Raw genomic sequence first — 56120 nt, 5'->3', positions numbered from 1 at the left:
CCGCCCGCCACGCTTGCGTGAAAACTCGGAATACGCAAAAGGCGCAGATCGAGCACCGGCAACTCCACGCGATTCGCGTACAGCACGTAACCCACCAGCAACACGACACCCACAGCGCACATGCCGATCGATACGAGGTTCGGCACCAGTTCGCCGCCCACCAGCGAAAGCCCCAGCATGAACAGCGACGCGCCGCTCGCGGACAACAGGAAGCCGGTCCAGTCGAGCCGGCCTGGATGCGCTTCGCGCACGTTGGCGATGTGCTTGTTGGCAAGCCAGATGCCGAGCAGACCAATCGGAATATTGACGAAGAAGATCAGGCGCCAATGCAGATACGTGGTGATGAAGCCTCCGAGCGGCGGCCCGACCACAGGCCCGAGCAGCGCGGGCACCGTCAGATAATTGACCGCACGTATGAAGTCCGATTTCGGCACCGAACGGAAGATGATGATGCGCCCAACCGGCACCATCATCGCGCCGCCAATGCCTTGCACGAAGCGGGCGGCCACGAACATGCCGAGCGAGGTGGACGCCGCGCACATCAGCGAGCCTGCCATGAAGATGCCGATGGCCGTGCGAAACACGGTGCGCGAACCGAAGCGGTCCGCAACCCAGCCGCAGATCGGAATGAAGACGCCGAGGCCGATCACGTACGCGGTGACAGCCAGCTTGAGGGTGATGGGGTCCTGACCGAGATCGCGCGCCAGAACGGGCAGCGACGTCACGATGACCGTGCCGTCCACGTTTTCCATGAACATCGCACACGCGACGATCAGCGGAACAATGAAAGCGCCTAAAGCGAAAGGCATTGGCAGGGCGACGGTCGGCAAGGCCGTCGATATAAAGCGTCGATTATGGCATTGCAGCGGCAATGCAGGTTGCGATGCGCGCTGGTTAGTCCTTGAACGACAAAAAGCCGGCATTGAGCCGGCTTTTTGCTGAGTGTCTCGCGGTCAAGCGGATATCAACGCGACGCGCTGACGAGCGGCTGCAACTGCGGCAGGATCTCCGTGGTCGCACGGGCAACGTCGTTCGGGAAGTCGATTTCGATCCACGGCGCGCCGGTGACGTCGGCCGTGTCGAACACCTGGCTGCGCTCCAGCAGCAGGTCGCGCACAGCTTCTTCGTGCGGCAGATTCGCCCGGCCGCTGTCGATATAGCCCGCCACGATCTGCGCAAAGCGCTCGGCCGTTTCCTGACGGAAGCGGAAAAAGCCGACCGACTCGCCGATGGTGTCGTACTCCAGATTGACCGCCAGCTGCTTGCGCAACTCGACCGGCACGCCGTCTTTCAGGCACAGCTTCACGGGCTCGTCGCCGGCTTCGAAATCGCGGTCGATCAACAGACGGTTGACCGTCTCGCCTGCGACCAGCGCGCTCAGGATACGCTCGTCGTACAGCACGTCGGCGTCCATCAGCAGCACGTCGCCGCCGCGCGTCAGCGCCTCGGCCACCGTGTGCACCGTCAACACGCTGCCCAGGTCGTAACGCGTGTTCAGCACCGTTTCAACTTCGTGCGGCCAGTTGATGCGCGCCAGTTCCGCCTGCACCGACTCGGGCTGGAAACCGAGCGCCAGCACGACTTCTGTTACGCCGGCGGTTTCGAGCATCTGCAGATGCCGTTCGAGCAGGCTCATACCGTCGAACTGCAACAAGCACTTCGGGAACTGGGCTTCCGGCGGTTGCTGGAGACGCAGGCCGAGGCCCGCAGCGAGGATGATGGCACGCATGCGCGGTCCTTTGAAAAGATACGGAGTTTAATCGACAGCGGGAACGCGCCCAAGGGCGCGCCGCCTTTGCCAGCTTCGTTCGCTGAAGTGCAAGACCAGCAGACCCGGCAAGCCTAGCAGGATTTCGCGCGCGCGCTTGGTCAGCGACAACGCGAGCGCCGCGTCGGGCGGCAGACCCACCAGCGGCGCAAGCAGCAAGTAGCCGCCTTCCTGCACGCCGAGCGAGCCGGGAATCATGAAGGCCGCGCCACGAATCGCCTGACCGACGCTTTCGAGCAGCAGCGCGTCGACCCAGTCGACCGGATGGCCGAGAAAACGCAGCGCGAGCCAGACTTCCACGGTACCGACGATCCAGCCAGCAAGACTCAACGCAAAGCTCGCGGCCACGCGGGCCCGCTCGCGGTACATGGCCTGCACGGCGGCGTCGACGGCTTCGGCGCGTGTCATCAGCCCGGACCAGTCGCGTTTGCCGAACAGTTTCGACGCCACGCCGAGCAGCCGGCCGAACAGCCCGCGCCGTTGCGCATAATAAAAGCCGACGATCATGCCGCCAAGCACCGCCGTCGCAATGAGCGTGGCGGTTTGCAGGTCGTGCAGCGCGCCATGTGCCGCGTAAGCGCCGAACATCAGCAGCCCGAAGAGCGCGAAGATGATTTGTGCGAGTGCCTGGGCGGTCGTGCTCACGGTGATGGCCGCGGCCGCGTCGCGCATCGGCATGCCGCGCTGCGACAGCTGCCGCACCATCACCACCGGCCCGCCGATCTGGCCGGCCGGCAGCAGACTGTTCACGGATTCGCCGATCCAGCGCGCGAACAGCGCGTCACGCACCGACAGGTGGTGACGCCCGCCGTCCCGGCCGCGCGGCAACAGCACCGAGATCGCGCCGGCGTCGAGCGCGAGCGGCACCACGTGAAACGCGGCGACGAGCGCGAGCCCCCAACCGGCGGCGAGCAGCGTCGACACCACCGAACCGAAACCCTGCCACGCGAGCAGGCCGACAAACAGCGCCGTCCCGATCGACAGCAGAATCAGGGCAGCGCGACTCATGCGCGGTCCTTGTCGCGAGGTTTCGCCTGAGTCATTTGACGAAACACCTGGCGGAAGCCGAAATACGCAATGGCGTCTTTCATGTTGGAAATCAGACGACGCCACGGACGCATGTTCGGATCGGTGACGTATTCAAAAGTGAGCGACACACGCATCTCGTTCGGCCCGGCCGGCGTGATGCGATGACGCAGCTTGTCGCCGTCGAAAAACACGAGGCCGCCAGGCGGAATCTGCACCGAGCCGGGCTGATCCGGCACATCCGGATTGCGCGTGTGCAATTCATAGTCGAGACGGCACGACGATTCGTCGATTACGCCAAGCAGAAGCGTGTAACGGCGGCCGTCATAGTACGAAGTGTCGTAGTGCCAGCCAATGTGATCGCCTGGCCGCGTGTAGTAATACAGCGCGTACGCGTGCGGATCGTCCGCCGGCGACACTTGCAGCTTGTCGCCGCTTAGCTGTTCGAGCCAGCCGATCAGTTCCTTCGAGCGATACAGTTCGGCGATGAACGGCGCAAGACGGTCGATCGTATGACGGCTCACGCTGCCGCCCTGCTTGTGGCCCGGCAGGTAGTTGCGGTTGACCTCGTCGAGCAGCGCACGCGCGCTGTGCACCAGTTGCGCAGTGACTTCCGGCGCGAGGAAATCTTCCAGATAGAGAAATGCGCCCTGCTCGGCGAAGTCCTTGCGCAAGCGCGGATTGTCGAACGTGCGCGTGCGGCTCGCGAGCGCACGGTCGGCGTCCGGCGCGGCGGGCGCCGCCTGCATCGCGGGCACGGCATGTTCTGTGTGAATCGATGCGGCCACGTCGTCTTCGGCGTGTGTACTCATTTGCCAGCCAATACTTGATGGGTTTCAGAAGCACCCGCGCCAGCTGCAGCCGGCTGCGCGGTACGGCGCGAGACGCGCCAATAGTCGATCATTACCCACACGGCGAAGAGCGGTGCGCCGATCGAGGCGGCCACGACGAACGGCATCACGACGCTCGTCAGCGTGACGATGGGCAGCAGGTACAACACGTCTTCTGTTTCGAAGCCGCCCACGGCGGCCTGCTTCGTGCCCGCCTTGCCGGCCATTTCCTCGATGCGCATGCGCAGGAAGAAAATCAGCGCGACGGCAATGCCGGCAATCGCGCCGAGCCAACCCGGCGCAACCGTAAGCCCGCCGATATTCGACGCGCTAATGCCCATACCCATGCCGATAAACAGCATGACGGTGACGAGTGCATCGCAAGCGAGGTCGTAAAAATGACCGATCCGGCTCGACTTGCCGCTGATGCGCGCGAGCTCTCCATCGGTATGGTCGACGAAGTTGGACAGAACGATCAGAACCGCGCCGGCATTGGACCACGCGAAACCGCCGCGCGCGAGGCACAGCGCGCCTGCGACGCCGATCAGCAGACGCAGCGTGGTCAGATGATTGGGCGCGACACGCGTATTAACAAGCGGTGTCACGAGCCGGCGGGCTAGCCGCGCGTCCCAGGTTCGGGGCGGCGGAACATTAATTGGAGTCTGGGGTCGCGAATTCATAACCCGGAAATATATACGGGATCGAGAAAGATTGCTTTCTTCGCGTTCGTTTCTTTGTGCCTGATCGGACTCGCGAACGGTTTGCCGACTGCCCATACATGAAGCAGGATTTGCCGAATCGCGATAAAGTGCGAATCCTGTTGCGCCTGCCTCCGCGAATAGCCTCGATCTCAGACAGTCTTCGCGTTTTGCGCGGGATTTGTTTTTATCCGTGCGACCCGTTGTGCACGCACTACAGCGCACCACATCGCAGTACTCGAATTCGCCGCCTTTCGCCTATGAAACGCTTTTTTCCATCTGCCGCTTCGCGCGTCTTCTGCATAGCCGCACTCGTTGCCGCCGCCCTCGCGCTGCCGCTAGCCGCTCGCGCGACCGCGCTGGACGCGCCGCTTGCCTGCAATGAAAGCGGTCATCAATTCATCGCCGATCTTGCCGGCAATCAATTGATCGACCCGAAGCCGACCCGCGTCGAAAGCAACTCGATCAACGCATTTTCTCCCGCGCAAGGGGCGGACCTGACCGCGTTCGGATTTCACATTTTCGCGGTGGTCGGGTATGAGAAAGACGATCCCATGTTCCGCGTTGGAGAAGGCGAGCCGGTGGCGCGCTCTGCATACGGCGTAGTCGTGTTCGGGAGCGAATCGAAGGTACGGGCCGCCGTAACGGCGACCGGCGGCACGGCAATCGTGCACCGCGTAGCGCCGCTCATCACGGCGATCTTCTGCAAGCGGAGTTGAGGCGGCGCTTCACTATCCGCGCCGCCTCCCTCGAAATTACAACTTGATCGACGTCGGATCGGCCGTCAGATAGCCGACCGTCGCGCCGAAGCGGTCCTTATAGTTGGCCCGCACGAGCGGATCGAGCGTGCCCTTGACCTTGTCGTGCAACGGGCTTTCCCAATCGCCCACATGCTGGAAGTTGCTCATCACGTAGGTCCAGCCGTTGATCTCGTCGACGGCGTGCAGGCCCGTCGACTCCGCGCCCGCGGGACACGACAGCACACGCGAGAGCGTCTTCGTGTCGACGTTGTACGCCCACAGGAAGTTGTTCACGTGCATGCTGCTGTCTTCGCCGATGAAGAGCGTTCGCAGCTTCTCCGAAAACTTGAGGTTGTCCGGGTTCGCGATACGGTCGGCGTTCGCCGTGTTGCCGAGCGCGTCGGCGGTTGACAGGTCTTCGCCGACGAGCGCCGCGGGCGCCGCCATATCGACCGGCACCCAGTTGCTATTGATCGCGCCGCCGCTGCGGTCGGTCTGGCCGCCTTTCATATTGAGCGCGTAGACCGCGCCCGCGCTGATGGCTTTGTCGACCGCCACATCCGTCGACGCGGCATTGCCCCGCACCATCGATTTCTCGACACGCGACATTGCCGAATACAGCACCTTGTCCTTGATATTGACAGTCGTGCCTTCGAGTTTCGTGAAGCCCATGCTGCCGCCGACGAGCGCCGCGTAGCGATGCGTCTCGAGGAAAGTCGCGGCTTTGGTCATGCCCGGCTTCACGCGGATCCAGTTGAACGTGCCGTTGAAATTGATCTTCGTGTACGACGTGTCAAGCGGATCGGCGGTCTTGACGTCCATGATGTCGGCCGCGGTCAGCGTGTTTGCGAGCGACTCGATTTCGTCGCTGGTTGCATGGCCCAGGTTGATCCACGAAAGCGTCGCCGCGCCCGCGCCGCTCGACGACACCTGCGTCCACTTCGCCACATAGAGCGTGCCCGCCGACAGGTCGGCCTCACGGTCGGCAACGAACATGAAGAGCCCGCCGTTGGTGGCGTCGTCGCCCATCAGCACCGTGCGCTTGTCCGGCATCACCTGAACCAGTTCGTGCGAAATGCGGCCAAGGCAGTAGTGCTTTTTGATCGTGCCGGTGCCGTCCGGGTTGACGGTGACCTCGGGCAAATGGCCATAGTGATACGGATTCGCCGTCGTCTCGCTGCCGAACAGGTTGCGGCTAAAGCCCTTGAACTGGCTATTTGAGGAGATAGTCGCAGCGTCCGGCTCGTACTCTTCGCTCGACAAATGCGTATTCCACGGCGACAGGCTTGCGCCGCAGGTGATCCACAAGCCATGCACTTTCGACGTATCGACGTTGTGATAGCCGACGAGCGTGAGCTTGCCGGTGGCCGGGTCCTGGTCGAGCGTCAGCACGGCGATCGGCGACGGCAACTGTCCGTACATCGACACGAGGCTCTGATCGCGCGTCGCGTACTCGAACTGCACGACTGCGAACACGGCGTTGCCTTTGATTCCCTTCACGGCCGGATTGTCGAGACGGATCAGCGAACTGCCGTCCGGGCAATCGGAGTAGAACTGACGCTCCTTGCCCGCAACCGATTTGTCGATGATCGGCTGATTGTTGATGTCCACGTAGCCGCCGGCAAGAATCGTCCCGCCCTTGATGTTCGGCACCATGTCGCCGGTTATGAAGAACGGCTGGTATGAGAGCTTGAACGTGCGGCTGCTGCCGTCGCTCAACTGTACGGTCAGCGAAGAGCCCACCGTGGTTTTCGCCATTGCGGCGGGATCGGCCAGCGTCGGCGCCGCCATTGCGCTGAAAGCCGCCGACACGAAATTGGCGACCGGCTTGGCCGGCGTCGCGAGGTCGTCGCTGCCGCCGCACCCGCTCAGCATGGAAGCCGTGGCGAGACCGCCCAACGGGAACATCGGCAACATCGGCACGCCGGAGAACAGTTTCAGGGCCTTGCGGCGGGAAGGGTCGAACGGCTCAGCCATGTTGTCGTAATCCTGGTTGTGGGTGGCGTGGATAACTCACAGCCGGCACGACCCGGATTCAGACCGCATGGTTCGCGCTCGCGCCGCTATGACGCGAGGATTCTATGAAGCGAATGTGAAAGTATATTGACAGCCGTTGGTAATGTTAGCCGCGACAACAACCGACGTTAACAACTGGTGTTAGCCAGGACGCCGGAAGTCATTCTCGACCCACGCGGAAGCGCTCGCCTTGCTGAGCTTGAAGTTAGGCGCGACCTGCACTTGCGCGAGTTGCTCGCCGAATGTGTCGAGCGCTGTCAGCAGCGCGTAGGGTTCGTCTTCATCCGGCACGATGTCGAGCGTGATGTCGAGTTCGTTGTTGCCGTCCGCGCTCGACACGCGTACTTCCTTGTGAAGTTGCGCGCGCAGTTGCTGCTCATGACGGCGCAGCACTTCAGACGCGGTTTTCACGAGCGTGTTGAACGCGCCCGTGTCGAGCGGCTTCGGGTCTTTCTTGTTGCGACCCATTGTCCATGGGCCGACAAGCGCGGGCTCGGCTTCGCCGTCCTTGATCATTTCGACGGCCCAGCCTTCGTCGTCTTCATTCTTGATGACGCGAGCGGTCCAGCCGTCGTCGCGCCAAAGACGCGCTTCGTGCAGCGTTTCGGGCTCGCCATCGATCTGCGTGGTATCGGGTTCGGACGCGCCTTCCGTCGTGGGATCAGCAGCTTGGTCGGACGAGGGAAGGGTCGGGTCGGTCATTACAGGTTCACTCACTATCGCTGGACTAGAAACACATATCGAGCATGCAATTCTACCCGCCTCCGGCGCGCCGGCCGCCACGCTCTGACGAACGGACAAGTCATGGCAGTTGTTTCGCTGGTCGAAATACTGCATTTCGCCATTTGAACGGAACTAATAAGCCCATTATAAAAATAGAAAAAATTTTGCGTCTTGCCGCGTATAAAAATTGATAAAACGTTGGCCTTTAATGGAAGGCAATGGGAAGGCAATGCAGATATCAGAACCTGCAACGAGTCGAATAGAGCTTCGGACAAAGAAGACTTTATTGCGTGAAATGCCGGCAATTCGGCCTCACGCCAGCAGCTTCAGCAAGAGTTCTGGCAGTAATGCACTTTGAAAGCCGTCGCGCGCCCGCAACAATAAAATAAGCTTGAATGCGGAGCCATAATCACGTGCATTGTTATTTTCCTTTATTTTTGCGCACTTACGTCATTCGCATATGTTCATTACGGATTCTGGAAATGAGTGTTGCGACATTTGCGCAATTGGATAAGCGAATAGCGGGAATACACTTCGCAGCGGATCGGCACGTGGTTGACGCAATCAGCGCGATCCACGGCCCCACCCCGAATGCGATTCTCGATGCATTGTCCCTGGAGTCATGAAATGAAAAGAACCCTCATCGCAGCAGGTCTCATGGGCGCATTCGCGCTCAACGCACACGCACAAAGCAGCGTCACCTTGTACGGCACACTCGACGCCGGCCTCGTGTATTCGAACAACCAGGGCGGCCACAGCAACTGGCAGCAAGGTAGCGGTTCGGTGTCGAACACCTACTTCGGCCTGCGCGGCAGCGAAGACCTGGGCGGCGGTCTGCACGCCATCTTCACGTTGGAGAGCGGCTTCAATCTGAACAACGGCCAGTTCTCGGAAGGCAACACGCTCTTCAACCGCCAGGCATTCGTCGGCTTGAAGAGCGACCAGTACGGCACGCTCACGCTCGGCCGTCAATACGACTCGGTGGTCGACTATCTCGCGCCGCTGTCGGAAGCGGGCGCAGGCTACGGCAACAATCTCGCGGCCCACCCGTTCGACAACGACAACCTGGACAACTCGTTCTCGATCAAGAACGCGGTCAAATACACGAGCGCGAATTATGCGGGCCTGAAATTCGGCGGCCTGTACGGCTTCAGCAATTCGGCCGGCCAGTTCTCGAACAATCGCGCATGGAGCGCGGGCGCTTCGTATGACAATGGTCCGTTGAGCGTCGCGGCGGCTTATCTGCAACTGAACAAGTCGGGCAGCTCGAATCTGGGCGGCGCGGTTTCGCAAGGCGACGGCACCGCGCAGATCGCGGCAAACCTGCAGCGCACGTATGGTGCGGGCATCAACTACACATATGGTCCGGCAACCGCGGGCTTCGTGTACACGCATACGCAACTGGATGGCATCACCGGCATCGACGTCGGCGGTGCAACGCTGCCAGGCATTGCCGGTACCAACCTGCACATGGACAACTACGAAGTGAACGGCCGCTACGCGCTGACGCCGGCAATGAGCCTCGCGGCTTCGTACACGTTCACCGACGGCAAAGTGTCGGGCTCCAACGGCTCGGGCGATCCGAAGTGGCATACGGTCTCGCTGCAAGGCGACTACTCGCTGAGCAAGCGTACCGACGTCTACGTCGAAGGCGTGTATCAGCATGCATCGGGCGAACTCGGCAACTTTGGTTCGAACGTAGCGGCGATCAATACGCTCGCGCCGTCGTCGACGGGTAACCAGGTTGCCGCCGCTGTCGGCCTGCGTCACCGCTTCTAACTCTCCACGCAGTGCTTGCAGCGCGAGCCTACCGTTTCGCGCTGCTTCCGAACCCGCCCGTGACACGATCACGTCGCGGGTTTTTTTGCGCGCGACGTTTCAGCTTGTAACGAAAGTGACGGCGCGAGCGCGCGCTCGGTATACTCGGGCGTCCGCATTTCTCTTCGTGATCGGGCGTGTTCGCTGCGAGTAGTTTCAGTGAGGTTTCAGCGAGCGCCCAATGCAAGTGAAAGGCGGCTTTGTCGCGAAGCATCGCATTGCATTGATCGGTGTATGACTCGGTGCGTCAACCGCGCTATGCTTCGCCCGCACAAGATTCCCGCAAATGTCCGGGGACGCCGACGACCTCACCATGAAACGAATTTTTCTGCTTGCTCCCGCCGCCGTGACGATCGCCACTCTCGCGGCTTGCGGTTCCTCTAACGGGCCTTCCGCACGCGACGCGTCGCAGCCCATGATCTACGTGTCGTCGCAACGTGCTCCCGCGTACATTGCCAGTTGCCTGGAAAGCCGCTTGTCGAGAGTTCGCCTGTCGCGCGTGGGCAGCGCGACCGAGATCGCGGTCGGCTCAGATTCGAACAATTCATATTTCGTCACGTTGACGCCGTCGAACGCGGGCTCCGTGATCAAGGTCATGCATCCGGCCAACGCGCCCGACGATCCACCGGAACCGGAAATGCGCTTCAATATCGCACGTTGTGCGACCTGAGTGTTGCAGCCGGCGCGCGTGGTCCATGTTGAATGCGCCGTTGTTTAATGCGTGACACGCGATGCCGCGACACGTTTCTACCGGCGTCCCGGCTATTTTTCTGCGCGTCTATCTGCGACCGTAGCCGCCCCTCTTCTTCACGCGACGCGCTGCGTCGTGAATTCCGATGGCATCCAGCAAAGCACATCACGCAACCGGTTTCGCGGCGGGCGTCATTGCCGCGGCGATTGTGGCGCGCATCGGCGGCGGCCACGACGGCGCGTTTTATATCGGCGTACTGATGAGCTTTATCGCGGGCGTAGCGGGAAGCACCGCGCCGGACTGGCTCGAAGTCGCGTGGTGGTCGCGCGCACGCCGGCTGTGGGTCGCGCATCGCACGTTGACGCATTGGGGCATTGGCTGGATCGCGCTACTCGCCGTTTCGTACCGTGGGCTCGGGCATTCAATTTATGCGGCGCCCGCGTTCGGCTTCGCATGCGGCGGCCTGATGCATCTGCTCGCCGACTGGCCCAACCCGCTCGGCGTACCGTGGATCGCCGGACGGCATTCGCTGAATCTATGGAATAGCGGACATTGCGACCTGATCGTAGTCGCGGCTTCGTGGGCGGCGGCCTGGTTTGTCGGCCGTCATGTCGGACTGCCCGGATTAGATCTTTGGCAGCACCTGCGCTTGTGAATCCCGCGCTCGTGTGGGCGCAGCGTGAGTTTGCGTCAACGCATCGCCGCAGCGTAGTTCGCGGGCGTGACGCCGAGCAGGCGCACAAAAGCCCTCGTCATGTGACTCTGATCGGCAAAGCCCGCGGCGGCAGCCGCGTCGGCGAGCGACACACCACGCGCTATCCATTGCCGCGCCAGCACCACGCGCCGTTGCATCCGGTATGCATGCGGCGGTAAGCCGATTTCATGCGCAAACGCTCGCAGCAACTGGAAGCGGCTCATGCCGGCTTCGCCGGCGAGATCGGCGAGTGTGAGCGGCGCTGACGGATCGTCGTCGATGCGCGCTTTCGCGCGTGCAATCGGCCCCGCGCGATGCAACGATAAAACATGCGTTTCCCTGCTCGCCTGCGTGGTTGCGTGAGCGCCAAGCAGATGCGCAAGCAGTTCGAGCAACGCCTGTTCCCGCGCCAACGCATCGCGTGCGCCCGGCGCCTCTACCGCCACCGCGAATAATCGTTCGAAAAGATGTTTCAGCAGCGGGTCGTGCACCACGGGCTGCGTGAGTTCTATCTCGCGCGCCGCCGCGCCGCTCAATTCGGCCGCCGCGCTCACCAGCATCGACGGCTCGAAATAGAGCATGCGCCACGCGCGGCCGCGTTCATCGAGCGGACTGCCGTCATGCACTTCGCCGGGGTTCACCATGATCGCGTCGTTGGCGCGCGCTTCGACGGGGCCGCGACCGCTCGCCGATTTATGCCCGCCACTGACAATCACACCGATCCCAAAGCGGTCGTGCGAATGACGCGGAAACGCATGCGCGGTTTGCGCCACCGTCGCCTCCACGCCTGCAATCGCGCAACGAGGCATGTGGACGCGGCCACGCGACGCGTCGCGCCCGCGCATCAACGCCGCCCTTCTTCGCCCCGCTCCCCTTCGCGGACCTTGCCTTGCGACACGCTGCTGCCCGGCGGGACGCTATGCGTGAGCCACACATTGCCGCCGATCACCGAGCCGCGGCCAATTGTTACTCGTCCGAGGATCGTCGCGCCGGCGTAGATCACCACGTCGTTTTCGACGATTGGATGCCGCGCATTGCCCTTGATCAGCGCGCCGTCGATATCCGCCGCGAAGCTCTTCGCGCCCAGTGTCACCGCCTGATAAACGCGCACGTGTTCACCGATGATCGCCGTTTCACCGATCACGACGCCCGTGCCGTGGTCGATGAAAAAGCTCGGGCCGATCGTCGCGCCCGGGTGAATGTCGATGCCGGTCGCCGAGTGCGCGATCTCGTTGATGAAGCGCGCGAGCAACGGCACGCCGAGACGATGCAGCGCATGTGCAAGGCGGTGATGCGTCATCGCCCATACGCCGGGATAGCAGAGCAGAATTTCGGTGATGTGCTGCGCGGCCGGATCGCCCGTGAAAGCCGCCTGAATGTCGCTGACGAGCAGCGCGCGAATGCCAGGCAACTGCGTGCCGAACTGGCGCGCAACCTCGAAGGCACGCTCGCGCAGTTCGGTGTCGGGCGTTTGCGCGTGTTCCGGCAGAAACCGCAGCGCGCGGCGGATCTGCTCCGCGAGCAAACGCAGCGTGCTTTCGAGCGTGTGTCCGACGTAGTAGTCGACGGTTTCGTCAGTCAGATCCGGCGCGCCGTAGTGCGTGGGAAATAGCGCCGCGCGCAGGCCCGCGACGATGTTGACCACCGCTTCGCGCGACGGCAGTTCGCGAATGCCGAGTGGATGCCGCGTACGATGCAACTCTTCGCGCGACGCACGCAGGTCCGCGACGATCTGTTCAAGGCCCCAGTTGTGGGTAGGCGCGTTAGGCATGAGGGACAGCGCCGTGCGGGGAGCACGGTATCGAGTGAGTGTCCCGAGAGATTACCGCGTTTTGCCGCGGCTCGCGCAGCGTTGCGCGCAAGGCAAAGGCGAAGGTGCGCCTAGATGGTCAGGCTGCTCGCGTCGATCCAGCGCACCGCCCAGTCGCGCGCATGAGCAATTGCGGCGGCCTCGTCGCGAAAGCACAGGTCCGTCGGGAAAAAACGGTTCGCGACGAGTTCACCGTCGCTCGACCGCGAGATGACGACGTAAGGTTGCCAAGTGCCGTCGCCGGCGCGCGCCGGTGCGCAATTTAACAAATAGCCGCGATGTGTGAATGCAGCATCGAAGTGCATGTGTCACCCGCCCTGACGGCCCCGTAGAATGTTTTGAGTAAGCCCGCGCTCGTTGCACCGGTGTTGATAAACAGCGATGTGAATCTCGCGAGAACCCGATTAAGCGCTGTTGCAGAACACGCCCCGCTCGCCGGAGTATGATCATACTCTGTAGAAAATGCGCGTTCATTAAAAAAAACGAAAGACGCGCGCACGCAATCGCCTTGGTGAGGGAACGGACCTTGCAGTTCTGAACCCAACTTCTTGAAAGGAGAATGCATATGAACACCCATTTCGACAAGGCAGCAGACGCCGGCAAGCCAACTGTCCCGAACGGCCCGCGTACCGCCGAATCGCACAATGACCGGACACACGACAGCACGGTCGACACCGACGGCAAGAATCACGAAGCCGCGCGCATTGCGGGCCAGAGCCCGATAGCAGTCGACGAAATCACGACCAGCAACGCGACGCTCGTCAACAGCGTGCCGGAAGCGCACGACGGCATGGCCGGGTTCGACAGCCGCGTGGGCGGCAATCATCTGCTGCTCGCGCTCGAGCCGGGCTATACGGTGATCGACAAAGGCATGTTCGAGCCGCAGGCGCTTCATTCGACCGATGATCTGTTCGACTATTCGCGCCCAGGCGAAAACCGCCATGAACGCGGCCGTATCCATTACGCCCTTAATCATTTGCGACCTACACGGGTGATCGAAATACAGCGGGTGAAATAATCTGCCGATTTGCACTCGCGTTTGAATCTGGGCGAAGAGGCCGATTTGTCGGCGGATATCAACGCGCGCATTGTTTAAATAACGATGCGCGTTTTTTATCGCCTTGCGTGGATTGGAAACCGACGGTTCGAAGACCTCCTCCCCGTCGCGGCTTTTTGTACGACCCGGCGCGGCGCACAATCGTGGCACATCAAACTCAACGGAGCGGTAGATGAAAAAGATCGTCGTGATTGGCGCCACGGGCACGCTGGGCCAGGCTGTCACTGCGGAGCTGAAGGCTCGCCATGAAGTTATCGAAGTAGGCGCGACGCGCGGCCAGTATCAGGTGGACAGCACCGATCCGGCGAGCGTCGAGCGGCTCTTCCGAGAACTCGGCAAGGTGGATGGCGTCGTCACCACAACGGGCAAACTGCATTTCGGCCCGCTCCAGCAAATGAGCATCGAACAGTTCTGGGTCGGCCTGCGCGACAAGCTCATGGGACAGATCAATGTCGTGCTGGCGGCGCAGAACTACGTGAACGACGGCGGCTCTTTCACGCTGACGAGCGGCATCGTGGGCGATGAGCCGATTCGCGAAGGCGCGAATGCGACGACCGTCAATCTCGCGCTCGAAGGTTTCGTGCGCGGCGCGGCGATCGAACTGCCGCGCGGTATCCGCATCAACGTCGTAAGTCCGACAGTGCTGACCGAATCGATGGGCGCGTATGGGCCGTACTTTCGCGGCTTCGAACCAGTCACCGCGCAACGCGCCGCACAAGCGTATCTACGCAGCGTGGAAGGCGCGCAGACGGGCCGCGTATACCGCGTGGGCTACTGAGCACCAGCTTGCGAAATGCGTAACGCCGCTCAATGCTTCTGTTCCTTCACGCGCGAGACGATCTGGGTGGGGCTCACGAACTGCAGCGCGATCAACACCCAGACCAGCGTGATCGCCATGTAGATCATCGCCATGGCGTCGATGGATTGCGGCGCGCGCACACCGGTTGAGAACACCGCGTAGTACAAGGCGACCACGAGCGTTTGCGTTCCGGGCCCCGCGGTGAAGAACGTGAGTTCGAACATACCGATGGTGCGTACCAGCACCAGAAGCGCCGCCGCCAGCATGCCGGGCACGAGCAGGGGCAGCAGCACGTAGCGGAAATAGCGGAACGTGTTCGCACCGAAAATCCGCGCGGCCGCTTCGAGGTTCGGATCGATCTGTTCGATGAACGGCGTCATCACGAGAATCACGAACGGCAGCGCGGGCACGAGATTCGCAAGTATCACGCCGCTCAGCGTGCCGGCCAGACCGATCTTGTACATCGCGGTCGCCATCGGAATGCCGTAAGTGACGGGCGGCACCATCAACGGCAAGAGGAAAATCAGCATCGCAATGCGCTTGCCGCGAAACTGCACGCGCGCGAGCGCATACGCTGCCGGCACGCCGAGCAGCACCGACAGCAGCACGACCGCGCCGACTACCTCGACCGTCACCCACAGCACGCTCGCCAGCTGGAAATCGCTCCACGCCTGCGCATACCAATGCAGCGTGAAGCCCTGCGGAAGCAACGTGCCGAACCAGCGGGTCGCGATCGAATTGACCGCCACGGTCGCGATCAGCAGCACGACGTTGGCAAGGAAAAACACCATCGCGCCCCACACGATCACGCGCCATACGCGGCCTGGCACGCTCGCACGCTGCTTTACGCGCCTCGGCTCGCGTGCGTCGTCGCCCTGCTGTTTCGATTCGGACGCGGACCATGAAGCCGGCGCGCCGCCACGCTCGGTCGTCATCAGCCTTTGCCTCCGGTTGCAGGGCCGCTGTAAACGAAGCGGCGCGCCCCTAGCATCGCGGCCACTACCAGTAATTGCACGAAGCCCATCACCATCGCAATCGCGGACGCGAGCGAATAGTCATAACTTTCGAACGCGGCCTCCGCTGCCGCAATCGACATCACGCGAGTCGGCCCGGCAGGCGCGCCAAGCAGCACTGCCGATGGAAACACTGAAAACGCCTGCACGAACGAGAGGCAGGCGGCCATCGTCAAACCGGGAACCAGCAGCGGCAAATAAATACGGCGAAACTGCTCCCACGGACTCGCGCCGAGCGTCGCGGCGGCGCTCGCGAGCGTCGGGTCGATGCCGGTCACGTACGACAGCGTCAACAGAAACGCGAATGGAAATCCGGACACGATCAGCGAGATCAGCACGCCCCAGAAGTTATGTGTGAGCCGAACTTCGCTCGAATAGAGATGCATGCCGTGCAGCGCCTGCGGAAACCAGCCGTTGGGTCCGAAGTAAGTGAGCATGCCGTCGGCGATCAGCACCGTGCCGAGCGTGACGGGAATCACCAGTAACGTGGTCACGAACTTTTGATACCGCGAATGCCGGCGCAACGCGAATGCGACGGGCACCGACACGCCGACGTTGATCAGCGTGGCCGGCACGGCCAGCTTCAGCGTGACGATGATGGTGGGCCACATCGACGTGTCGGTGAAGAACGTCAGATAGTTGGCCCATGCACTGCCGCCGTTCATCGGCCGGAACGACAGCGCGAGACCGTATGCAAACGGATAGATAAACAACGCGACGATGACGAGCAACGCCGGCGTGACCAGCCACGCCTTGCTATCGCGCTGCGCGGCGGGCGCGACAGGCGCCGACGGCACGGGCGTGCTCATGCCGCCTCGCCGTCATAAACAAGCGTGCGCGAAGGCGGCACACGCAAGCTGATATGTTGTCCTTCGACGAACTCGCCCGCGACGCGTGCCCACAGATCGCCGAACGCTGTCTTCACGCGCAAAAGCGAACTGTTTCCGCCGTATTCGACAACGGTCACTAATGCGTCGAACGCATTTTCGGTTCCGGGCGCCGTGCGCTCCATGTCCTCCGGGCGCAGCGCCACGCTCACACGCTTGCCGTTGAAGCCCGCCATCGGCGTGCCGATCAGACGGACACCGTTTGCGCTCACCGCGACGCCTTCGCCTTGCATGCCTTCGAGCGTGAATTCAGCGACATTGCGATAGCCCATGAAACGCGCGACATGCAGATTCTGCGGGCGCGTATAGACCTCTTTCGGCGTGGCGACCTGCTGCACGACGCCCTCTCTCATCACGACGATGCGGTCGGCCATCGAAAGCGCTTCGTCCTGATCGTGCGTGACGTACAGCGTCGCGCGTTCGAGTTGGCTATGAATGCGGCGGATTTCGGCGCGCATCTCGATGCGCAATTTGGTGTCGAGATTCGACAGCGGCTCGTCCATCAGGATCAGCGGCGGCTCGATGACGATCGCCCGCGCAATCGCCACGCGCTGTTGCTGGCCGCCCGACAGTTGCCCAGGCAGCTTGCGCTCGTGGCCGACCAGTTGCACGAGTTGCAATGCCTCACGCGCGCGCCGCATGATTTCGCTTTTGCCAACGCCGCGCATCTTCAGCCCGAAACCGACGTTGTCGAGCACGCTCATGTGCGGAAACAGCGCGTAGTTCTGGAACACCATGCCGAAGCCGCGTTTTTCCGGCGGCAATACATCGATGCGCTTGTCGTCGAGCCAGATGCCGCCGCCGCTCAGCGGCTGCAAACCCGCAATGCAGTTCAGCGCCGTCGACTTGCCGCAGCCCGAAGGCCCGAGCAACGCAATGAATTCGCCGCGCCGGATGTTCAGATCGAGCCCCTGGAGCGCGGCGATCGACTGGCCTTCCGCATTCGTGAAACTGCGGCTCACCGAGTCGAGCCGCAACTGTTCGAAGTGATGCTTCATGGCGGTTCCCTGATGCGCGTGACGCGTCACGCGCGAATCGCACTCGCACGAGTGGGCGCGGCTATCCGGTCCCGGTTATTTGGTCTTTTGAGCGCCGACTTCCGTGTCCCATTTCCTGAAGGCAGCCACCATTGCAGCCGCATTGAGCGGCAACACGTGCGGGCGTTCCGCCAGCAGCTTCGCGTACTCGGGCCGCCCGTACTTCTTCAGGACTTCCTGGCTATGCGCGGGTGCCTGCTCAACAGTGACGCCCTTGATCGCCGGCCCCGGATAGAAGTAACCGTCGTCGTAAGTCATGGCTTGCTGCGCAGGCTCGAGCATGAAGTTCATCAGCTTGTAGAGCACGTCCAGCTTTTCTTTCGGTACGCCTTTGGGGACGACCATGTAGTGCGCGTCGTTCACCCATGTCATGTTGTCGAACGCCTGCACGCGGAAATCGGCGGGCACGATGCCGAGCGCGCGCGGATTGATGTCCCAGCCCGTTACCGTCACGGTCATGTCGCGCGTGCCTTCACCCAGCTCTTTCATCACCGCGGACGTGCCGCCCGGATAGTAAGGAATGCATTCGTTCAGCTGCTTGAGGAACGCCCAGGTCTTATCCCAGCCGTTGATGGGGTCTTGCGGATTCTTGTCGCCCAGCACATAGGGCAAGCCCATCAGAAACGTGCGGCCGGGTCCCGAGTTCGCGGGCCGCGCGTAGATCAGCTTGTCCGGATGAGCCTTGCACCATTGCAGCAGTTGCTCGGGCGTTTTCGGCGGATCGCTGACCTTGGCGGGGTTGTATTCGAGTAGCGGCCCGGCCGGCATATACGCGACCTCAAGACCATAGCCTTGCGCCAAATCCTGCAACTTGCGCGGGCCGGGCGCGTATTTGTCGAGCACGCCGGGGAATTGCGCCGCGTTGTCGGGCAGCAGCTTGGTCCACAGGTTCTGTTCGATCCCGGCTGCGAGGGCGTCGGTGCCCGTCAATACCAGGTCTATGTCCGAGCGGCCCGCGCCCTGCATAGCCTTGATCTTGCCGGGCAATTGCGGGGCGGGCGCGTTGGTGTAGGTGATATTCGCGACGAGGTTCGGGTACTTCGCTTTGAACGCCTCGAAGCCGGCGCGCGTAAGTTGGAGATCGCCGGCGACGTCGACGATATTGAGTGTGACTGGATCAGCCGCGTGAGCAGCCGATGCGAACGCGGCGCTCGCCGCGAGACATACCGACACCAGCCTGAGCGACAACCTGTGCGGAACAGTCATTGCGTCTCCTCGCTTCTTGGTATGAAGTCCGCCGGACGACTGCGCCGGGCGTCTTGTTCAACCACTGCAACATAGCGAAGCGCCACATCCGATGTCAAGCAAATACTATTGCTCGCGTTTTCCCCGACATTGCGCGCATTTTCGCCCGAAGGCCTTTGGTCTCAATGATTTGGCGCGCTTGTATAGGAGGGCAAACCCCGAGCCGCGCGACCGCGTAAAGGGGCTTGTCAGGCAACTATCGCGGACCGCTCGTAGGCGAAGCACGCGATCAGCCGCCGCGTACGCCTTGCGTGTTCACATAGAGCGAGTACAGGCCGTGGCTCGCCGCCATGAAAAGCCGGTTGCGATGACGTCCGCCGAAGCACACGTTCGCACAGCGCTCCGGCAGCGCAATATGGCCGATCGGCTCGCCTTGCGGTGTAAAGACGCGCACGCCGTCGAGTTCGTCTGTGCCCATGCCCCAACCGCACCATAAATTCCCGTGGACGTCGATGCGAAAGCCGTCCGGCGTGCCGGGGCCCGCGTCGATCAACACTCGGTTGTTCGACAGCGCCGCACCGCTTCCGTCTAAATCGACGTCGAAAGCGCGAATCTTGCGCGGCTCGCCTCGCGATTCGACGATATAGAGCACGGACTCGTCCGGCGAAAACGCAAGGCCATTCGGTCCGAGAATGTCGTCGGCGACTACGCTCACCTCGCCCGTCTGGCCGTCGATGCGGTACACGGAGGCGGGCAGCTCCGACTCCTGCCGCTCGCCTTCGTAAAAGCCGTCTATCCCGAACGTCGGATCGCTGAACCAGATCGAACCGTCGGATTTGACGACGACGTCGTTCGGCGAATTGAAACGCTTGCCGCGATAGCGATCGGCGAGCACGGTAATCGAGCCGTCGTATTCGGTGCGGGTGACACGGCGCGTCAGATGTTCGCAACTCACGAGGCGGCCTTGCCGGTCGCGCGTATGGCCGTTGGCATTGTTCGAAGACTGACGGAACGTGCTGACCGCGCCGCTCGCCTCGTCCCAACGCAAGATGCGGTCGTTGGGGATATCGCTCCACAGCAGATAGCGGCCGTCGCCGAACCAGACAGGCCCTTCCGACCAGCGCGCGCCTTGATACAGACACTCGACGGACGCTGACGCAAGGGTCAGCGACTTGAAGCGCGGATCGAGCACGCGTACGGAAGGATCGGGATAGCGTCGGCTGTGGTCGGTCATGCTGCCTCTGTCTGATTGGATCAATGGGTCCGGACGCGCGCGTGCTCTCTTTCGAGCGCGAGCAACGCATGCGCCGCGCCGGCGATCTTCGCATGATGTTCGGGCGGCGTCGAACTGAGCAGCGGCAAGATCGGCCCCATGTCGGCGATCTTCGAGAACGTCACCGCGTCGTGCAGCACGCGGATCAGCGAGATGTCGTCGCGCAAGGTTTCGAGCGGCAGGAATGCGTCGTAAAGACGTTGTGCGGCGTCGTTGTCGCCGGTTTTCACTGCGTGCAGCAGGGCCGTCACCATGTGAGGCGCGATACAGCCCGAGCCGGTTGTCCATGCCGCGAGGCCGAACTCGCGCACATGCACGAGCGCAGGCCGCTCGCCCATGCCCGACACGATCTTGGCCGCCGGCACATGTTGCAGCAGGCGGCGCAGGTAGGGATCGTCAGCGGGATTCTGGCGGACGATCGCATACTTCACGGCGAGCAGCGTGCCCCGCTCGACGAGGCGCGCGAGCGTCTCCACCTCCACATAGTCTTCGCTTTTGATGTACAGCGTGAGCGGGATGCCCGCCGCGTCGACAATCCGCGTCAGGCCTGCTTCGACGCCCTCTGACGTCGTAAAGCCAGCAAGCGGCAGCACCATTGCCGTGCGATAGCGGGTCTGCGCGAGGATGCGCGCCTGATCGAGCATCTTTCCGTAGTCAGGCCCGATGGCGGGGATCACGCGCGTGTCGGCGCTCGCCGCATCGGCCAGCAGGTCGAGCAGATCGCGATATTCGCTCACGGCTGTGTGATAGAGGTTCGCGTTGCCGCCATAGAGCAGTGTGCGCACGCCGCCTGCCTCGATATGGCGGATCAGCGTGGCATTCTGGTCGGCGTCGAGTGCCAGGTCTGCGCGGCGTGCCAGCGGCGGCACGGCCATGACCGAGGCCGCGAGTTCGCGGTCGTCAAACGGAGATTCGTTCATAAGGCGGACACCCGAAAAGTCGTAGCGTCTACGGTAGCATCTGGCTCGCAAAGTTGTCAAACAACTTGGTCCGCAACGATTCCACGATCGTCGCGTGCGGCAAAATGTTAAGACGCTTCACCACGCTTTCGTATGACAATAGAGGGAATGAGCTGCATAGTGCAAAACGGTGATTTACGCAGCCAGAATCCGCCGGGCCAAGTAAAGACGTGGCATGGCGAATGGAGCGGTTTTGCCCGTTTATTTGGCATTCGCGAAATGCGATATGAGAGGAATGGACCGGCAGAAGCTCAACACCCTGCTGCTTGGGGATTGCAGCGAAATTCGCGGTACACGCGAATCTACGTCGGGTGAATGCGCATGCAGGTTTATTCGCGTTCCGTTAAACGTGAGTTAAAGGCCGCGTATAGAGCGGACGGCCCCAGGTTGCAAAACATTTTTTAGTGATAAATTGTCCGCACTAAAGCAGTCGCACATAAAAACCTGCGCAAATAACCTCACAGGCTATTTGCGAGTCTGAGAGAGTGGAAATTGGCGCTACATTTTATCGAGCAGATGGCACCGCTACTGGAGGCCGCCGACGAAGCGGAATGGTTCAGCGCGGTGACCGGTCTTGCGGAGAGCTGGGGATTCGACCGGCTTCTGATCGCAATGCTTCCGCGCCCGACCATTCGGCTTGAAGACGCTTACATTCGCAGCACCTATGCGCCCGCGTGGCGCCGCACCTACGACGAGCAAGGCCTGGTTCATATAGACCCAACGGTCGCACATTGCGCGACACGTTCGTCGCCATTAGTGTGGTCGCCGGAAATCTTCACGACCGCGCCGCAGCAGTCCATGTACGAAGAAGCGCGCGCCCACGGCTTGCGCGCGGGCGTGACACTGCCGATTCACGGCCCGAATCAGGAAGCCGGCATGATGTGCTTCGTGAACGACGCCAATCCGACGGACACCTTCTGGCGTCATATCGACGTGGTATTGCCGAATCTCGTGCTATTGCGCGACCTGGTGATCGACACCAGTCAGCGCCATTTGCATGCGCACACGCAGAGTTTGTTGCCCAAGCTGACGCCGCGCGAACGCGAGTGCCTTCAATGGACCGCGCGCGGCAAATCCACGTGGGAAATTTCCCATATCCTGAACTGTTCGGAAGCTGTGGTGAACTTCCACATGAAGAACATCAGGACCAAACTTGGCGTGAATTCGCGGCGCGCAGCAGCCGTGATTGCGACACAACTGGGGCTTATTGACCCGGGTTGAGCAACGCCGCCGCGTCGCGGCTGTGAAGCACCCGCTCAGCCCGGCCGAGGTCGGCATCGGAAACCGTTTTCGTGAAGTACAGGCCCAGCAGGATCGAGACGGGCGCCGGGATTTCCGCACCGGACTCAAAGCGGCTGCCACGCGACTGCGTGACGCCGAAGCGAGCCCAGAAGCGGCGCTGGCTTTCTTTCTTCTTTTTGCGGTACGCAATGATCAACACCCGATCTACCGCTGTGGACGGCTCCGCCGAACGCGTTTGTAGACCGGTTTGCGGTTGCCAGTGATTGTCGAGATGTTCCATTTTTGTGTCCCGTCGGTTGAGTGCTGTTTCCTGTCTCAAATTCTCCGATATCCGATAAGCATGCACACCTATCCAGGTAGATAGGTAGCGGAACGATTCAGAATGCATAAGTTTTCCTGCGTATTGGTTTCCCCAACACGTTCAGGAGAACGTCATGCAAACAGCGATCCGGATTGGAATGCGTCAAGAGTTCGACAACGAAGACATCAACGAGATGTACCGCCTGCGGGCACGGGTGTTTCACGGACGGCTCGGATGGGATATTCCGACCATAGCGGGCATGGAAATCGACGGCTACGATGCGCTCGGACCGCATTACATGCTGATCCAGGCCGACGACCGGCGCGTGCGTGGCTGTTGGCGCCTGATGCCGACCGAGGGACCGAACATGCTGAAGGACACCTTTCCTCAGTTGCTGCATGGCGCTGCGGCGCCGGTCGGGCGGCATATCTGGGAATTGAGCCGCTTCGCGATCGACACGAGCGGCGAGGAGAAGTCGTTCGGCTTTGCCGACGTGACGATGCAGGCAATTCATGAGCTCGTCACTTTCGCCGACCGCATGGGCATCACGCGCTATGTGACGGTGACCACCACCCCGATCGAGCGGCTGTTGCGCAAGACCGGAATCGAGATAAGCCGTCTCGGCTCACCGCTGCAGATCGGTGTGGAACGCGCGGTGGCGCTGGATATCGCCGTGAGTCCGAAGACCCGCACGGCGTTGTTCGGGCCGATCGCCGCAGCCGCTTAGCTACACCTCGCTGGTCCGCTGCTCGCCGCCGACCGCGCTTCGCCGTGTTGGCAACGGCCGGTTAGACGGCGCGCAGCGGGCCACGCGACGCTTGCCTCACGAACCAAACATCCGTTCGAGCGCGTTTTCCAGGTGCGCTCGCATTGCCTGCCCCGCTGCCTGCGGGTCCTTGCGGCGGATCGCGTCGAGCACCGCCCGGTGTTCCGCCTGCACGAGACGCTGCCGCTCCACCGTTTTTACGAGCGACAGGTTGCGTGACAAATTCATGCTGAAAACTATCTGTTCTTCGATGAACGACATGACCGTGATGAAAAACGGGTTCTTCGACGCGCGCGCCACCGCGAGATGAAACAGGAAGTCGTCCGACGCGCCAATGCCGCGCGTCTCGATGATCCGTTCGAGTTGATCCCATGCGTGCTCGATCGCCGCAATGTCGTCGGCGTCCGCTTTGAGCGCCGCGTGCTCGGCCGCGCCGGTCTCCGTGACAATGCGAAACTCGTAGCAGCGGCGGATGTCGGACAGCGTCTCGAGCGGCGCGAAACGCCGCACGTCCGGGTCGGGTCGCCGCGCGACTGTCGTCCCCGAGCCATGACGCGTCACGATGATGCCGTCAGCCCGCAGCCGCGCCAATGCCTCGCGCACCGTGGGTCGCGAGGTCGAGAAGCGTTCGGCGAGCGCATGCTCGGTAGGCAGCCGCTGGCCTTCCTTGTATTCGCCTTCGAGAATGCGATTCAGGATGTCGCCGTAGATCTTGTCGGGCAAGCCCGTCGTTTTTCGCTCATTCATCGGCCGGGCGCAGCAGCTTGTCAGAGTAGATCCCGATTGTAAGGCAAACCGCGGCGGCAATCGCCGCGCTTCGGGGTCGCTGCATCGGGCAAAAGGGCGCCCACGCGTCATGAAACGGCGGCCGTCTAGCGAGAGCAACGTCAAAATTTGTGAACCGCTTGATTTACATCCTGGCTGAAGCGGCGTTTCTGAACGATCATTAAAGCTGGCAACCTGACCTGGAGCGGAAATGTACACACGCATTCTTGTGGCGGTAGACGGCAGCCAGACTTCTCGCCGTGCTTTCGAAGCAGCGCTCGCGCTCGCCCGAACCAACGGCGCTGTTTTGCAGCCCTTGTACGTCGTCGAAAATACGCCAATGTATTTCGAAGCGCCGGGCTATGACCCTTCAGTGCTTCGCAATAGTCTCATCGAACAAGGGAAGGAACTCGGCGTGGAGCTCGCACGCGAAATGGACGCGCAAGGTGTGAAGGGAGAGATCGTCGTGACCGAAGCGCCGTCGCTAGACGACGTTTCCACGGCCGTGCTGAAAGCCGCCGTCGACTTCAACGCCGACTTGCTCGTCATGGGCACGCACGGCCGGCGCGGATTTCAGCGCCTGATTCTCGGCAGCGTCGCGGAGCGTTGTGTGCGCCAGGCTCGCTTGCCGGTGCTGCTGATCCCGTCCGCGGCGAGTAAATCGTCCGGCGATGCGCAAACGCCAGACTGACGCCGCGAGCGTCACGCCAGAGAGTAGGGGGCAAGTAAGTGAGGCAAGCCGCGCCGCGTGCACGATCGATCCTACGTCGGTCCGCCTCGCTGCAATGCGCGGTGGGTGACGTGGTCGTCGAGAAGGCGCCGCATCGTGGCCAGCAACGCGGGCCCATCCACCGGCTTGCGCAGAAACCCGTCGAAGCTGACGAAGGCGGGAGGACTCGGCTCTCCCGAAACGAGTATGAAAGCGACGTCGGCCAGTCCGGGCAGTGTGCGCAAGCGGTGACATAGTTCACTGCCCGACATGGTCGGCATGCGCCAGTCGGCAACCACGACATCGACGGGCGAAGCCATGAACTGAGCTAGCGCCGACTTACCGTCCAGCGCAGTTTTTACTTCGTAGCCCTCGGCGGAGCAAATCGCGCTCCATGCGTCCAACGCCTCGGCGTCGTCATCTACCAGCAGTACGGTTGCCATGTGCAATTGTCCTATCGCTTCGGCAACCTGCGTCGCAACGCGCATGCCAACGCGCTCCTCAATTCGCGCCAATCGGCCTACGCGCCGCAACATGGATGCGAAGCGGGAAATGGCGAAGCGGTCGCGTCGCAGCATACTGAATGCCGCGCGCGAGCACCTCGCCTGTTGCTGTTAACAATAGCAACTCAATTGCAACCCAGTGGGCAAACTGCTTGACGGCGCAACTTCAGGTGCGCGCCAATGCGGCTGCCACCAGGCGCTGCTGTTCTACGCGATGAGCGCGTATCGACGAATCCGCGCCCGATGGACTCTCGCGCCGGCACACGTCGAACACGCGGCAGTTCGCCGGAACCGCTCCTTCTATGTCATCGCGCACGAAGTGCCATGCGCCATGCTTCTTTTCCTCTTCCTGGGCCCACACCACCTCCGCAAGGTTCGGGTAAGCGGCGAGCGCAAGCGCAAGCTCGCTCGTCGGAAACGGATACAGCTGTTCTATCCGGACGAGCGCAGTCTGCGTGCCGCCAGAAGCATCGCGCGCCGCCTGCAAGTCGTAGAAGAACTTGCCGCTGCACAGTACGACGCGCGTCACGTCTGCAGGCAACGCAGCACCACTGTCCTGCAGCACCGGAGCAAACGCACCGTCGATCAATTCGCCGAGCGGCGCATGCGAACGCGCATTGGCATGAAGCTGCCCCTTCGGCGACATCACGACAAGCGGCTTCGGCTCAGCGCTCAGCGCCTGTTCGCGCAGCATATGGAACCACTGCGACGACGTCGACGGCATCGCGACCTTCATGTTTCCGCCTGCGCACAGTTGCAGGAAGCGGCTGAGATACGCACTGGAATGCTCTGGACCGACGCCTTCATGACCATGCGGCAGCAGCATTGTCAGACCGGACGGTTGATCCCACTTGTACTCGCCCGCGGCGATATATTGATCGATGATCACTTGCGCGCCGTTCACAAAGTCGCCGAACTGCGCTTCCCAGATAGCAAGGTGCGACGTGGACTGAACGCTGTAGCCGTATTCGAAACCCAGCACGGCCTCCTCGGTCAGCGGTGAATTGATGATGTCGAACTCGCCCTGATGCACACCCAGATTTTGCAGCGGCACATAAGGCTCAGTTCCGCCGGAAGTCGCGCCCGAAATTGCGCCTTGCGAGTGCCACACTGCATGCCGATGCATGAAGGTGCCGCGGCCCACGTCCATGCCGGAGATGCGCACACTGTGCCCGTCGTCGAGCAGACTTGCATACGCGAGGTTTTCCGCGAAACACCAGTCGACCGTCGCGGTTTCCGCTTCCACGCTCCGCTGCCACTTCGCCGTGATGTCGCGCACGAAGTCATGTAGACGCAACCCCGGCGGCGTGCGAGTCAACGCTGCAGTCAGCGACTGCAAGCGGGCGAGCGACAACGGCCGCGTGCGTTTCGTGCGCCTGGCAGGTTTCGCGGGGTTCGCGGGTCCGGCACCGCTCGTCCGGTCGGCGCGTTGCTGCGACAACGTTTGCGTGGGCGGCGTCAGAAGATCCTTCAATACATCGGCGCGCAACATCTCGAGTGGCGTCTCCTCACCGATGGCCGCGTGATAAAGCTCGGTGACGGTCTGATGCGCCGAGATTGCCGCCTGCTGCGACGGTTGCGTCAGAGCAGGAATATCGTGTTCCGAATGACCGAGGCGCCGATATCCGATCAGATCGATGACGACGTCGGCTTCATACTCCATCCGGTACTGCAATGCGAGCTTCGCGGCGCGCAGGACCTCGTCGGGTCGGTCTGCGTTCACGCGGATCACGGGCGCGTCGATCATTCGCGCGACGTCCGTGCAATAGGAATGGCCTTCGGTGTCCATCCGGTTCGGCGTCGTGAAGCCGATCTGATTGTTCACGATGACGTGGACCGTGCCGCCCAACGCGTAACCGTCCTTACGCGTCATGTTCAACGTTTCCATCACGATGCCCTGGCCCGCGAACGCCGCGTCGCCATGCACGACCACCGGCAGGCATCCAAAGCCGCGATGTTCGTCCTGGTATGCACGCGCCATTCCGCTCACAACCGGATACACGCTTTGCAGATGCGACGGATTGTGCGCAAGGAAAATCGCAGTGTCGCCATGGGGCGTCTGTCTGACGGTGCTGCCGCCGAGGTGATAAGGCAGATCGCGCTGCGTGGCCGCGACATCGGAATTCGGATCGAGGCAATCGACGAGCTTCGCCGGATCGAAGCCCATCAAGTTGACGAGCACATTGAGGCGCCCCCGATGCGGCATGCCCGCGAATACCTGCTGAACGCCTTGAGCGGCAGCCTCATCGACAATTGCTTCGAGAAGCGGCACGAGACTTTCGCAACCTTCGAGTGAGAAGCGCTTTGCATGCTCGAAAACCGCCGCCACATGACGCTCCCACATTTCGGCGGAGATCAGGCGGCGCAACAGAGCGCGACGCTGTTCGCGGCCTGGCAACGGCGCAAGCTGTTCCGACTTGAGCATTGCGGATAAACGCGCGCGACGCTGCGGGTCGCGAATGCCGGTCAGATCGAGGCCGATCGCGCCGCAATAGACGCGCCTCAGTTGGCGCTCCAGTTCATGCACCGCCGCCGACGGCGGCAGCAGCGGGTTTTCTGCGCCGATAGGCTGCGCCGGGTCCAGCCCATGAAACACTGGGTCGAGCTCGGGCACGTCGGGCAAGGGCGTGAGGCGCAGCGGATCGAGCGACGCCTGACGATGACCGTGTTGACGGAACGCGTCGATGAAGCGCCGGACCTGCAACGTCCGCGCTACCGGCGACAGGTCGCCTGCCGGTTCGATAACCGCGCTGGCCGGCGAGCGTGAAAGAACAATCGATTCGGAAGAGACGTGTGACATGTTTTGATAGCGTGCGGAAGAAACCGTTAGTCGGATTTCGCTGTCCGCATTGCGATGCTCAGGGCGCAAGCCCTCCACGGCAACATGACAGTTGGCCGCGATCTTCGGCAGACAGCGAAACGGAAAGGAACGCGTTGCGGATGCAGGCTTGCAGAGCGCTCGGACTTCTATTTGTTATCGAGCCGGTCCGCGCGACCGGCTCGTGTCTCCGTCCGTTGTCCGCCTCGACTTCTACTGCGCAGACATGCGCGCGTTGAGCCACGCGCCTGACGCGCCTGCTTCGCTCATGCCGTTCGTGCGGGGCGCGTGCAGTTCGTTCGCGGCGCGCCATTGCTTCGCCGTGTCGCCGTTCAGCTTGAACGTGCTGACCGTATCGGTGAGCTGTTGCGCCTGGTCCTGCAAAGCTTGCGCGGCAGCGGCGCTTTGCTCGACGAGCGCGGCGTTTTCCTGCGTCACCTTGTCCATCTGCGTGACCGCATGGTTGATCTGCTCGATGCCTTCACTTTGTTCCTTGCTGGAGGAGCTGATCTCCGCCACGATCTCGGTCACGTGGCGAATGCTCTTGACGACTTCGCTGATGATCTGCCCCGCGTCCTCGACCATCTTGCCGCCGGTACCCACCTGGTTCACCGAGTCCGCGATCAGCTCCTTGATTTCCTTCGCCGCGACGGCGCTGCGTTGCGCAAGTCCGCGCACTTCGCTCGCGACCACCGCGAAACCGCGGCCGTGCTCGCCTGCACGCGCTGCTTCGACCGCAGCGTTGAGCGCAAGAATGTTCGTCTGGAATGCAATGCCGTCGATCACACCGATGATCTCAACGATTCTGCGCGACGATTCGTTGATCGCGCTCATCGTGCTCACGACCTGATTCACCGCGTTGCCGCCCTTCACCGCGACGTCCGAAGCGCTCGACGCAAGCTGGTTCGCTTCACGGGCGTTGTCGGCGTTCTGCTTGACCGTCGACGTAAGTTGCTCCATGGCAGCCGCGGTTTCTTCGAGCGAACTCGCCTGATGCTCGGTGCGGCTCGACAGGTCCATGTTGCCGCTCGCCACTTCGCGCGTCGCCTGGCTGATCGTGTCCGTGCCCTGACGCACTTGCGCGACGATGCCGTGCAAATTGCGGGTCATGCGTTCAAGCGCGGTCAACAGGCGCCCCACTTCGTCGGTCGTATCGACATGCAGGTGATGCGTGAGGTCGCCCGCCGCGACCGCTTCCGCGAGGCTGACCGCGCGGTTGATCGGCCGCGTGATGGTGCGCGTGATGAAGATGCCCGTTGCAATTGCGATCAGCGTCGCGACCAGTGCGAGCAGGATCATCTGGATTTTCGCGCGATGCGCTTCGGAAACCGCATCGGCCACGTCGTGCGCCATCCGCTCCGCCTGCACGTCGACCATTTTGTCGACAAGCAGGTAGTACGCGTCCTGAAGCCGCGCCATGTCGCCCTGATAGACGTCGCGTGCTTCCTGCTGCTGGTTCTTGCTCACCAGATCGAAGAAAGCTTTGACGCTCACCCCGTAGGCCGAGCGCGCGTCGAACTGCTGCTTGAACAACGCCTTCGTGTCATCGCTCGTCAGAAACTTTTCGAGCTGCCCGTAGGCTTGCGCATTGGCTTTGCGGATGGCCGCATAGTCGTCCATATACTGCTTGGCCTTGTCCGGCGAGGTAGTCAGCAGCAGATTGCTGAGAATGCCGTTCGCCTTGTAGCCGTTGCTCTTGATCTGATTGCTGAGCGCAATCAGCGTGTAGCGATGACTGACGATCTCGTCCATCTTCGTGTTCGTGGACTCGAGATGCTCGATACCCACGATAGCCGTGCCGACGAGCAGCGCGACCATCAGCGCGAAGGCGGAGCCGAGCCTAACCCCGATTTTCAAATTCGAAATCTTCATGTGTCTAATTCCTTGCCCTACCGCACGATAAAAGTTGTCGCGAAACAGCCGTTGCTTAAGCCTGAAAGGTGCGCCCTGTCTCAAGGCGGTTCATTTCGATGACGTTTGAACCGCCGGCGCGCGCCGACGCGGGCGCGTGTATCCGCCCCTTCTCATTGCCGCCGCTTTCTTCAGACAATATGACGACACATTCTGGGAAACCTTGAGAGCTGGTTGCGCTAGAAAGTGAAAATTTCGCCAAACGTTTGCGTCGGCGCGGGAAAGGCCCCTGTTGGAGCGACAAGATGAGAAGGCGCGAATGCGGTCTGCGGAACGCGGGGGGACGGTTTTATGCGCCGGTCGGCTCTGACAACGCTCAAACGGCATAAGCGGGAACGCGCGTCATTTTGCCGCGAAACAGGGGACAGAGCCGGTGGGACAATTGGTGCATTACCCCTGACATTGGCTCAGACATGCTTACCTCTACCGCTGCACAATCCGCCCTCGCCGCCGGCTCCGCTGCTTCGCCGGGCCCGGCCGTCAGTTCGCCGCCGCAGCAGCGCAGCCGCCGCGCCACGTCGCGGGCCGCTGGACGCACCGGCACCCGCAGCGCCGCGCGCTGCTCCAGCTGTGCGATGCGCCAGCTATGCATGCCACAAGGGTTGGCACCCGACGAGTTGTCCAAGCTCGAAACGCTGATCTGCTCCGCGCGGTCGGTGCATCGCGGGGACACGCTGTACCGCAGCGGCGACAGTTTCGACAACATCTATGCGGTGCGTTCCGGCTCGATGAAAACCGTCATGGCGCATCGGGACGGGCGCGAACAGGTCACCGGATTGCGACTTGCGGGCGAGGCGCTCGGCCTCGACGGCATCAGCGACGACCGGCACGCATGCAGCGCGCTGGCGCTCGAAGACAGCACGGTGTGCATCGTTCCCTACACGGCGCTGAAGTCACTGTGCCGCGAAATCGGCTCGATGCAGGAACGCCTGCACAAACTGTTGGGCGAGCAGATCGTGCGCGAAGCAGCCCAGATGATGGTGCTCGGCTCGCTTTCAGCGGACGAACGAGTCGCGGCCTTTCTGCTCGACGTGTCGGAGCGCAACGCTCAACGCGGTTATTCGTCGGCAGAGTTCAACCTGCGAATGACCCGCGAAGACATGGGCAGCTACCTCGGCATGACGCTCGAAACCGTGAGCCGCACCCTGTCAAGATTTCAAAAGCGCGGCCTGATCGACACGCAAGGCAAGCACATTAGGATCGTCGATCTGGACGGATTGCGCCAGGTTTAGGCTCGGCGCGAGGGCGCGGACCGCGCGGCCGCGTCGTTTGCCACGATTTTCCGGTGGAGTTCGTGCCTTGGCATGGCATCTGCAAGCGGGTACAGTCTTTGTTTAGTCCGTCCCCCCGCAAGGAGACCCGGCGAAATGAACCGCGACCCCGGTCCACATCATCCGCTCGTTCAACGTTTGAGCGACGCGCGTCAAGTTACCGACGCCCTCTTTTCCATCGTCAAGCCTGAGTTCCTGTACGAGAGACCGATCCGTGAACGGCACCGGATTGTGTTCTATATCGGACACCTCGAAGCTTTCGATCGTAATCTGTTCGACAAGCGCCTGTTCGATCTGCCCGCGTTCGATGAGCAACTCGATCAGCTTTTCGCATTCGGTATCGACCCCGTAGACGGCGGTTTTCCGACCGATCAGCCTGGCGACTGGCCTTCGCTTGATACCGTGCGGCAATACGGTTTGAACGCCCGTCGACAGATCGACCGCGAACTGCAGGCGCTTACCGATTCCGCGCGAGTCGAGGCGTCCGGGCAATTGCTCAACGTGGCCATCGAGCATCGATTGATGCATGCCGAGACGCTTGCCTACATGCTTCACCAATTGCCGATCGAGCAGAAGGTGACGGATTTGCGCGAGCCTGTCGTGCACGGTCCGGGGCGCGCGAACAGCCTGTCGCCGATGGTCAGCGTGCCCGCCGGTCCGGCTGTGATCGGCATGCCGCGCGACAGCGGCCGCTTCGGCTGGGACAACGAGTTCGGTGAATTGCACGTGGACGTGCCTGCGTTCGAGATCGACCGCTATATGGTCACGAACGCCGCGTTTTGCGAGTTCATCGAAGCCGGCGGTTATCGCGAGCGGAAATGGTGGTCGGAAGAAGACTGGGCGTGGAAGGAAACCGAGCGCATAGAACATCCCGCGTGCTGGTCGCGAAGCGAGGCGAGCGGCGAACGTGGCGAATGGATGCTGCGCACGATGTTCGACGAAGTACCGCTTCCACCCGACTGGCCGGCATACGTGAGCCACGCGGAAGCGAGCGCCTACGCGCGCTGGGCGGGCAAGGCGCTGCCGACAGAAGCGCAATGGCAGCGCGCGGCGCACGGTGCGCCGCATGCGGGCTCCGGCAACTTCGACTTTCGCAGTTGGGATCCGCGTCCGGTCGATGCTTATCCGGACAATGTCAGCGCGTTTGGCGTTGAAGGCCAGTACGGCAACGGCTGGGAGTGGACTTCCACTTTGTTCGACGGATTGCCGGGGTTCGAACCGTTTCCGTTCTATCTGGGTTATTCGGCCAACTTTTTCGACGGCAAGCATTACGTGCTGAAGGGCGGATCGGCGCGCACCGCACAATGCATGTTACGACCGACATTCCGAAACTGGTTTCAACCGCACTACCAGTATGTCTATGCGGGGTTTCGGTGCGTGAGGTGATTGGCGAATAAAGCATAAGGCGATTGGTTTGGGCTCACCGCAGCGGCCCCGTCGACAACTGCATCAGTTCCCAACACAGCGTGAGGAAGTGCCATGCGCCGCCCTTTTTCCGCAGTTGTGACGTGTCTCGCCGCAGCAGCGACGCTCCTCGTCGATCCGGCTGCATCGCTAGCCTGCACACGCGTCGTCTATCTCGGTGACAACGACGACGTTATCACCGCCCGATCGATGGACTGGAAGCTCGACGTCGCCACCAATCTCTACATCCTGCCGCGTGGCATCGCCCGCACCGGTGAATCCGGTCCGAACTCTCTTAAATGGACCGCCAAATACGGTAGCGTCGTGGCTACCGGTTATGACGTCTCCACCACCGATGGCATGAACGAAAAGGGTCTAGCCGCTCAACTGCTCTGGCTCGTCGAGTCGCAATATCCTCCCTTCGACAAAAACTCGAAACCGGGACTCACTATCGCCGCATGGGCGCAGTACGTGCTGGACAACTTTGCGACCGTCTCGGAAGCCGTAGCTGCGCTTGAGAAAGAGCCGTTCACAATCGTCACCGACAACGTCCCCGGAGAACAGCGCCTCACCACACTGCACCTTGCCATGTCGGACGCGACTGGCGACAGCGCCATCGTCGAGTACATCGGCGGTAAGCAGATCATCCATCATGGTCGGCAGTATCAGGTGATGACCAACTCGCCGACCTTCGACGAGCAGCTTGCACTGAACGAATACTGGAAACAGATCGGAGGCACCGTCTGGCTGCCTGGCACCAATCGCTCTGCTGACCGGTTCGCGCGCGCCTCGTTCTACGTCAACGCCATCCCTAAGAGTGAAGACCCTGCCATTGCACTTGCCAGCGTTTTTAGCGTGATCCGTAACGCGTCGGTGCCGTTCGGGATCACTACCCCCGGCGAGCCCAATATATCGTCCACCCGTTGGCGCACCGTCGCCGATCACAAGCGCATGCTTTACTTCTTCGAATCGGCCCTCACCCCGAGTACTTTCTGGGTCGATCTCAAGAAGGCCGACTTCTCCGCCGGCGCGCCTGTCAAACGTCTCGACCTCGGCAAGGATCAGCGCAATACATTCGGCGGCGAAGTCTCCAAGGACTTTCAACGCGCACCCGCGTTTCCCTTCCTCGGCATCGACGCCAGCAAGTCCCGCTGAGGCGTCGCGTTACGGCGTCCATGATTGCCCGCGCGCCTTGCTGTGAGGCTTCCCGCACTGTTGGTCAGCTTGCCCTCCGGCTCGAGATTTAAACGCACGGCGCGACCGCCTTGGAAATGACAGGCGAAGCGACGGCTGACTGGAACGTCTGACAGGACGTAGCAGCACGAGCGCATACGGCCCGGCTATTCAGCCGTCGCCCTGTCAGGCGAAAAACTCCCGATCACGCAGCGGCCGCAGTGCGGAGGCGATTGACGAGAGCTGCCGGAGTGGTATGAAGGACTCAACGGCGTGCCCGTGTTGCGCGGCGCGCTCGCGAGCTTGCAGGGAAGAATTGTCGAAGCGAAGGATGTCGGCTCGCATGCGGTGCTGTTCGTGGAGACGACTGAGATCGGAGTGCGCAGCGACGGTGACAGCCTGATCTATTTCGACCGCACTTTCACCGCGTGCCGCGCGCGTGGAAAGGCGCGACCGGTCGCTGAACGGACCTTGCGCCAGCTGCGCTTTGTCATGCGGGCAGCGAGACGCTTACTGCGTCACCAGGGCCAACAGTCGCCGACACGACTGCCGGTTGACGAGCCCAAGCGGTCCGTCGAAACCCCAATACTTTCGAAGGCCGCTTGCATCCAGAACCATCAGACGGACTCACGCGGAGGTGCAGTTCCTTTCCCCGCTCTCGATGCCGGATAGACTTGAGCAAACTTGCGGATGATCGTGCTTCGTCGAGGTATTGCCCTGCCGACCGGACGCTTGCCCGACCTCCCGGCATCACTCGCGGCCGCCGCTCAAAGCTCGGCACGAACGCGGTGGATTCGCGAAGTCCGTATCAACTTCAAAAAGGCTTGCAGGATTGGGGAGTTGTCCCCACGACGATAAAGACAGGACAACTCGATTTCTCGCAACTGTGTCGATCTGAGCGGGCGGTACACAACGCCAGGCAGCCGAAGATTGACTGCCGATTCCGTGGTCACGCAAACGCCGAAACGGCTCGCAACCAATGCGATGCACGTCACCACGTCCTCGACTTCCTGCTCAACACGCAGTTGCACATTCTCGGCGCGAAAAGCAGCGGCCACCTCCTGCGCGAGGCCATGCACGGGTGCGTTGGGATAAAGAATCATTCGCTCGTTGTCGAGATCCCGCAGCGTCACCGACTTCTTCGCGCACAGCCGATGTCCTTCGTACAGCGCAACTAGAAACGGTTCTCTTAGAACCCAATCAACCGCGATATCGGGTTCGTCAGGCACGAGACGATTGAAACCGATCGTGATGCGCCGCTCACGCAGCGCACTGATCTGCTCAGCCTTGGACATATTGTGCAAGCCAATCTTGACCTCGGGCCGTTCGGTATGAAACGCGGCGAGCAGCCGGGGAATGACGTTCAGAATCCCCGAACTGAAAATGCCGACGTCGAGCCGTCCCAAGTAGCCCTGGCCAGCCAATTGAGCCTGTTCCTCCGCACGCCGGGCAAGAGCCAGGATGTTGGGCACCTCTTCCATCAACGCGCGCCCCGCCTCGGTCAGCTCGGCGCCCTTCGTGGTTCGCACGAACAGTTGCGTACCTAGTTCCTGTTCGAGTGCACGGATGTTACGTGTGAGCGGCGGTTGCGCCATGTGCAGACGTTCCGCCGCCCGTCCGAAGTTCGCCTCCTCTGCCAGCGCCATGAAATAGCGCATCTGCTTCAGGTCCATGTTTCCTCCAGGTACTGCGCAGGCTCCGATACCCATTCGGTATCAATATGGGTCCAAACGGTATTGGACCGTCATGGCTTGCATCGTACATCATGACCTCGCTCATATAACGTCAGGAAACGAGTCATGCCAATCATCCACATCTCGCTCGTCGAGGGCCGCGACGCGCAAGCCGTCAAGGCGTGCCTTAAGGCAGTCGCCCGCACCGTGCACGAAACCCTCGGCGTGCCCCTGGACAGCATTCGGGTCTTTGCAAACGAGGTGCCCTCGACACACTGGGCAATAGGCGAGCGTACCAAGGACGAACTCGGCACCCCCGCTCTGGAGAACGGCAAATGACGCCCCTCCTTATCGAGGAAGCAGCTGCTGCGCTTGCAACTGCTCAGCGCAGCGGCAAGTACCTCGCACCGTTGCGCGAAACGTACGATCAACTAAGTATCGACGACGCGTACGCGATCCAGCGAGTGAACACCGCGCGTCGACTGGCCGAAGGCCGCCGCGTCGTCGGATGCAAAATCGGCCTCACATCGGTCGCCGTGCAGAAGCAGCTCGGTGTGGACCAGCCCGACTTCGGCATGCTCTTCGACGATATGGGGTATGGCGATGGAGAGCCGATTCCATCATCGATACTCACGCAGCCCAAGGTCGAATCCGAAGTCGCATTTGTCATTGGACGTGACATGACGATGGACAACCCTACTCAGGTCGACGTGCTCAACGCTATCGAGTACGCGCTGCCTGCGCTGGAGATTGTCGGCAGCCGGATCGCGGACTGGAATATTCGCATCACCGACACGATTGCGGATAACGCGTCCTCGTCGGCGTACGTGCTCGGCACCATCCCACGCAAATTATCTGAATTCGACCTGCGCTTGTGCGGCATGGTGATGGAGCGACGCGGCGAGCCAGTATCGGTCGGCGCAGGTGCCGCCTGTCTGGGAAATCCCGTCAATGCGGTTGTCTGGCTGGCCCGGACGATGGCATCGCTAGGCCAGCCCTTGAAAGCCGGAGACCTGGTGCTTTCAGGTGCCCTCGGACCCATGGTCTCCGTCGTCCCCGGGGACGTGTTCGAAACTCGCATCCACGGGCTAGGATCCGTGCGCGCCGTGTTCGAACCGCTATCTAAAAACGAGGTGCGCTCATGAGCAACATTGCAGAACTCGCCAGGCTGCTCGACGATGCGGCACTAAACGCAACGGAGGTCACGCGGTTCGATCGCGAGGGCCGTCTGTCACTTGATGAGGCATACCGTATTCAAGCCGAATCGATCCGCCGTCGACTCGACCGCGGTGAACGCCGCGTCGGTGTGAAGATGGGTTTTACCAGCCGGGCCAAGATGGTCCAGATGGGCCTGTCCGATGTGATCTGGGGACGACTGACCGATGCAATGCAGATCGAGGAAGGGACAGCAATTGATCTTTCGCGCTTCATCCATGCCCGCTGCGAACCGGAAATCGCTTTCATACTGAAGCGGCCGCTCGAAGGGAATGTCACGGGACCCCAAGCCCTCGCGGCGGTGGAAGCGATCGCTCCGGCGATCGAAATCATCGATTCGCGCTACAAGGATTTCAAGTTCTCGCTGCCTGAAGTGATTGCAGACAACGCATCCTCTAGCGGTTTTGTTATCGGCGCCTGGTGCGATCCGAAGATCGACTTTTCTAACCTCGGGCTGACAGTGAGCATCGACGGGCGGGTCGTCCAGGTAGGATCCACCGCAGCGCTGCTGGGTCATCCTTTACGTTCGCTCGTAGCCGCCGCCCGTTTATCAGCGGAGGCTGGCGAGCCCCTTCAGGCCGGATGGGTTGTCATGGCGGGCGGTGCTACGCCAGCGGAGTGGATCAAGCTAGGGCAGTACACGTCAGTCGATATGGAGCAGCTCGGCAGTGTTGGATTTCACGTCGCGGCGTGACCCCAAATCTCGGAGTGGATATGAACGAAAAGGTAAAAGTTGCGATCATCGGTCCCGGCAACATCGGGACCGACCTGATGATAAAGGTGATGCGCAACAGCCAGCACCTCGAAATGGCTGCGATGGTGGGTGTAGACCCAAAATCGGATGGGCTCGCGCGCGCTGAAAGGATGGGCGTGGCGACGACAGCGGAGGGGATCGACGGACTGTTGAAACTCGACGTGTTCAAGAACATCGATATCGTTTTCGACGCCACATCGGCCAGTGCGCACAGGCATCACAACGATGTGCTGCAAAAGCACGGCGTGCAGGTTATCGATCTGACACCGGCTGCGGTTGGCCCATATGTGATTCCGGCGATCAATCTCGAGGCCGAAAATGCGTCCAACATGAACATGGTCACGTGCGGCGGTCAGGCGACGATTCCGATCGTTGCAGCCGTGTCGCGTGTCGCGAAGGTCCACTACGCGGAAATCGTCGCCTCTATCTCGAGCAGATCTGCGGGGCCGGGCACGCGGGCAAACATCGACGAATTCACTGAGACCACGCGTAGCGCAATCGAGACGCTGGGTGGGGCAACTCGCGGCAAGGCAATCATCGTGCTCAATCCAGCGGAGCCGCCATTGATCATGCGCGATACGGTGTTTGTATTGTCCGATCTGGTAGATGTGAACGCGGTTGAGGACAGCGTCGCACAGATGATTGCCAGCGTGCAGGCTTATGTTCCCGGTTATCGCCTGAAACAGAAGATTCAGTTCGACATCGTCTCGCCGGAAAAGCCGCTGAACGTGCCGGGTCTCGGTGCAAAGCACGGGTTGAAGACGTCGGTATTCCTTGAAGTAGAAGGCGCCGCCCATTACCTGCCCTCGTACGCGGGCAATCTCGACATCATGACGTCGGCGGCGCTCGCGTGCGGCGACATGATGGCGCGCCGACGCCTCGCTGCCGGCGTGGTCCGAGGCCAGAAGGAGCCTATTCAATGACATCGCTCGACAAGAAACTCTATATCTCCGACGTAACGTTGCGTGATGGCAGCCACGCAGTCCGTCATCAATACAGCATTGCCAACGTCCGGGCAATCGCGAGGGCGCTTGATGAGGCCGGTGTCGACAGCATTGAGGTCGCGCATGGCGATGGCATCGAAGGGTCGAGTTTCAACTACGGTTTTGGTGCGCACAGTGACGTCGAATGGATTGCTGCAGCGGCGGAAAGCGTCAAAACCGCGAAGATAGCGACGCTGCTGATTCCCGGCATTGGCACCATCCATGATCTTCGCAACGCATACGATGCAGGCGCACGCGTCGTGCGCATCGCCACGCACTGCACCGAAGCCGACGTGTCCCGCCAACATCTCGAATTTGCTCGCGAACTCGGCATGGATTCCGTCGGATTCCTGATGATGAGCCACATGACCACGCCGCAGAAACTTGCGATGCAGGCGAAGCTGATGGAGCGCTACGGCGCGACCTGCGTCTATGTCGTGGATTCGGGCGGCGCACTTGGCATGGCGGACATCCGAGACCGTTTCCGCGCTTTCAAGGACATATTGGACCCGCAGACCCAGACCGGTATGCACGCACACCATAACCTGAGCCTTGGCGTCGCGAACTCGCTGGTCGCCGTCGAAGAGGGTTGCGATCGCATCGACGCGAGTCTTGCCGGGATGGGTGCAGGCGCAGGAAACGCACCGCTTGAAGTGTTTATCGCCGCAGCTCAACGTCAGGGCTGGAATCACGGCTGCGACCTGTACCGCCTGATGGACGCGGCCGACGATCTGGTGCGTCCGTTGCAAGATCGTCCAGTGCGCGTTGACCGGGAGACGCTGGCGCTCGGCTATGCCGGCGTGTACTCCAGCTTTCTGCGGCACGCCGAACTTGCTGCAAGCAAGTATGGTTTAAAAACAGTCGATATCCTCGTGGAACTCGGCCGGCGCAAGATGGTTGGCGGACAGGAAGACATGATCGTCGACGTGGCTCTGGATCTTTTGAGCCAAGGCGCACACGAGCGTAATAGAAGCGCATTACATCGTGCATAGATATCGGGCCGTAGCAACAGCGCTTGCGATCGGATTATTCGGTCCAATGCCTGCTACGCGGAAATGCTGCAATTGACCGGCGACGAGCCAACGACGATATGTACGAGTTTACAGCCCCTTTTCAAGACCCGTCCGGTTCACCGATTCGTGAGCTGTTCAAGTATCTTGCCGAACCCGGGATGATTTCATTCGCAGGCGGTTATCCAGCTAGCGATCTTTTTGACGTCGACGGTTTGGCATCTGCCCAAAAGCGCGCTTACCGGAATTCGAACCGCTGTCTGCAGTACGGACCGACGGACGGACTGCCTGAGCTAAAGAGTGAGCTGGTAAATCTGATGGCCCGTCGCGGCGTAACCTGCGGTCCGGGCGAACTGCTCGTGACGACGGGTTCCCAGCAAGGACTGGATCTACTGTTGCGCGTTCTCGTCGCACCAGGCGATGTCGTACTCACCGAACAACCAGCTTATCCCGCGACGTTGCAGGCTCTGAAGCTTCAACAAGCCAAGATCGTTACGGCGCAAGTAGATGGCCATGGCCTCGATGTAGACAACCTCGCTGCGCTTCTTGAATCGGGAGCAGTGCCGCGACCGAAGCTGCTGTACACGGTGCCAACTTTCGCGAACCCGACCGGCGCGACCATCACGCGAGAACGACGCATCGCGTTGCTCAAGCTTGCTGTCAAGTACCGGTTCGTTATCGTTGAAGACGACCCATACGGCGATCTGCGTTTTTCGGGAGACACCGTCCCATCAATTCTTGCGTTGACGGCGGAAGTCGAGGGTTCGCGCGACTGGGTGGTTCATTTTGCAAGCCTCTCAAAGATTGTCGCGCCGGGGCTGAGAGTGGGCTGGTCAATTGCGCCGGCTGAAATCACGCGACGTTGTGTCATCGCGAAACAGACGGTGGACCTATGTAGCGCTCCATGGACCCAAGCGATCGCGGCGGAATATCTGGCGGACGGCGCTTTGGAGCGCCATCTGCCGCGCATCACCACGATGTATCGACGCAAGTGTGACGCGCTGTGCAATGAACTGCGCTGGCAACTGGACGATGCCATTCAGTTTCATCAACCCGAAGGCGGGATGTTCGTGTGGGCGCGAATCGAAGGGATCGATTCATCGGAACTCCTCTGGCACGCAATCGAAAACAAGGTCATTTTCGTCCCAGGTAAGGCGTTCTTCGCCGATAAGCTGGACGTAGCATCACTGCGTCTTTCATTCGCTGCTCCCGGCGTTGAGGAGATTCAGGAAGGCGCAAAGCGGCTGAAGCGTGCGTATGAAGCAGCACTCGCAGCGGGCACATCATCGGTCCAATCCTCCGGGTCGTAAAGGAACGGGCGAAGAAGGTTTGATGCGGTGAAGCGGATCTCCGCCCGCACGTCGTCGCTCGTTAACATCCGGCCCATCTCGGCCCGCTAGCGCAAAAAAACAAGGTGTCAACACGTTTCACCAATAATCCAGATCAACTGTGGAGGTAGACATGCAGGATTACTCATTAAAAAAGAGCCTCAAGCAACGACACATCACGATGATCGCGCTAGGCGGCGTCATCGGCGCAGGCCTGTTCGTCGGCTCCGGCTCCATTATTGCAACCGCCGGCCCCGCGGCGATTCTGTCGTACCTGATCGGGGGCGTGATGGTGACGCTGGTCATGTTCATGCTCGGCGAAATGGCGTCCCGCAATCCTGACAGCGGCTCGTTCTCCACGTATGCGAACAGCTATCTCGGCGAATGGGCCGGCTTCGCGGTCGGCTGGCTTTACTGGTTCAAGTCGATGATTACGATCACCGTGGAGGCGATCCTGCTCGGCGCGATCCTTCACGATTTCCTGCCATGGCTACCGGTCCCGGCTGGCGCGCTGTTCATGCTGATCGCGCTGATGGCGACCAACGCGTATTCGGTGCGCGCGTTCGGCGAAGCCGAATACTGGCTGTCGTTCGCGAAGGTCGCAACGATCATCGTGTTCATGGTGCTTGGCGCGTCGATCCTGTTCGGCCTCCAGCCGCGCATCCCCGCGCCGGGATTCGTGAACCTGACCGACCACGGCGGCTTCATGCCCAACGGCATTTCGCCTGTGATCTCCGGCGTGATGGTCGTGATCTTCTCGCTTGGCGGCAGCGAAATCGCGGCAGTGGCCGCAGGTGAATCCGAGAACCCGGGCAAGAACGTGGTCCGCGCCATCAAAAGCGTGATCTTACGCGTGATGGTGTTCTACGTCGGCTCGGTGTCGATCCTGATCCTGTGTATGCCGTGGACCGACAAGGCCAATCTGAAATCGCCGTATGTCTCGCTGTTCAGCATGGCGGGATTCACCGGCGCGGCCGTTGCGATGAAGATCGTACTCTTCGTGTCGTTCATGTCGGTGATGAACTCGTTCCTGTTCTCCAATTCGCGCATGCTGTTCTCGCTGAGCCAGCGCGGCCATGCGCCCGCGATGTTCGGCCGCACCAACGCAAAGGGCGTCCCGATGAACGCGCTCGTGCTGTGCCTTGTGGTTTGCGTGTCGATCCTCGGCATTCACTTCCTGAGCGGCGGCGACCTGTTCCTGATGCTCGCGAAGAGTAGCGGCGCGTTCGTCATGATCGTGTGGATCTTCATTATCGTCGCGCACTTCGCGATGCGCCGGCAGACGAAGCACGAGCAACGCGACCCGGCTGCGTTCCGTGCGTGGTTTTATCCAGTGTCGAACTGGGTCGCGCTGCTTGCGCTGGTCACCGTACTCGGGTCGCAGGCATTCAACCCGGAATCGCGCTTCCAGTTCTGGTTCGCGGTATCGACGTCGTTCGCGATCGTCGCGTCGTACTACGTGCGGCGCAGGCATCCGTCGTTCGGGCAGACGTCCGGCGCGAAGGCGCGCTGACGAGGCGGCCCCGGGGCGGGCATTCAGCCGAATAGAACGACCTCGTGCGCCATGCCGTTCATGAGCAGGTGTGCGACGGTCGTTCGGACGACCTCGAACGAGTGTTTACCGGCATCTCCAAGTGGGTCGACATGCGTCAAGGAGCCTCTCTCAACGAGCCGACCCTGCCACGCGGATTCAGTCCGCGAAAATTCCACGAGCAAAAGGTCGCAGCGTAAGGTACTGCGTTTCCCGGACTTTAAATAGCCCAATGCGATTTTTGAACTGATTCGTGCCGAACTCTACTCAGCGCTTTCTTTGCAAACTCCTCATTCCAAAGGACGAAAAACATCATCGAACTTCGAGAGATCGGGCATCTTCATAAGCGGCTGCTGATCGAGCGTGGCGATATACGCTCTCCAGTCCGACATGATGCGGTCCCGCTCGGCGTCCGGGCAATATGGAACGTGGTAACCCACAAACGGCTCGACGACATCGAATCCGACATATCCAAGGGTGCCTTGAAAGAAGTGACGCATCATGCCGCGCACGAGTTCGCCGTGCAATGCGCGTGGACCGAACATATGATCGCGACCGCCCAGTGTAATCGCAGTCACCGCCCTCTTTCCAACCATGCTACCGCGCTCATAGATTCGCTTTCCACCATAAAACGCACCGGATAAGAACACCCGGTCGATCCAGCCTTTCAGTATGGCGGGCGTCGAGAACCAGTAGACAGGAAAAACGAATACCACTGTATCAGCCGCGAGAACCCGGTCCACTTCTCGCACGATCTCGGCATTCAACGTGCCCTGTTTCAGTCCGTGGCGCTGTTCCAGCGAGTAGACCAGGTAGTCGGGATCCGATCGCGACTCGAAGTCGTCCGCTGAAGCGACCGGATTGAAACGTTGTGCATAGAGGTCAGATAGCGTCACCGAGCAAGACCGGCCTTCGAACTCTTCGATAGCCGCGTGAGCCAAGGCCGTGCAGAAAGATTTCGGCTCCGGGTGAGCATGGACGATCAGGACATTATTCATTCGACCTCTCCAGATTGCCTACCCGAATAGCGAACACGATTGGCCGCTTCTGGAATCAGAACGTTCAGCGCCTCGAGTTCGAACGACGCTGCCTGTTTTGCGCTCCGATGCGCACCGTCATCAATCATTCGACGTATTTGCCGCATGACGTGAGGCTGTTTGTCCGCGATTTCTGCGACGTATTCCTGCGCCAGGACGTCGACCTCGGAAGAGTCCGCCAGCCGCGATATGAATCCTGCTGAAAGTGCTTCCTCTGCACCGATCACTCTTGCGGACATAAGCCAGTCGCGCGCACGAATATCTCCCACCCGTCGCGCAAGCAGTGCGCTCGCGCCAGCCTCGGGGACGATACCCAGTCGTGCGAAGGGAAAACAGAATGTCGCGGAATGAGATGCGACGACGTAGTCGGCACTCAGAAGCAAGGTCGCGCCAAACCCTACCGCAGCACCGCGCACGGCCGCGGTGAACGGCTTATCGAGCCCGAGAAGCGCCGTTATACACCGTATGATCGCGCCATTTTCGGGCTGAGGCCAAAGCGTCGCGAAAGCTCCGATATCATGCCCCGCACAAAAGCAGTCGGACGTTCCTTTAATCAGCACGGAGGCAACACGGTCGTCGGACCGGGCCTGGACGAACGCGTCGGCCAGCGCGCTGAACATTGACTCGTCCAACGCATTGCGCTTCTCAGGTCGGTTCAAGCTAATGGACATGACACCGTCGAGCCACTGCACGGAAACATGCTGGTTCATTCGTTTCCTCCTCCTGGTTTATTCATGCGGACGCCCGCCATTGATGCGCAGGAGCCGACAAAGCGGCCAACAACGTATCCCGCTTTGCCATCGCTTCATCAATCGCTCTTTCTTTGACATGCCCGTAACCGCGAATCGAGTCGGGAAGCTTTGCCAATTCGATGCACACGTCCGGCTTATCGGCGAGATGCGTTAGCGCGGTTCTAATCCACAAGCGGTACTCACGGACCAGCGCGCGCTCCCGTCTCCTTTCCGCGGTGTGGCCGAACGGGTCGAATGGTGTTCCCCGCAAGATCTTCAGTCGTGCCAGCAATGGAAAAACGTGGCCGAGCCAAGGCCCAAACTCTTTCTTGATGAGTTCGCCCTTCTCGTTCTTGCGCGATAGCAACGGCGGAGCAAGGTAGTAGCGAATCTTGAAATCTCCCTCGAACTGGTTTTCAAGCGATTTTTTGAATCCGGGCAACGAGTACAACCGTGCTACCTCATACTCGTCTTTATAGGCCATCAGCTTATACAGGCCCTCGGCAACAGCCAAGAGAAAGGCCTCTCGCTTGCCGTGCGATCCGACTTGCGCCGTAATCTCACTGACAAAGGTCTCATACTCGCGCGCATAGCGTTCGCTTTGATATGCAGCGAGCAGCGACACTCTCGACTGGATCAGTTCGTCTAGCACGACCTTTTTCTTCTGGCGCCAGGCAATCACCGATTCGACTTCCTGACCGGCGGCAAAGCGGGCGGGGTTCACCGCGAGCCAGCGTCCGATCTGGAATGCCAGCTTGTTCTTCTTGACGGCTTGACCGTTGAGTTCGATCGCGCGCTCAATCGACTCGCGAGCCAATGGGATCAAACCCTGCTGCCACACGAAACCCAGCATGATCGCGTTGGAAAATACAGTGTCTCCCAGATGTCGTCTGGCAATCTCCTGTGCGTCGACCCAGTCGACGAAGTCGTCACCGCACACTGACTCCACATGCGATTTCAGTTCCGCCTCAGGCAATTGCCAATCGCGGTTGGCGACAAACGCTGAGGTGGGGGAAGTCTGTCCATTGATAACGACGCGCGTTTTGCCTTTTCTTATTCTCGAGAGCGTGTCGGGCGCCGCCGTCACGACAAGATCGCAGCCAATGATGAGATCCGCTGAGCCCGATGGAATTCGCGACGCGTACATGCGCTCCCGCTTCGATGCTAGTCGCACGTGACTCCACACCGCGCCACCTTTCTGGGCCAGGCCTGCCATGTCGAGAACGGTACATCCACGTCCTTCCAGGTGCGCCGCCATACCGAGCAGATTGCCGATCGTCACGACGCCTGTTCCGCCGACACCGTTGATCAAAATGTCCACGGTGTCGGTCATTGGCGGTGAAGCGGGATATGGTAGTTCAGGCCAGTCTGCCATCATGGCTTCAGGCGATTTCTTCGTTTGGCTCGATCGAAGCTCCCCACCCTCGACTGAGACGAAACTCGGGCAGAAACCTTGCACGCATGAGAAGTCTTTATTGCAGCTCGACTGATTGATCTGGCGCTTTCGCCCCAACGGCGTGTCGAGCGGCTCGACCGAGAGGCAATTGCTTTCGACAGAGCAATCACCGCAGCCCTCGCAAACATCGCTATTGATCGCCACGCGCTTCGCGGGATCGGGATAAGTGCCTTTCTTCCGGCGACGCCTTTTCTCGCTAGCGCAGGTTTGATCGTAGACGAGCACTGACACCCCTTCGTAATCACGAAGGTTGCGCTGCACGGCGTCGAGTTCTGAACGGTCGTGAACGGTGGTCCCCGCCGCGAATGTGGTGCCACGTATGCGATATTTTTCGATATCGTCGCTGACCACGGCAATTCGTCGCACGCCCTCTGCGGCAACCTGGCGCGTGATGCCGTCGACGGTTAATTCGCCATCGACTGGCTGACCGCCAGTCATCGCAGCGGCGTCGTTATAGAGTATCTTGAAGGTCATCGATACATGCGCCGCGACCGCCTGACGAATTGCGAGCGAACCCGAATGGAAGTAAGTTCCGTCGCCAATGTTCGCGAAGATATGTTTGCGCGTCGAGAACTGCGCCTGGGCGACCCAAGGAACACCTTCGCCACCCATATGCGTATACGACTCGGTACGACGGTCCATCGAGCTCGCCATATAGTGGCAGCCGATACCAGCCGTTGCGCGCGATCCCTCTGGGACGCGAGTAGAAGTATTGTGCGGACAACCGGAACAGAAAAAAGGTTTTCTGATCGCGCCCGCGACAGCCTGTACCCGTCCAACGGCCTCGAGCGCAGCTAAGCGCGCTTCGATCTCCCGGTTCCGCGTTTCCGTCCAGCCCGCTTGCGCTCGCAACCGGGCGACGATCGCGCCGGCAACTTCCACGGGCGTCAACTCATAGTCGCTTTTTAACAGGCAGGCTTCTCCAGAGCGATTCCATTCGCCACCAATCGCTCCACTGCCCTTACCGGAGACGCGAACGAGCGGAAGCCCATTCAATGCATCGGAATAAAACTCGTCTTTGATTTGCTGTTCGATGATCGGACGCTTTTCCTCGACGACAAGAAGTTCATCGAGGCCTGCCGCGAAGTCGCGGAGAATGGTCGGTTCCAGAGGCCACACCATGCCGATTTTGAGCACAGCTAGGCCATTTTTCTCGACATCGTCGTCACTCAAACCCAGTAACCTGAGCGCCTCCATGACATCGTTGTACGCCTTGCCGGCGCACACGATCCCCAGCTTCGATTTCGGCCCTTTGATCCGAATGGAGTTGAGACGATTCGTCCGGCAAAACGCCAACGCCGCAGGCAGCCTTTTACGTACAATTCGAGGCTCCTGTTCGGCCCATACATCGGGCGATCGGATGTGAAGATCTTCGTCGGCGGCAAATTCTTTGTCGGGCAACCGAATGTCGATCCGATGGGGATCGACGTCGGCAACGGCGGACGTTTCGATCACGTCGGACACACATTTCAATCCGATCCACAGTCCCGAATATCGCCCCATTGCGATGCCGAGCACACCAAAGTCGAGATAGTCCTGCACACTCGCCGGATAGAGAACCGGAATGAACGCGGCAATCAACGCCTGTTCGCTCTGATGTCCAAAAGTGGATGACTTGGCAGTGTGATCGTCCGCTGCCGCAACCAGCACACCGCCAAGAGCCGATGTGCCGGCACCGTTGCCATGCTTCAAGGCGTCGCCGCTGCGATCTACGCCCGGCCCTTTCCCGTACCACATCGAAAAGACACCCTCTACCGTGGACTCCTGCGGAAAGAGCGCTAATTGCTGGGTGCCCCACACCGCGGTCGCCGCGAGATCTTCGTTGATAGCGGGAAGGAACTTGATCTGATGCTGCTTGAGCACAGCCTCGGCCGACCAGAGTGCGGTGTCGAAGCCCGCCAACGGCGAGCCGCGATAGCCGGAAACGAATCCGGCAGTATTCAGTCCGGCGTCATTGTCGCGAATGCGCTGATTGATCATCACGCGAATGAGCGCATGCGAGCCGCTCATGTACGCGTAGCCCCGCTCCTTTCGATACTTGTCATCGAGGCTGACCTCAGAAGTTGGCGCTGTCTCGACTTCGATCACCGGATTGTTCATTGCCGTCTCCTTCCGTATTTTTTCATCGACCGAAGTCGAGCCGGGTTCGAGTATAGGACTCGACTTTCTTCAGGAAAACAGCACCGCATGTCTACGGCGGGCGGAAAGCGCTAAACGGTCTTCAACACCTGCTACTCAAAACTAATCGCTTTAAGCTGGAAGTGATCTGTAGCTCCGTACGGAAGTAAAAAGTGCTCGGCGGCCAGCGAGAATCGATTCTTTTTCGAATGCCATTCGTTTTTTCGCTCATGGCAGATATGGCCGACACTCTTCATGCGAGAGGACACCTTGCCAAAGCGGCAATAAGAACTTCCGAATGGCGTTCCACCAGATACCGTTAATCGAATTGGTCGAGAGACAGCATAGCCGTGGGCGCGCCGCCGAACAGCTTATGGATATTCATCGATTGGACCGACAAGCCGCATCGCGCGTAAAACGGTGGCACATAATTGAGCCGATCTCGTCGCAAACTTAACTGAGCGATATGCTGCTCGCGCTACAGGCGTTTATGCCGGAAGGTGTGAAATAGACTCGGCCGGAAGGCGGAATGTTCGTCTGGCTACAACTGACGAATGGCATGAATAGCAGCAGGCTTCTGCAGGACGCATTGGACAGTCATGTCGCATTTGTGCCAGGCGGCACGCGCACGAAGTTACTCGACAGGGCTCGGCCCGCGCTCGAGATAGGTAGACAACGCAATGTAGCTTCGTGTGCCGGTGAAACCCTCAATAGAGTGAATCCGCTCCAATAGATCCTCGAGGGTTTGCGTATCCCGCGTACGGACCTTTAGCAGCATGGCACTATCGCCCGTCACGGTGTGGATCTCTTCAACATCGGGGAGTTCTTTCAACTTGAGGAGATGGCGCGTGACGAGATAACTCGGCGTGTCGACGTGCACGAAGGCAAGCAATGGCCTGCCCAGCTTAGAGCCGTCGAGCGAACAAGCTGTCTTCTTGATGACGCCTTCGCGCTTAAGTCGTTTGACACGCTCATGCACCGCCGGCGCGGACAGATACAGCAGGGCTCCCAAGTCGGCGTAGCTTCGGGTGGAATCGTCTGCGAGCAGGTTGAGCAGTTTGCGATCCGTTGCATCGAGTTTTGCCGGTGCGGAGGTGATCTGCCGCATACCCAGCCCTTCTGCAGCCTCTCGCGCCGTAGCTTCCTTACCTGTGGCCATCTTGATCTCACACGGATTGTCGGTGTCTGGTCGCTCAAGCATAGACCATTACCTGAATGCCATACAAGGAAATATGGTTTTCCTCTAAGCAGATCAAGCTCACTCGATGAATGGGCCCGACTTTATCAAGCAACTCACTGGAGCGCCGCATAGTGCGGGCTGGATTGGGAGCACGGTGAAAGGACAATCCGACAAAGTACCGCCGCGTATGTCTTCGGTAAGCTGAAGTACTGGACGGACCTCGCCGTCCCGCGGACAAAAGCGACCATGCATGCAGTTATTTCGCACCCCTTGGCATCACGCGCTAAGACGGCCACCCGGAGGCGTGAATTTCGCTGCATTGGCCTTAACCGCGCATGACGATCTCTCTGCACGACCGGCGCGATTGCAGCGAGCTTTACGCGGCTTCTGCCAACTCTGGCCAGGCTGCGGTTTCGGCTACATGCTCGCGCAGATGTCGCCGCGCGACGTCCTCAAACTGTTCGTGCCACCGCGCAACGTCGCCCTCATCGTGGACGTCTTCCAGTTCTTGCAGAAGCGCGATAACGCGTGGTTCGTAAGCGTTGACGCCCGACATTGCCAACGCGCGAAGCAATGGACCACCCTCGCCCGCCTGGTAATATCCAATACCGAACTCTTCCAATGCGGGCGAGTAGTGCTCGTCGTGAATCAGCGCGCCGATCGCGCAGCGGCGGCCATCGCGCCCACGCAGCCGACAACTACCGCTGTCGTCTTCCGACACTGCCATTTGCGCGAGAAGATGCGAGCGAACCGTCGTGAAGATCTGCTGGAGACTTGTCATGAAACTGCTCCGCATCTTCACGCAGCGCGCTGCAAGCTATTCGCCGACAGTCCGAATCTGCGCGCGATAGAGCGCAGCCGCTCGTCCCATTCCCAGATGCCGAAGACGTCATGAACGTTCTGCAGACAGCTCAACAATTCGACGGTCTGTGGCGAATAGATATTGAGGCGTGCGCGCAACAGTGCGCGCTTCAGTGCAGCGACCCCTGCGTCCATGTAGGTGGGAATCTGCAGCGCGTCGGCGAGGACATAGCGAACCGGCACTCCTTCCATCGACGTGCGGTAATCAATCGGACGGATCATTGCGCCGATCGGGCATCCGCCGCAACGGCCGCGGTACGCGCCGCCGCCCTGCGGAAGCAGCGCGGCGTTGCCTTGGTTCATAAGATGCGCCACGCTCGAATCGAAGATCTGTTGATGAGTAAGAAATCCCGCTGCCACGGCTTTGCTCCGACGAATTAAACATGTACACACTATCGTCCGCTGGCGCGTTACCTTGTATCCAGAAAAACCCTGTTTTTACCTAAATGGAACAAAAGTACGCGTAATTTGTACCGAAAAAAGAGCGGACTGAGCGTTCGCTGATCCATGTTCGACGCCGCCGTCAGAGTGCCGTTAAGATGAGGGCGCGAGTGCATGAATTGGCGCGGTCCCCAAGCGCGGCAACCACTGCATTGGTAACCCTCAACAAGATCCAAACTCAGCACCAAGCGGCCGGGCAATAGACAGCAATATTTTCGCTATGGAAAACCGGCAAGTTGCCTATCAACATCGATTTTCGCTTTTTCTCCCATTGTCGATACCTCGTGCAAGAAAGCGTGCTCGCTTACAAAACGCTCGTGCGCTCGCTCCTGTCTTTCAACGTAATTCACAGTGCACTCTACAAGTCCGATGTACGTATCAGGAGTACTTAGGAGAGTGCGGATCGTCATGTTTTCCCGAACGTCCAGGACCATGCAAGGAGTCGCGCGGCCGACTTGCCAACAAAATGGTCCGCTACTATTGTCCCTTAGTCCACACATGGACATGTCACGAGATGCCTTTAGCATAATTGCGGCTCGGCTCATACCTTGCCCGTGCAAACGTGTATAAATATTTCAGATCGCCTGTGTTTTACTCTGCCACGCGAGCGACACTCGCATGGAGTTATTGAAGATGACCACAAGTCAAGATCCGCAAGTCGAAAGCGATATCGCCGCACAACTCGCAGCCGAGCGTTCTACCAACGCCCGGCTACTCAAACTTATTAACGCCCACTCGAAGATCGCGGCGACCAAGCTGAATCTGGATACCTTCTTTTCCGTAGTGACCGACGCGCTTCTCGATCTGGTGCCCGCGGCCCACGCATCGGTAGTGGAATGGGTCGACGGCGACGACATGGTGTACCGCGCATGCAGCGGGTCGATAGCGCGGCACGTCGGTTTGCGCCTGAAGCGTGAGGGAAGTCTCTCGGGTCTGTGCTCTGTCGAGAACAAGCTTCTCTATTGCCGCAACACTTCCAACGATCCACGCGTCGACAGGCAGGCGTGCGAGCGAGTGGGAGCCGCTTCAATGATCGTCGCGCCGCTTGCCTACCACGCGGAAGTGGCAGGCGTCGTCAAGCTGATGGCCGACACGCACGATGCGTTCTCTGCCGAAGACATTCAAACTCTCGAGCGGATCACTTCGCTCGTCGCGTCCGGTATGGCGCATCAGCGCGTATTTGCCGAGAACCAGACGCTGATCGAAGAAAACGCGATCACCATCGCAAAGCTGCGTACCGAAATCGGTTTGCGCGAAGCCGCGGACAAGAGACTCGCCTCCTCCTTGCGCCGCCGCAGACTCGTGCTCGACACTACGCACGACGCTTTCATTTGTACGGACTCGAACGGCATCATCATCGACTGGAACGATGCGGCGAACCGCACGTTCGGCTATTCACGCGACGACGTGATCGGCCAGCCCATGCTGTCACTGCTATTCCCCGAGCGCTGCAAAGCCGAGTACGCTCAGTTGGACATCTTCGAGTTCGACCGGAAGCAGCCCGGACACAGTCCGCGCACGGAACTGACTGCCGCGCGAAGCGACGGCAGAGAATTCCCGGCAGAACTTTCCGTGGCCGCTGTGCAATATGACGGCAGTAAAGAACTCGCGTACTTCGTGCGTGACATCACGGAGCGCTTCAACGCGCGCGATCTCGACAAGCGCTTTCGTGTGCTTGTCGATGCGATCAGCGATTACGCTATCACGTTGCTCGACGCCGACGGGCTCATCACCACCTGGAGTGCCGGGTCCGTGCATGTAATGGGCTACCATGCCGACGAAGTAATCGGCAAGCCCCACTCGCTTTTCTACACGCCCGAAGACGTGTCAGTGGGCAGGCCGCAGAAAGACCTCGACCAGGCCGCGCGTGAAGGCCGCAGCGAAATGGAAGAGTGGCGTGTGCGCAAGAACGGCACGAACTTTTGGGCCAACACCATCGTCACGGCGCTGCGCGATCCTAACGGCGCGCTGCAAGGTTTTGCGAAGATCACGCGCGACATGTCGCGGCGGCGGCGCATGGAAGAACTCGAAGCATCCAGCCAGCGTATGAGCCAGTTCCTCGGCCTGCTGGGGCATGAATTGCGTAATCCTCTCGCTCCACTGCGCAACGCCGTTAGCATGCTGCAACTCAAATCGAAGGGCCACGAAGCATTTCTGCCAGAACACGAGCTTATAGACCGTCAGCTGTCGCACCTCACCCGTCTGGTCGACGATCTGCTCGACGCCGGGCGCGTGACGCTCGGCCGCGTACACATCACGCCTACGCCGTGCGCGTTGCAGGCAGTCGTTCAGCTCAGCATAGAAGGCAGTGCGCCGCTTCTGGCCGCGCGCAACCAGACGTTGCACGTGTCGATGCCCGAAGAGCCGATGCGCGTCAACGGCGACCTTACGCGCCTCGTGCAGGTCGTGCAGAACCTGCTGAACAACGCATCGAAGTTCAGTCCCATTGGTGCGTCAATCGACTTGATGGTATTTCGATCAGCACGGCTGCTCGCCATTCGTATTGACGACCCCGGCCGCGGCATCGAGCCCGATGCGATCGATGCGATGTTCAATCTGTTCGTGCAGGAAACGCCGACCGAAGAACAGGCCGATAAAAGCGGCCTTGGCATTGGACTCACGCTCGCGCGTGCAATCGTGGATCTGCACGGCGGGCATATCGACGCGCGTAGTGCAGGACGCGGCAAAGGCAGTTCGTTCACAGTATGGCTGCCGGGGTACGAAAGCGAAGTTGCCGACGAAGAGACACGCGAGAATCCGCCCGTCGCACCGCAACAAGCAAACCTGCGCGTACTCGTTGTCGACGACAACAACGACTCTGCGGACAGCATGGCCGCGCTCGTCGAAGTGCTTGGCCATGAATCGCGCGCAGTGTATGACGGCGCCGCTGCCGTCGAGCTCGCGAAACAGTGGCAGCCGGCGCTTGTCCTTCTCGATCTTTCGATGCCGAAGATCACCGGCTTCGATGCGTTACCGCAGATCCGCGCAGCCCTGCAGGAGCCCGGCGCGGTGATCGCGGCAATGACAGGACTCGGCACCAGCGAAGACCGCGCGCGGACCGCGGCAGCAGGCTTCGATTTGCATCTGACCAAACCGGTCGGTCTCGACGATCTGGAAGATGTGCTGCGTCTTGCAGGCAAGAGTTCTGTGACCTGAGAGCGCGATGGGTGTCGGCTCGCACGGCGCTCAGGTCATTTCATATCGGCCGGCTCACACGAGCCTAACTCCTGCTCGAAAACAGGTCGGCCACAACGGAGCGCAACCAGCGATTGCCCGCCTCGTGATGGTACTTCGCATGCCAATGCTGCCGGACCGCGAATTTATCGACCTGGAACGGACAGGAGTGAACTGCAATGTCGTTCACTCTTGCCAATGTCTCCCCGATGTTTCGCGGCAACGTGGCGATCAGATCGGTCGACTTGATGATCGAACCGAGCCCGAGCATGCCCGGAAGCTCGAGCACGACATCGCGTTCTATGTTCTCGCGCAACAGCGCCTGCTCGAGCAATTGCGCGCCCGTCCCGGCGGCAATGGTCACGTGCCCCTCGCGACAGTACTGCTTGATGCTGAGCCTGGTGCGCACACGTGGATGGTCAGGATTGGCGAGACAGACCCAATCCTGCATATAGAGCTGTTGCTGATACATGCCGCTGCCGAGCCACGGTATATGCCCGATCGCCAGATCGGCTTCGCCGGATTCGAGCGCGCGCTCCGTGTTTCCATCGATTCTCGCGGCTTCCAGCCGGATACCCGGCGCGTGGGCGCGCACGCGTGCCAGCATCCTGGGAAGCAGCGTAATGTGACTCGCATCCGTCATGCAGATGCGAAACCGGCGCTTTGCCGTGTTCGGGTCGAACGATATCTCCCACGCCGAAAACCGGCGAAGCGACTCAAGGATCTGCCTGCACGGTCCGATCAGCGCATCCGCCTGCGGCGTCGGCGTCATCCCGCCTGGTGTACGGACGAACAGCGGGTCCTGCAGGTGTTCCCGCAGACGCCCCAGCCAGATGCTGACCGTGGGCTGACTCTGCCCAAGCTGCTCGGCAGCACGCGTGACGCTCCGCACGTCGTACAGCAGGTCGAAGAGCTGCAGTAGCTTGAGATCAGGTAGCTCGGGGCTATTCATGGCGATATTGTCGAATGTAATGTCGCCATTGTATTCATTGAATTATGCTTAAGCGCATATTCCTGTAACTTGCACCCCGCGCCTCGCCCGGCGCATCAGCTATCAGGCGGCAGCCGACACTGCCGCCCGCAGTCCGAGCGAATAGCTGTCTATACCAAAGCCGCAAATCTGTCCCTTCACGATTTCGGCGAACACCGAATGGTGGCGAAAGGCTTCGCGGGCGTGAATGTTCGACATATGTATCTCGACGATGGGTACGGTCAGGATGGCGAGCGCGTCCCGAATGCCATAGCTATAGTGCGTCCATGCACCGGCATTGATCAGCACGCCATCGACTTTGTCGACGAAAGCCTGATGGATCCGCGCGCACATGTCCCCTTCGCTGTTTGTCTGGTAGCTCTCCACCGTCACGCCAAGCTCCGTGGCCAGCGCCTGAAGTTGAGCATCGATATCGGCGAGCGTGGCAGTTCCGTATTGAACCGGATCGCGCTTGCCGAACATGTTGTGATTAATGCCGTGCAGCATGAGGAAAGTTTTCATGAGTTATCCATACGATGTTTAGACTGGCGTCGTTTCGACAACGGCGCCGGTTTTCGCTGCCATCACGATCGCTTCGGTAATGCGCAGATTTTGCAGGCCGTCGCGCGCGGTAACGATGGGTTTCGCCTCGCCTCGCACGACTTGCCCGAAGTGTTCCATCTGATACTTGAGAGGATCGTCGCGCATAACGTCCTCCACGCCGACATCGAACGGCTTCCACCAGGATCGATCCTCAGGTTTCCCGTAGGTCTTGAGGCGCATGGTCGGAATCGACAATGATCCGAATGTGCCGGCGATTACATAACAGTCTTCGTCAGCGTAGGACGCGTAGGCCTTGTTCTCTTGTGACGTCTGTTCCCAACTCCGCGCGCTGGCGGCCGTATCCGATAAAAGGAACGTGCCGAGTGCGCCGCTCGCGAAACGCAGATTGACGGCGACAGTATCCTCGACTGCATAGCCGCGCGTCGCATTTGACGAAAACGCCTGGACCGCCACGATGTCGCCGCATAGCATTCGCAGGTTGTGGATGTCGTGAATCATGTTGAGCAGAATCGGGCCTGCGCCCGGTTCCTTGCGCCATGGCGCGTCCTCGAAATACTGATCGGGCTTGAAGAACATTGCGCTGCCCATAACCGCGACTATCGAGCCGAGCCTGCCTTCGTCGATGATCGCCTTTGCCCGCGCCATGATCGGACTGTGTGCGCGGTGATGACCGATCAGCACGCTTGCGCCATAGCGGTCGGCATCGGCGACGAGTGCTTCTGCTTCGTCCACCGTGGACGCTATAGGCTTCTCCAGCAGCATCGGCACACCTGCCTGCATGCTCAAGCGCGCGTGCTCCAGGTGAAGCGTGTTCGGCGTTGCAAGAACCACACCGTCGGGACGATCTTGTCTGAAGAGTTCACCGAGCGAGCGGTAATGCGGCACATGTGCTTTCGCGGCAATGTCGGCCGCCGCGTCTGACGGATCGACCACCGCCGACAGGACACAAGTCGCGTTTTCCCGGACGACACGAATATGCTCGAGACCGATATAGCCGGCACCCGCTACGGCGATACGCGTTTTCTTCATATCACTCTCCCGTGTCTTCCGAGCCGGCGTGAATCGCCCACATCGAGATCAGATTGAACACGATAGCGAACGCGACGATCGGTTATAAGCCACAGCCTACTCGCGATAACGAAATTCCGTCATATGTCTCGCTTTGGACACGGTGTTTTCTCGTCGAGTCAATCCAGCGGAACCGTGA

The 56120-nt window shown here is 60.5% G+C and carries 53 protein-coding genes and 1 pseudogene (2 of these 54 only partly in view); 22 read left to right on the top strand and 32 right to left on the bottom strand.

The features are described 5' to 3' along the window. Nucleotides 1–809, bottom strand: the 5' portion of a protein-coding gene (locus ACTJLB_RS17195; RefSeq protein WP_020066639.1) for an MFS transporter. Its footprint begins 595 nt before the window's first position; the window shows 809 of its 1404 coding nt (coding positions 1–809); its start codon is at nt 807–809; its stop codon lies beyond the left edge, outside the window. Between ACTJLB_RS17195 and ACTJLB_RS17190 the strand changes: the two genes are divergently transcribed. Then, nucleotides 751–942, top strand: a complete 192-nt coding sequence (locus tag ACTJLB_RS17190; RefSeq protein WP_440784021.1) for a hypothetical protein — start codon at nt 751–753, stop codon at nt 940–942. The genes ACTJLB_RS17195 and ACTJLB_RS17190 overlap by 59 nt on opposite strands. A 22-nt stretch (nt 943–964) precedes the next feature. Here the strand turns inward: ACTJLB_RS17190 and ACTJLB_RS17185 are convergent, their stop codons facing one another. Genes ACTJLB_RS17185 through ACTJLB_RS17170 form a run of 4 tightly spaced genes read right to left on the bottom strand, consistent with a single transcriptional unit; the run spans nt 965 to nt 4304 of the window. Next, nucleotides 965–1729, bottom strand: coding sequence for an NTP transferase domain-containing protein (locus ACTJLB_RS17185; protein ID WP_020066640.1), 765 nt, complete (start codon nt 1727–1729; stop codon nt 965–967). 27 nt (nt 1730–1756) lie between these two features. After that, nucleotides 1757–2776, bottom strand: a complete 1020-nt coding sequence (locus tag ACTJLB_RS17180; protein ID WP_020066641.1) for a flippase-like domain-containing protein — start codon at nt 2774–2776, stop codon at nt 1757–1759. Further along, complete coding sequence (locus ACTJLB_RS17175) at nt 2773–3606, bottom strand: HalD/BesD family halogenase (protein ID WP_020066642.1); 834 nt, start codon at nt 3604–3606, stop codon at nt 2773–2775. Before ACTJLB_RS17175 ends, ACTJLB_RS17180 begins: the two co-directional genes overlap by 4 nt. Beyond that, entirely contained in the window at nt 3603–4304 is a 702-nt protein-coding gene (locus tag ACTJLB_RS17170; RefSeq protein ID WP_392394093.1) for a CDP-alcohol phosphatidyltransferase family protein, read from the bottom strand. The genes ACTJLB_RS17175 and ACTJLB_RS17170 overlap by 4 nt, the downstream gene beginning before the upstream one ends. A gap of 278 nt (nt 4305–4582) precedes the next feature. Here ACTJLB_RS17170 and ACTJLB_RS17165 point away from each other — a divergent pair, with 278 nt between their 5' ends. After that, the gene (locus ACTJLB_RS17165) at nt 4583–5041 is read left to right on the top strand and encodes a hypothetical protein (protein WP_087751044.1); all 459 of its coding nucleotides are present in this window, start codon (nt 4583–4585) and stop codon (nt 5039–5041) included. Between the two features lie 36 nt (nt 5042–5077). Here the strand turns inward: ACTJLB_RS17165 and ACTJLB_RS17160 are convergent, their stop codons facing one another. Together ACTJLB_RS17160 and ACTJLB_RS17155 are read right to left on the bottom strand one after the other, a co-directional pair. Continuing rightward, complete coding sequence (locus tag ACTJLB_RS17160; RefSeq protein WP_440783948.1) at nt 5078–7039, bottom strand: PhoX family protein; 1962 nt, start codon at nt 7037–7039, stop codon at nt 5078–5080. A gap of 180 nt (nt 7040–7219) precedes the next feature. Continuing rightward, nucleotides 7220–7780 (bottom strand): hypothetical protein, encoded by a 561-nt coding sequence (locus tag ACTJLB_RS17155; protein ID WP_440783947.1) that lies wholly within the window; start codon nt 7778–7780, stop codon nt 7220–7222. Nucleotides 7781–8428: 648 nt separating this feature from the next. Here ACTJLB_RS17155 and ACTJLB_RS17150 point away from each other — a divergent pair. The 3 genes from ACTJLB_RS17150 to ACTJLB_RS17140 all read left to right on the top strand — a co-directional run bounded on the left by ACTJLB_RS17150 (nt 8429) and on the right by ACTJLB_RS17140 (nt 10965). Further along, nucleotides 8429–9580 (top strand): porin, encoded by a 1152-nt coding sequence (locus ACTJLB_RS17150; protein ID WP_020066647.1) that lies wholly within the window; start codon nt 8429–8431, stop codon nt 9578–9580. Nucleotides 9581–9932: 352 nt separating this feature from the next. Next, nucleotides 9933–10289, top strand: a complete 357-nt coding sequence (locus tag ACTJLB_RS17145; protein WP_204521889.1) for a sugar ABC transporter ATPase — start codon at nt 9933–9935, stop codon at nt 10287–10289. A gap of 166 nt (nt 10290–10455) precedes the next feature. Then, on the top strand, nt 10456–10965 hold the full coding sequence (locus tag ACTJLB_RS17140; protein WP_204521890.1) for a metal-dependent hydrolase: 510 nt from the start codon (nt 10456–10458) through the stop codon (nt 10963–10965). A 35-nt stretch (nt 10966–11000) separates the two neighbouring features. On the opposite strand, the gene ACTJLB_RS17135 is transcribed toward ACTJLB_RS17140, so the two are convergent. The 3 genes from ACTJLB_RS17135 to ACTJLB_RS17125 form a co-directional block, all read right to left on the bottom strand. Then, a complete protein-coding gene (locus ACTJLB_RS17135) occupies nt 11001–11849 on the bottom strand; it encodes an AraC family transcriptional regulator (protein WP_440783946.1) in 849 nt (282 codons plus the stop codon). Beyond that, nucleotides 11849–12775 carry a serine O-acetyltransferase EpsC gene (epsC, locus tag ACTJLB_RS17130; protein WP_440783945.1) on the bottom strand — a complete coding sequence of 309 codons (927 nt, stop codon included), beginning with the start codon at nt 12773–12775 and terminating at the stop codon, nt 11849–11851. Before epsC ends, ACTJLB_RS17135 begins: the two co-directional genes overlap by 1 nt. Before the next feature lie 110 nt (nt 12776–12885). Continuing rightward, a complete protein-coding gene (locus ACTJLB_RS17125) occupies nt 12886–13119 on the bottom strand; it encodes a hypothetical protein (RefSeq protein ID WP_020066652.1) in 234 nt (77 codons plus the stop codon). Between the two features lie 260 nt (nt 13120–13379). On the opposite strand from ACTJLB_RS17125, the gene ACTJLB_RS17120 reads away from it, so the two are divergent. Together ACTJLB_RS17120 and ACTJLB_RS17115 are read left to right on the top strand one after the other, a co-directional pair. Next, nucleotides 13380–13832 carry a DUF3005 domain-containing protein gene (locus tag ACTJLB_RS17120; protein WP_087751049.1) on the top strand — a complete coding sequence of 151 codons (453 nt, stop codon included), beginning with the start codon at nt 13380–13382 and terminating at the stop codon, nt 13830–13832. Nucleotides 13833–14043: 211 nt separating this feature from the next. Continuing rightward, nucleotides 14044–14649, top strand: a complete 606-nt coding sequence (locus ACTJLB_RS17115; protein WP_408411691.1) for a short chain dehydrogenase — start codon at nt 14044–14046, stop codon at nt 14647–14649. A 29-nt stretch (nt 14650–14678) separates the two neighbouring features. Here the strand turns inward: ACTJLB_RS17115 and ACTJLB_RS17110 are convergent, their stop codons facing one another. The 6 genes from ACTJLB_RS17110 to ACTJLB_RS17085 form a co-directional block, all read right to left on the bottom strand. Further along, entirely contained in the window at nt 14679–15605 is a 927-nt protein-coding gene (locus ACTJLB_RS17110; RefSeq protein ID WP_087751051.1) for an ABC transporter permease, read from the bottom strand. Continuing rightward, a complete protein-coding gene (locus ACTJLB_RS17105) occupies nt 15605–16492 on the bottom strand; it encodes an ABC transporter permease (protein ID WP_440783944.1) in 888 nt (295 codons plus the stop codon). The genes ACTJLB_RS17110 and ACTJLB_RS17105 overlap by 1 nt, the downstream gene beginning before the upstream one ends. Continuing rightward, nucleotides 16489–17568: an ABC transporter ATP-binding protein gene (locus tag ACTJLB_RS17100; protein WP_027776294.1), complete on the bottom strand. Its 1080-nt coding sequence runs from the start codon at nt 17566–17568 to the stop codon at nt 16489–16491. The genes ACTJLB_RS17105 and ACTJLB_RS17100 overlap by 4 nt, the downstream gene beginning before the upstream one ends. A gap of 75 nt (nt 17569–17643) precedes the next feature. Beyond that, nucleotides 17644–18813: an ABC transporter substrate-binding protein gene (locus ACTJLB_RS17095; protein WP_440783943.1), complete on the bottom strand. Its 1170-nt coding sequence runs from the start codon at nt 18811–18813 to the stop codon at nt 17644–17646. A gap of 268 nt (nt 18814–19081) precedes the next feature. Next, nucleotides 19082–20026: an SMP-30/gluconolactonase/LRE family protein gene (locus ACTJLB_RS17090; protein WP_408416771.1), complete on the bottom strand. Its 945-nt coding sequence runs from the start codon at nt 20024–20026 to the stop codon at nt 19082–19084. 20 nt (nt 20027–20046) lie between these two features. After that, nucleotides 20047–20985 carry a dihydrodipicolinate synthase family protein gene (locus ACTJLB_RS17085; protein WP_440783942.1) on the bottom strand — a complete coding sequence of 313 codons (939 nt, stop codon included), beginning with the start codon at nt 20983–20985 and terminating at the stop codon, nt 20047–20049. A 555-nt stretch (nt 20986–21540) separates the two neighbouring features. Between ACTJLB_RS17085 and ACTJLB_RS17080 the strand changes: the two genes are divergently transcribed. After that, nucleotides 21541–22245: a helix-turn-helix transcriptional regulator gene (locus ACTJLB_RS17080; protein WP_020066661.1), complete on the top strand. Its 705-nt coding sequence runs from the start codon at nt 21541–21543 to the stop codon at nt 22243–22245. Here the strand turns inward: ACTJLB_RS17080 and ACTJLB_RS17075 are convergent. After that, nucleotides 22229–22546, bottom strand: a complete 318-nt coding sequence (locus ACTJLB_RS17075) for a hypothetical protein (RefSeq protein WP_020066662.1) — start codon at nt 22544–22546, stop codon at nt 22229–22231. The genes ACTJLB_RS17080 and ACTJLB_RS17075 overlap by 17 nt on opposite strands. Before the next feature lie 154 nt (nt 22547–22700). Between ACTJLB_RS17075 and ACTJLB_RS17070 the strand changes: the two genes are divergently transcribed. Next, nucleotides 22701–23294 (top strand): acyl-homoserine-lactone synthase, encoded by a 594-nt coding sequence (locus ACTJLB_RS17070; RefSeq protein ID WP_110403842.1) that lies wholly within the window; start codon nt 22701–22703, stop codon nt 23292–23294. Nucleotides 23295–23390: 96 nt separating this feature from the next. Here ACTJLB_RS17070 and ACTJLB_RS17065 read toward each other — a convergent pair whose 3' ends face one another. Further along, entirely contained in the window at nt 23391–24080 is a 690-nt protein-coding gene (locus ACTJLB_RS17065) for a FadR/GntR family transcriptional regulator (RefSeq protein ID WP_131318327.1), read from the bottom strand. Nucleotides 24081–24309: 229 nt separating this feature from the next. Here ACTJLB_RS17065 and ACTJLB_RS17060 point away from each other — a divergent pair, with 229 nt between their 5' ends. Continuing rightward, nucleotides 24310–24789, top strand: coding sequence for a universal stress protein (locus ACTJLB_RS17060; protein ID WP_392393925.1), 480 nt, complete (start codon nt 24310–24312; stop codon nt 24787–24789). A 71-nt stretch (nt 24790–24860) separates the two neighbouring features. Here the strand turns inward: ACTJLB_RS17060 and ACTJLB_RS17055 are convergent, their stop codons facing one another. The 3 genes from ACTJLB_RS17055 to ACTJLB_RS17045 form a co-directional block, all read right to left on the bottom strand. Beyond that, on the bottom strand, nt 24861–25250 hold the full coding sequence (locus ACTJLB_RS17055) for a response regulator (RefSeq protein WP_027776302.1): 390 nt from the start codon (nt 25248–25250) through the stop codon (nt 24861–24863). Nucleotides 25251–25476: 226 nt separating this feature from the next. Beyond that, the gene (locus tag ACTJLB_RS17050) at nt 25477–28110 is read right to left on the bottom strand and encodes a 2-oxoglutarate dehydrogenase E1 component (RefSeq protein ID WP_440783941.1); all 2634 of its coding nucleotides are present in this window, start codon (nt 28108–28110) and stop codon (nt 25477–25479) included. A gap of 231 nt (nt 28111–28341) precedes the next feature. Beyond that, nucleotides 28342–30000: a methyl-accepting chemotaxis protein gene (locus ACTJLB_RS17045; RefSeq protein ID WP_020066668.1), complete on the bottom strand. Its 1659-nt coding sequence runs from the start codon at nt 29998–30000 to the stop codon at nt 28342–28344. A gap of 614 nt (nt 30001–30614) precedes the next feature. Here ACTJLB_RS17045 and ACTJLB_RS17040 point away from each other — a divergent pair. The 4 genes and pseudogenes from ACTJLB_RS17040 to ACTJLB_RS17025 all read left to right on the top strand — a co-directional run. Further along, complete coding sequence (locus ACTJLB_RS17040; RefSeq protein ID WP_027804412.1) at nt 30615–31271, top strand: helix-turn-helix domain-containing protein; 657 nt, start codon at nt 30615–30617, stop codon at nt 31269–31271. A gap of 135 nt (nt 31272–31406) precedes the next feature. Then, the gene (locus ACTJLB_RS17035; protein ID WP_440783940.1) at nt 31407–32696 is read left to right on the top strand and encodes an SUMF1/EgtB/PvdO family nonheme iron enzyme; all 1290 of its coding nucleotides are present in this window, start codon (nt 31407–31409) and stop codon (nt 32694–32696) included. A 93-nt stretch (nt 32697–32789) separates the two neighbouring features. Next, entirely contained in the window at nt 32790–33869 is a 1080-nt protein-coding gene (locus tag ACTJLB_RS17030) for a linear amide C-N hydrolase (protein ID WP_440783939.1), read from the top strand. Between the two features lie 261 nt (nt 33870–34130). Continuing rightward, nucleotides 34131–34351 (top strand): annotated as a pseudogene (locus ACTJLB_RS17025) (flavin reductase); the annotation flags it as partial. A 303-nt stretch (nt 34352–34654) separates the two neighbouring features. On the opposite strand, the gene ACTJLB_RS17020 reads toward ACTJLB_RS17025, so the two are convergent. Beyond that, nucleotides 34655–35560 (bottom strand): LysR substrate-binding domain-containing protein, encoded by a 906-nt coding sequence (locus ACTJLB_RS17020; protein WP_440783938.1) that lies wholly within the window; start codon nt 35558–35560, stop codon nt 34655–34657. A 126-nt stretch (nt 35561–35686) separates the two neighbouring features. On the opposite strand from ACTJLB_RS17020, the gene ACTJLB_RS17015 reads away from it, so the two are divergent. From ACTJLB_RS17015 to ACTJLB_RS16985, 7 genes are all read left to right on the top strand, one after another. Then, nucleotides 35687–35899, top strand: a complete 213-nt coding sequence (locus ACTJLB_RS17015) for a tautomerase family protein (protein WP_204521910.1) — start codon at nt 35687–35689, stop codon at nt 35897–35899. Then, entirely contained in the window at nt 35896–36705 is an 810-nt protein-coding gene (gene mhpD / locus ACTJLB_RS17010) for a 2-keto-4-pentenoate hydratase (protein WP_440783937.1), read from the top strand. Before ACTJLB_RS17015 ends, mhpD begins: the two co-directional genes overlap by 4 nt. Continuing rightward, complete coding sequence (locus ACTJLB_RS17005; protein ID WP_440783936.1) at nt 36702–37469, top strand: 2-keto-4-pentenoate hydratase; 768 nt, start codon at nt 36702–36704, stop codon at nt 37467–37469. Before mhpD ends, ACTJLB_RS17005 begins: the two co-directional genes overlap by 4 nt. Nucleotides 37470–37489: 20 nt before the next feature. Then, the gene (locus ACTJLB_RS17000) at nt 37490–38452 is read left to right on the top strand and encodes an acetaldehyde dehydrogenase (acetylating) (RefSeq protein ID WP_440783935.1); all 963 of its coding nucleotides are present in this window, start codon (nt 37490–37492) and stop codon (nt 38450–38452) included. Then, on the top strand, nt 38449–39504 hold the full coding sequence (gene dmpG / locus ACTJLB_RS16995) for a 4-hydroxy-2-oxovalerate aldolase (protein ID WP_440783934.1): 1056 nt from the start codon (nt 38449–38451) through the stop codon (nt 39502–39504). Before ACTJLB_RS17000 ends, dmpG begins: the two co-directional genes overlap by 4 nt. 98 nt (nt 39505–39602) lie before the next feature. After that, entirely contained in the window at nt 39603–40832 is a 1230-nt protein-coding gene (locus tag ACTJLB_RS16990) for a PLP-dependent aminotransferase family protein (RefSeq protein WP_440783933.1), read from the top strand. Nucleotides 40833–40983: 151 nt separating this feature from the next. After that, nucleotides 40984–42363 carry an amino acid permease gene (locus tag ACTJLB_RS16985; RefSeq protein ID WP_440783932.1) on the top strand — a complete coding sequence of 460 codons (1380 nt, stop codon included), beginning with the start codon at nt 40984–40986 and terminating at the stop codon, nt 42361–42363. A gap of 308 nt (nt 42364–42671) precedes the next feature. On the opposite strand, the gene ACTJLB_RS16980 is transcribed toward ACTJLB_RS16985, so the two are convergent. From ACTJLB_RS16980 to ACTJLB_RS16955, 6 genes are all read right to left on the bottom strand, one after another. Then, nucleotides 42672–43379 carry an NAD(P)H-dependent oxidoreductase gene (locus ACTJLB_RS16980; RefSeq protein ID WP_440783931.1) on the bottom strand — a complete coding sequence of 236 codons (708 nt, stop codon included), beginning with the start codon at nt 43377–43379 and terminating at the stop codon, nt 42672–42674. Next, the gene (locus ACTJLB_RS16975; protein WP_440783930.1) at nt 43376–44128 is read right to left on the bottom strand and encodes an enoyl-CoA hydratase/isomerase family protein; all 753 of its coding nucleotides are present in this window, start codon (nt 44126–44128) and stop codon (nt 43376–43378) included. The genes ACTJLB_RS16980 and ACTJLB_RS16975 overlap by 4 nt, the downstream gene beginning before the upstream one ends. Before the next feature lie 22 nt (nt 44129–44150). Beyond that, a complete protein-coding gene (locus ACTJLB_RS16970; protein WP_440783929.1) occupies nt 44151–47705 on the bottom strand; it encodes an indolepyruvate ferredoxin oxidoreductase family protein in 3555 nt (1184 codons plus the stop codon). 652 nt (nt 47706–48357) lie between these two features. Continuing rightward, entirely contained in the window at nt 48358–48831 is a 474-nt protein-coding gene (locus ACTJLB_RS16965; protein ID WP_179214145.1) for an Lrp/AsnC family transcriptional regulator, read from the bottom strand. 448 nt (nt 48832–49279) lie between these two features. Continuing rightward, a complete protein-coding gene (locus ACTJLB_RS16960; protein ID WP_087751951.1) occupies nt 49280–49684 on the bottom strand; it encodes a hypothetical protein in 405 nt (134 codons plus the stop codon). Between the two features lie 17 nt (nt 49685–49701). Then, nucleotides 49702–50067, bottom strand: coding sequence for a hypothetical protein (locus ACTJLB_RS16955; RefSeq protein ID WP_310351621.1), 366 nt, complete (start codon nt 50065–50067; stop codon nt 49702–49704). Between the two features lie 771 nt (nt 50068–50838). On the opposite strand from ACTJLB_RS16955, the gene ACTJLB_RS16950 reads away from it, so the two are divergent. Then, nucleotides 50839–53361, top strand: coding sequence for a PAS domain S-box protein (locus ACTJLB_RS16950; protein WP_440783928.1), 2523 nt, complete (start codon nt 50839–50841; stop codon nt 53359–53361). A gap of 64 nt (nt 53362–53425) precedes the next feature. On the opposite strand, the gene ACTJLB_RS16945 is transcribed toward ACTJLB_RS16950, so the two are convergent. The 4 genes from ACTJLB_RS16945 to aroE form a co-directional block, all read right to left on the bottom strand. Further along, the gene (locus ACTJLB_RS16945; RefSeq protein WP_440783927.1) at nt 53426–54331 is read right to left on the bottom strand and encodes a LysR family transcriptional regulator; all 906 of its coding nucleotides are present in this window, start codon (nt 54329–54331) and stop codon (nt 53426–53428) included. A 102-nt stretch (nt 54332–54433) separates the two neighbouring features. Then, a complete protein-coding gene (gene aroQ, locus ACTJLB_RS16940; protein WP_020066709.1) occupies nt 54434–54871 on the bottom strand; it encodes a type II 3-dehydroquinate dehydratase in 438 nt (145 codons plus the stop codon). An 18-nt stretch (nt 54872–54889) separates the two neighbouring features. After that, nucleotides 54890–55942, bottom strand: coding sequence for a Gfo/Idh/MocA family protein (locus ACTJLB_RS16935; protein ID WP_440783926.1), 1053 nt, complete (start codon nt 55940–55942; stop codon nt 54890–54892). A 158-nt stretch (nt 55943–56100) separates the two neighbouring features. Continuing rightward, on the bottom strand, nt 56101–56120 hold the final stretch of the coding sequence (gene aroE / locus ACTJLB_RS16930; protein ID WP_088174159.1) for a shikimate dehydrogenase. The gene runs 814 nt beyond the window's last position; 20 of the gene's 834 nt are visible here — the last part of the coding sequence; its start codon lies off the right edge, out of view; its stop codon occupies nt 56101–56103.

The sequence above is a fragment of the Paraburkholderia sp. 22098 genome (genome assembly GCF_052045935.1).
GTDB lineage: Bacteria > Pseudomonadota > Gammaproteobacteria > Burkholderiales > Burkholderiaceae > Paraburkholderia > Paraburkholderia caledonica.
Note: the sequence above shows the minus strand (reverse complement) of the source record. Positions and strands in the feature narration are given on the sequence as shown.

What these genes read in the sequence shown, in the direction of transcription:
- ACTJLB_RS16970 (WP_440783929.1), bottom strand. Translation starts at nt 47,705, where the DNA reads ATGAACAATCCGGTGATCGAAGTCGAGACAGCGCCAACTTCTGAGGTC.
- ACTJLB_RS17120 (WP_087751049.1), top strand. Translation starts at nt 13,380, where the DNA reads ATGAACACCCATTTCGACAAGGCAGCAGACGCCGGCAAGCCAACTGTC.
- ACTJLB_RS17015 (WP_204521910.1), top strand. Translation starts at nt 35,687, where the DNA reads ATGCCAATCATCCACATCTCGCTCGTCGAGGGCCGCGACGCGCAAGCC.
- ACTJLB_RS16990 (WP_440783933.1), top strand. Translation starts at nt 39,603, where the DNA reads ATGTACGAGTTTACAGCCCCTTTTCAAGACCCGTCCGGTTCACCGATT.
- ACTJLB_RS17180 (WP_020066641.1), bottom strand. Translation starts at nt 2,776, where the DNA reads ATGAGTCGCGCTGCCCTGATTCTGCTGTCGATCGGGACGGCGCTGTTT.
- ACTJLB_RS17055 (WP_027776302.1), bottom strand. Translation starts at nt 25,250, where the DNA reads ATGGCAACCGTACTGCTGGTAGATGACGACGCCGAGGCGTTGGACGCA.
- ACTJLB_RS16960 (WP_087751951.1), bottom strand. Translation starts at nt 49,684, where the DNA reads ATGACAAGTCTCCAGCAGATCTTCACGACGGTTCGCTCGCATCTTCTC.
- ACTJLB_RS17105 (WP_440783944.1), bottom strand. Translation starts at nt 16,492, where the DNA reads ATGAGCACGCCCGTGCCGTCGGCGCCTGTCGCGCCCGCCGCGCAGCGC.
- ACTJLB_RS17190 (WP_440784021.1), top strand. Translation starts at nt 751, where the DNA reads ATGAACATCGCACACGCGACGATCAGCGGAACAATGAAAGCGCCTAAA.
- mhpD (WP_440783937.1), top strand. Translation starts at nt 35,896, where the DNA reads ATGACGCCCCTCCTTATCGAGGAAGCAGCTGCTGCGCTTGCAACTGCT.
- ACTJLB_RS17110 (WP_087751051.1), bottom strand. Translation starts at nt 15,605, where the DNA reads ATGACGACCGAGCGTGGCGGCGCGCCGGCTTCATGGTCCGCGTCCGAA.
- ACTJLB_RS16965 (WP_179214145.1), bottom strand. Translation starts at nt 48,831, where the DNA reads ATGCGGCAGATCACCTCCGCACCGGCAAAACTCGATGCAACGGATCGC.
- ACTJLB_RS17160 (WP_440783948.1), bottom strand. Translation starts at nt 7,039, where the DNA reads ATGGCTGAGCCGTTCGACCCTTCCCGCCGCAAGGCCCTGAAACTGTTC.
- ACTJLB_RS17185 (WP_020066640.1), bottom strand. Translation starts at nt 1,729, where the DNA reads ATGCGTGCCATCATCCTCGCTGCGGGCCTCGGCCTGCGTCTCCAGCAA.
- ACTJLB_RS16950 (WP_440783928.1), top strand. Translation starts at nt 50,839, where the DNA reads ATGACCACAAGTCAAGATCCGCAAGTCGAAAGCGATATCGCCGCACAA.
- ACTJLB_RS17165 (WP_087751044.1), top strand. Translation starts at nt 4,583, where the DNA reads ATGAAACGCTTTTTTCCATCTGCCGCTTCGCGCGTCTTCTGCATAGCC.
- dmpG (WP_440783934.1), top strand. Translation starts at nt 38,449, where the DNA reads ATGACATCGCTCGACAAGAAACTCTATATCTCCGACGTAACGTTGCGT.
- ACTJLB_RS16975 (WP_440783930.1), bottom strand. Translation starts at nt 44,128, where the DNA reads ATGAACCAGCATGTTTCCGTGCAGTGGCTCGACGGTGTCATGTCCATT.
- ACTJLB_RS17045 (WP_020066668.1), bottom strand. Translation starts at nt 30,000, where the DNA reads ATGAAGATTTCGAATTTGAAAATCGGGGTTAGGCTCGGCTCCGCCTTC.
- ACTJLB_RS17050 (WP_440783941.1), bottom strand. Translation starts at nt 28,110, where the DNA reads ATGTCACACGTCTCTTCCGAATCGATTGTTCTTTCACGCTCGCCGGCC.
- ACTJLB_RS17065 (WP_131318327.1), bottom strand. Translation starts at nt 24,080, where the DNA reads ATGAATGAGCGAAAAACGACGGGCTTGCCCGACAAGATCTACGGCGAC.
- ACTJLB_RS17100 (WP_027776294.1), bottom strand. Translation starts at nt 17,568, where the DNA reads ATGAAGCATCACTTCGAACAGTTGCGGCTCGACTCGGTGAGCCGCAGT.
- ACTJLB_RS16955 (WP_310351621.1), bottom strand. Translation starts at nt 50,067, where the DNA reads ATGAACCAAGGCAACGCCGCGCTGCTTCCGCAGGGCGGCGGCGCGTAC.
- ACTJLB_RS17060 (WP_392393925.1), top strand. Translation starts at nt 24,310, where the DNA reads ATGTACACACGCATTCTTGTGGCGGTAGACGGCAGCCAGACTTCTCGC.
- epsC (WP_440783945.1), bottom strand. Translation starts at nt 12,775, where the DNA reads ATGCCTAACGCGCCTACCCACAACTGGGGCCTTGAACAGATCGTCGCG.
- ACTJLB_RS17075 (WP_020066662.1), bottom strand. Translation starts at nt 22,546, where the DNA reads ATGGAACATCTCGACAATCACTGGCAACCGCAAACCGGTCTACAAACG.
- ACTJLB_RS17035 (WP_440783940.1), top strand. Translation starts at nt 31,407, where the DNA reads ATGAACCGCGACCCCGGTCCACATCATCCGCTCGTTCAACGTTTGAGC.
- aroQ (WP_020066709.1), bottom strand. Translation starts at nt 54,871, where the DNA reads ATGAAAACTTTCCTCATGCTGCACGGCATTAATCACAACATGTTCGGC.
- ACTJLB_RS17080 (WP_020066661.1), top strand. Translation starts at nt 21,541, where the DNA reads ATGGCACCGCTACTGGAGGCCGCCGACGAAGCGGAATGGTTCAGCGCG.
- ACTJLB_RS16945 (WP_440783927.1), bottom strand. Translation starts at nt 54,331, where the DNA reads ATGAATAGCCCCGAGCTACCTGATCTCAAGCTACTGCAGCTCTTCGAC.
- ACTJLB_RS17030 (WP_440783939.1), top strand. Translation starts at nt 32,790, where the DNA reads ATGCGCCGCCCTTTTTCCGCAGTTGTGACGTGTCTCGCCGCAGCAGCG.
- ACTJLB_RS17175 (WP_020066642.1), bottom strand. Translation starts at nt 3,606, where the DNA reads ATGAGTACACACGCCGAAGACGACGTGGCCGCATCGATTCACACAGAA.
- ACTJLB_RS17125 (WP_020066652.1), bottom strand. Translation starts at nt 13,119, where the DNA reads ATGCACTTCGATGCTGCATTCACACATCGCGGCTATTTGTTAAATTGC.
- ACTJLB_RS17150 (WP_020066647.1), top strand. Translation starts at nt 8,429, where the DNA reads ATGAAAAGAACCCTCATCGCAGCAGGTCTCATGGGCGCATTCGCGCTC.
- ACTJLB_RS17115 (WP_408411691.1), top strand. Translation starts at nt 14,044, where the DNA reads ATGAAAAAGATCGTCGTGATTGGCGCCACGGGCACGCTGGGCCAGGCT.
- ACTJLB_RS17155 (WP_440783947.1), bottom strand. Translation starts at nt 7,780, where the DNA reads ATGACCGACCCGACCCTTCCCTCGTCCGACCAAGCTGCTGATCCCACG.
- ACTJLB_RS17070 (WP_110403842.1), top strand. Translation starts at nt 22,701, where the DNA reads ATGCAAACAGCGATCCGGATTGGAATGCGTCAAGAGTTCGACAACGAA.
- ACTJLB_RS17145 (WP_204521889.1), top strand. Translation starts at nt 9,933, where the DNA reads ATGAAACGAATTTTTCTGCTTGCTCCCGCCGCCGTGACGATCGCCACT.
- ACTJLB_RS16935 (WP_440783926.1), bottom strand. Translation starts at nt 55,942, where the DNA reads ATGAAGAAAACGCGTATCGCCGTAGCGGGTGCCGGCTATATCGGTCTC.
- ACTJLB_RS17170 (WP_392394093.1), bottom strand. Translation starts at nt 4,304, where the DNA reads ATGAATTCGCGACCCCAGACTCCAATTAATGTTCCGCCGCCCCGAACC.
- ACTJLB_RS17020 (WP_440783938.1), bottom strand. Translation starts at nt 35,560, where the DNA reads ATGGACCTGAAGCAGATGCGCTATTTCATGGCGCTGGCAGAGGAGGCG.
- ACTJLB_RS17140 (WP_204521890.1), top strand. Translation starts at nt 10,456, where the DNA reads ATGGCATCCAGCAAAGCACATCACGCAACCGGTTTCGCGGCGGGCGTC.
- ACTJLB_RS17005 (WP_440783936.1), top strand. Translation starts at nt 36,702, where the DNA reads ATGAGCAACATTGCAGAACTCGCCAGGCTGCTCGACGATGCGGCACTA.
- ACTJLB_RS17040 (WP_027804412.1), top strand. Translation starts at nt 30,615, where the DNA reads ATGCGCCAGCTATGCATGCCACAAGGGTTGGCACCCGACGAGTTGTCC.
- ACTJLB_RS17000 (WP_440783935.1), top strand. Translation starts at nt 37,490, where the DNA reads ATGAACGAAAAGGTAAAAGTTGCGATCATCGGTCCCGGCAACATCGGG.
- ACTJLB_RS17085 (WP_440783942.1), bottom strand. Translation starts at nt 20,985, where the DNA reads ATGAACGAATCTCCGTTTGACGACCGCGAACTCGCGGCCTCGGTCATG.
- ACTJLB_RS17135 (WP_440783946.1), bottom strand. Translation starts at nt 11,849, where the DNA reads ATGCGCGGGCGCGACGCGTCGCGTGGCCGCGTCCACATGCCTCGTTGC.
- ACTJLB_RS17090 (WP_408416771.1), bottom strand. Translation starts at nt 20,026, where the DNA reads ATGACCGACCACAGCCGACGCTATCCCGATCCTTCCGTACGCGTGCTC.
- ACTJLB_RS16980 (WP_440783931.1), bottom strand. Translation starts at nt 43,379, where the DNA reads ATGAATAATGTCCTGATCGTCCATGCTCACCCGGAGCCGAAATCTTTC.
- ACTJLB_RS16985 (WP_440783932.1), top strand. Translation starts at nt 40,984, where the DNA reads ATGCAGGATTACTCATTAAAAAAGAGCCTCAAGCAACGACACATCACG.
- ACTJLB_RS17095 (WP_440783943.1), bottom strand. Translation starts at nt 18,813, where the DNA reads ATGACTGTTCCGCACAGGTTGTCGCTCAGGCTGGTGTCGGTATGTCTC.